At 69.9% G+C, this 56,779-nt stretch carries 53 protein-coding genes and 1 pseudogene; 29 read left to right on the top strand and 25 right to left on the bottom strand.

The genetic code is table 11. The features are described 5' to 3' along the window. Positions 1–696: 696 nt before the first annotated feature. From NUM_RS03355 to NUM_RS03305, 11 genes are all read left to right on the top strand, one after another. Complete coding sequence (locus tag NUM_RS03355) at positions 697–1,026, top strand: ArsR/SmtB family transcription factor (RefSeq protein WP_207123041.1); 330 nt, start codon at positions 697–699, stop codon at positions 1,024–1,026. A gap of 11 nt (positions 1,027–1,037) precedes the next feature. Further along, positions 1,038–1,772 carry a cation diffusion facilitator family transporter gene (locus tag NUM_RS03350; RefSeq protein ID WP_207123040.1) on the top strand — a complete coding sequence of 245 codons (735 nt, stop codon included), beginning with the start codon at positions 1,038–1,040 and terminating at the stop codon, positions 1,770–1,772. A 620-nt stretch (positions 1,773–2,392) separates the two neighbouring features. Then, complete coding sequence (locus NUM_RS03345; RefSeq protein ID WP_207123039.1) at positions 2,393–2,767, top strand: hypothetical protein; 375 nt, start codon at positions 2,393–2,395, stop codon at positions 2,765–2,767. Between the two features lie 1,101 nt (positions 2,768–3,868). Further along, the gene (locus tag NUM_RS03340; RefSeq protein ID WP_207123038.1) at positions 3,869–4,747 is read left to right on the top strand and encodes an FAD binding domain-containing protein; all 879 of its coding nucleotides are present in this window, start codon (positions 3,869–3,871) and stop codon (positions 4,745–4,747) included. A gap of 2 nt (positions 4,748–4,749) precedes the next feature. Then, positions 4,750–5,319: a (2Fe-2S)-binding protein gene (locus NUM_RS03335; protein WP_207123037.1), complete on the top strand. Its 570-nt coding sequence runs from the start codon at positions 4,750–4,752 to the stop codon at positions 5,317–5,319. After that, a complete protein-coding gene (locus NUM_RS03330; protein WP_207123036.1) occupies positions 5,316–7,706 on the top strand; it encodes an aerobic carbon-monoxide dehydrogenase large subunit in 2,391 nt (796 codons plus the stop codon). The genes NUM_RS03335 and NUM_RS03330 overlap by 4 nt, the downstream gene beginning before the upstream one ends. A 16-nt stretch (positions 7,707–7,722) precedes the next feature. After that, positions 7,723–8,598, top strand: a complete 876-nt coding sequence (locus tag NUM_RS03325; RefSeq protein WP_225918303.1) for an XdhC family protein — start codon at positions 7,723–7,725, stop codon at positions 8,596–8,598. Between the two features lie 2 nt (positions 8,599–8,600). Further along, complete coding sequence (locus NUM_RS03320) at positions 8,601–9,194, top strand: nucleotidyltransferase family protein (RefSeq protein WP_207123035.1); 594 nt, start codon at positions 8,601–8,603, stop codon at positions 9,192–9,194. Continuing rightward, positions 9,191–10,081 carry an AAA family ATPase gene (locus NUM_RS03315; protein WP_207123034.1) on the top strand — a complete coding sequence of 297 codons (891 nt, stop codon included), beginning with the start codon at positions 9,191–9,193 and terminating at the stop codon, positions 10,079–10,081. The genes NUM_RS03320 and NUM_RS03315 overlap by 4 nt, the downstream gene beginning before the upstream one ends. Before the next feature lie 21 nt (positions 10,082–10,102). Then, entirely contained in the window at positions 10,103–10,939 is an 837-nt protein-coding gene (locus NUM_RS03310; RefSeq protein WP_207123033.1) for an SRPBCC family protein, read from the top strand. Continuing rightward, the gene (locus tag NUM_RS03305) at positions 10,936–12,171 is read left to right on the top strand and encodes a VWA domain-containing protein (RefSeq protein WP_225918302.1); all 1,236 of its coding nucleotides are present in this window, start codon (positions 10,936–10,938) and stop codon (positions 12,169–12,171) included. The genes NUM_RS03310 and NUM_RS03305 overlap by 4 nt, the downstream gene beginning before the upstream one ends. On the opposite strand, the gene NUM_RS03300 is transcribed toward NUM_RS03305, so the two are convergent. Further along, the gene (locus NUM_RS03300; RefSeq protein WP_207123032.1) at positions 12,155–13,108 is read right to left on the bottom strand and encodes a LysR family transcriptional regulator; all 954 of its coding nucleotides are present in this window, start codon (positions 13,106–13,108) and stop codon (positions 12,155–12,157) included. The two genes, NUM_RS03305 and NUM_RS03300, sit on opposite strands and share 17 nt — an antisense overlap. A gap of 637 nt (positions 13,109–13,745) precedes the next feature. Continuing rightward, positions 13,746–14,339 (bottom strand): TetR/AcrR family transcriptional regulator, encoded by a 594-nt coding sequence (locus NUM_RS03295; protein WP_207123155.1) that lies wholly within the window; start codon positions 14,337–14,339, stop codon positions 13,746–13,748. 137 nt (positions 14,340–14,476) lie between these two features. On the opposite strand from NUM_RS03295, the gene NUM_RS03290 reads away from it, so the two are divergent. From NUM_RS03290 to NUM_RS03275, 4 genes are all read left to right on the top strand, one after another. Next, positions 14,477–15,391 carry an alpha/beta hydrolase family protein gene (locus tag NUM_RS03290; protein WP_207123031.1) on the top strand — a complete coding sequence of 305 codons (915 nt, stop codon included), beginning with the start codon at positions 14,477–14,479 and terminating at the stop codon, positions 15,389–15,391. Positions 15,392–15,454: 63 nt separating this feature from the next. Further along, positions 15,455–16,294 carry an alpha/beta hydrolase gene (locus NUM_RS03285; protein ID WP_225918301.1) on the top strand — a complete coding sequence of 280 codons (840 nt, stop codon included), beginning with the start codon at positions 15,455–15,457 and terminating at the stop codon, positions 16,292–16,294. Between the two features lie 638 nt (positions 16,295–16,932). After that, positions 16,933–18,405, top strand: coding sequence for an ABC transporter permease (locus NUM_RS03280; RefSeq protein WP_207123030.1), 1,473 nt, complete (start codon positions 16,933–16,935; stop codon positions 18,403–18,405). 12 nt (positions 18,406–18,417) lie between these two features. Continuing rightward, a complete protein-coding gene (locus NUM_RS03275; protein WP_207123029.1) occupies positions 18,418–19,245 on the top strand; it encodes an ABC transporter ATP-binding protein in 828 nt (275 codons plus the stop codon). Between the two features lie 307 nt (positions 19,246–19,552). Here the strand turns inward: NUM_RS03275 and NUM_RS03270 are convergent, their stop codons facing one another. Continuing rightward, positions 19,553–19,813 carry a hypothetical protein gene (locus NUM_RS03270; RefSeq protein WP_207123028.1) on the bottom strand — a complete coding sequence of 87 codons (261 nt, stop codon included), beginning with the start codon at positions 19,811–19,813 and terminating at the stop codon, positions 19,553–19,555. Positions 19,814–19,840: 27 nt separating this feature from the next. Here NUM_RS03270 and NUM_RS03265 point away from each other — a divergent pair. After that, positions 19,841–19,978: pseudogene (locus tag NUM_RS03265) on the top strand (hypothetical protein); the annotation flags it as partial. A gap of 388 nt (positions 19,979–20,366) precedes the next feature. After that, entirely contained in the window at positions 20,367–20,633 is a 267-nt protein-coding gene (locus NUM_RS03260; RefSeq protein ID WP_207123027.1) for a class I SAM-dependent methyltransferase, read from the top strand. Between the two features lie 29 nt (positions 20,634–20,662). Here the strand turns inward: NUM_RS03260 and NUM_RS03255 are convergent, their stop codons facing one another. Both NUM_RS03255 and NUM_RS03250 read right to left on the bottom strand, forming a co-directional pair. Continuing rightward, positions 20,663–22,333 carry an amidohydrolase gene (locus NUM_RS03255; RefSeq protein WP_207123026.1) on the bottom strand — a complete coding sequence of 557 codons (1,671 nt, stop codon included), beginning with the start codon at positions 22,331–22,333 and terminating at the stop codon, positions 20,663–20,665. Next, positions 22,330–23,523 carry a carboxylesterase family protein gene (locus NUM_RS03250; RefSeq protein WP_207123025.1) on the bottom strand — a complete coding sequence of 398 codons (1,194 nt, stop codon included), beginning with the start codon at positions 23,521–23,523 and terminating at the stop codon, positions 22,330–22,332. Before NUM_RS03250 ends, NUM_RS03255 begins: the two co-directional genes overlap by 4 nt. Before the next feature lie 84 nt (positions 23,524–23,607). Between NUM_RS03250 and NUM_RS03245 the strand changes: the two genes are divergently transcribed. Beyond that, entirely contained in the window at positions 23,608–24,573 is a 966-nt protein-coding gene (locus NUM_RS03245) for an Lrp/AsnC family transcriptional regulator (protein ID WP_207123024.1), read from the top strand. Between the two features lie 198 nt (positions 24,574–24,771). On the opposite strand, the gene NUM_RS03240 is transcribed toward NUM_RS03245, so the two are convergent. The 3 genes from NUM_RS03240 to NUM_RS03230 all read right to left on the bottom strand — a co-directional run bounded on the left by NUM_RS03240 (position 24,772) and on the right by NUM_RS03230 (position 27,265). Further along, on the bottom strand, positions 24,772–25,650 hold the full coding sequence (locus tag NUM_RS03240; protein ID WP_207123023.1) for an ABC transporter substrate-binding protein: 879 nt from the start codon (positions 25,648–25,650) through the stop codon (positions 24,772–24,774). Between the two features lie 116 nt (positions 25,651–25,766). Then, positions 25,767–27,107 carry an enterochelin esterase gene (fes, locus tag NUM_RS03235; protein WP_207123022.1) on the bottom strand — a complete coding sequence of 447 codons (1,341 nt, stop codon included), beginning with the start codon at positions 27,105–27,107 and terminating at the stop codon, positions 25,767–25,769. After that, on the bottom strand, positions 27,104–27,265 hold the full coding sequence (locus NUM_RS03230) for a hypothetical protein (RefSeq protein ID WP_207123021.1): 162 nt from the start codon (positions 27,263–27,265) through the stop codon (positions 27,104–27,106). The genes fes and NUM_RS03230 overlap by 4 nt, the downstream gene beginning before the upstream one ends. Before the next feature lie 241 nt (positions 27,266–27,506). On the opposite strand from NUM_RS03230, the gene NUM_RS03225 reads away from it, so the two are divergent. The 3 genes from NUM_RS03225 (at position 27,507) to NUM_RS03215 (ending at position 31,142) form a co-directional block, all read left to right on the top strand. Next, entirely contained in the window at positions 27,507–28,541 is a 1,035-nt protein-coding gene (locus NUM_RS03225; protein WP_207123020.1) for an ABC transporter substrate-binding protein, read from the top strand. Positions 28,542–28,543: 2 nt separating this feature from the next. Further along, positions 28,544–30,328: a siderophore-interacting protein gene (locus tag NUM_RS03220; protein ID WP_207123019.1), complete on the top strand. Its 1,785-nt coding sequence runs from the start codon at positions 28,544–28,546 to the stop codon at positions 30,326–30,328. A gap of 190 nt (positions 30,329–30,518) precedes the next feature. Next, on the top strand, positions 30,519–31,142 hold the full coding sequence (locus NUM_RS03215) for a hypothetical protein (RefSeq protein ID WP_207123018.1): 624 nt from the start codon (positions 30,519–30,521) through the stop codon (positions 31,140–31,142). Between the two features lie 168 nt (positions 31,143–31,310). Here NUM_RS03215 and NUM_RS03210 read toward each other — a convergent pair whose 3' ends face one another. After that, the gene (locus NUM_RS03210) at positions 31,311–31,496 is read right to left on the bottom strand and encodes an NAD(P)-dependent oxidoreductase (RefSeq protein ID WP_207123017.1); all 186 of its coding nucleotides are present in this window, start codon (positions 31,494–31,496) and stop codon (positions 31,311–31,313) included. 282 nt (positions 31,497–31,778) lie between these two features. Beyond that, positions 31,779–32,600 (bottom strand): hypothetical protein, encoded by an 822-nt coding sequence (locus NUM_RS03205; protein ID WP_207123016.1) that lies wholly within the window; start codon positions 32,598–32,600, stop codon positions 31,779–31,781. Positions 32,601–32,611: 11 nt separating this feature from the next. On the opposite strand from NUM_RS03205, the gene NUM_RS03200 reads away from it, so the two are divergent. Continuing rightward, positions 32,612–33,016: a hypothetical protein gene (locus NUM_RS03200; protein ID WP_207123015.1), complete on the top strand. Its 405-nt coding sequence runs from the start codon at positions 32,612–32,614 to the stop codon at positions 33,014–33,016. 76 nt (positions 33,017–33,092) lie between these two features. Here NUM_RS03200 and NUM_RS03195 read toward each other — a convergent pair whose 3' ends face one another. Further along, positions 33,093–34,376, bottom strand: coding sequence for a M24 family metallopeptidase (locus NUM_RS03195; protein WP_207123014.1), 1,284 nt, complete (start codon positions 34,374–34,376; stop codon positions 33,093–33,095). Further along, entirely contained in the window at positions 34,373–35,620 is a 1,248-nt protein-coding gene (locus tag NUM_RS03190; RefSeq protein ID WP_207123013.1) for an FAD-dependent oxidoreductase, read from the bottom strand. Before NUM_RS03190 ends, NUM_RS03195 begins: the two co-directional genes overlap by 4 nt. Before the next feature lie 87 nt (positions 35,621–35,707). On the opposite strand from NUM_RS03190, the gene NUM_RS03185 reads away from it, so the two are divergent. Continuing rightward, positions 35,708–36,322, top strand: a complete 615-nt coding sequence (locus NUM_RS03185; RefSeq protein WP_207123012.1) for a TetR/AcrR family transcriptional regulator — start codon at positions 35,708–35,710, stop codon at positions 36,320–36,322. A gap of 441 nt (positions 36,323–36,763) precedes the next feature. Here the strand turns inward: NUM_RS03185 and NUM_RS03180 are convergent, their stop codons facing one another. Together NUM_RS03180 and NUM_RS03175 are read right to left on the bottom strand one after the other, a co-directional pair. Then, complete coding sequence (locus NUM_RS03180; RefSeq protein WP_207123011.1) at positions 36,764–37,714, bottom strand: carbon-nitrogen hydrolase family protein; 951 nt, start codon at positions 37,712–37,714, stop codon at positions 36,764–36,766. A 278-nt stretch (positions 37,715–37,992) separates the two neighbouring features. After that, positions 37,993–39,627, bottom strand: coding sequence for a carotenoid oxygenase family protein (locus tag NUM_RS03175; protein WP_225918300.1), 1,635 nt, complete (start codon positions 39,625–39,627; stop codon positions 37,993–37,995). Between NUM_RS03175 and NUM_RS03170 the strand changes: the two genes are divergently transcribed. After that, positions 39,548–40,531: a VC0807 family protein gene (locus NUM_RS03170; protein WP_207123010.1), complete on the top strand. Its 984-nt coding sequence runs from the start codon at positions 39,548–39,550 to the stop codon at positions 40,529–40,531. The two genes, NUM_RS03175 and NUM_RS03170, sit on opposite strands and share 80 nt — an antisense overlap. Here NUM_RS03170 and NUM_RS03165 read toward each other — a convergent pair. Next, positions 40,499–41,140 (bottom strand): PadR family transcriptional regulator, encoded by a 642-nt coding sequence (locus tag NUM_RS03165; RefSeq protein ID WP_207123009.1) that lies wholly within the window; start codon positions 41,138–41,140, stop codon positions 40,499–40,501. The genes NUM_RS03170 and NUM_RS03165 overlap by 33 nt on opposite strands. A 207-nt stretch (positions 41,141–41,347) precedes the next feature. On the opposite strand from NUM_RS03165, the gene NUM_RS03160 reads away from it, so the two are divergent. Further along, positions 41,348–41,704 carry an S-adenosylmethionine decarboxylase gene (locus NUM_RS03160; protein ID WP_207123008.1) on the top strand — a complete coding sequence of 119 codons (357 nt, stop codon included), beginning with the start codon at positions 41,348–41,350 and terminating at the stop codon, positions 41,702–41,704. Positions 41,705–41,776: 72 nt separating this feature from the next. Here NUM_RS03160 and NUM_RS03155 read toward each other — a convergent pair whose 3' ends face one another. Further along, positions 41,777–42,997, bottom strand: a complete 1,221-nt coding sequence (locus NUM_RS03155) for an alpha/beta hydrolase family protein (RefSeq protein ID WP_225918313.1) — start codon at positions 42,995–42,997, stop codon at positions 41,777–41,779. Positions 42,998–43,120: 123 nt separating this feature from the next. Here NUM_RS03155 and NUM_RS37600 point away from each other — a divergent pair, with 123 nt between their 5' ends. After that, positions 43,121–43,240, top strand: coding sequence for a darcynin family protein (locus NUM_RS37600; protein ID WP_263975098.1), 120 nt, complete (start codon positions 43,121–43,123; stop codon positions 43,238–43,240). 216 nt (positions 43,241–43,456) lie between these two features. Here the strand turns inward: NUM_RS37600 and NUM_RS03145 are convergent, their stop codons facing one another. The 7 genes from NUM_RS03145 to NUM_RS03115 form a co-directional block, all read right to left on the bottom strand. After that, positions 43,457–44,056: an MFS transporter gene (locus NUM_RS03145; RefSeq protein ID WP_207123005.1), complete on the bottom strand. Its 600-nt coding sequence runs from the start codon at positions 44,054–44,056 to the stop codon at positions 43,457–43,459. A gap of 13 nt (positions 44,057–44,069) precedes the next feature. After that, positions 44,070–45,503: an ABC transporter ATP-binding protein gene (locus NUM_RS03140; RefSeq protein ID WP_207123004.1), complete on the bottom strand. Its 1,434-nt coding sequence runs from the start codon at positions 45,501–45,503 to the stop codon at positions 44,070–44,072. Continuing rightward, entirely contained in the window at positions 45,500–46,252 is a 753-nt protein-coding gene (locus tag NUM_RS03135) for an energy-coupling factor transporter transmembrane component T (protein WP_207123003.1), read from the bottom strand. Before NUM_RS03135 ends, NUM_RS03140 begins: the two co-directional genes overlap by 4 nt. Further along, complete coding sequence (locus NUM_RS03130; RefSeq protein ID WP_207123002.1) at positions 46,230–46,868, bottom strand: MptD family putative ECF transporter S component; 639 nt, start codon at positions 46,866–46,868, stop codon at positions 46,230–46,232. Before NUM_RS03130 ends, NUM_RS03135 begins: the two co-directional genes overlap by 23 nt. Then, positions 46,865–47,464: an MptD family putative ECF transporter S component gene (locus NUM_RS03125; RefSeq protein ID WP_308440536.1), complete on the bottom strand. Its 600-nt coding sequence runs from the start codon at positions 47,462–47,464 to the stop codon at positions 46,865–46,867. Before NUM_RS03125 ends, NUM_RS03130 begins: the two co-directional genes overlap by 4 nt. Positions 47,465–47,538: 74 nt before the next feature. Then, the gene (locus NUM_RS03120) at positions 47,539–49,272 is read right to left on the bottom strand and encodes an ABC transporter ATP-binding protein (RefSeq protein ID WP_207123000.1); all 1,734 of its coding nucleotides are present in this window, start codon (positions 49,270–49,272) and stop codon (positions 47,539–47,541) included. Beyond that, positions 49,269–51,080 carry an ABC transporter ATP-binding protein gene (locus tag NUM_RS03115; protein ID WP_207123152.1) on the bottom strand — a complete coding sequence of 604 codons (1,812 nt, stop codon included), beginning with the start codon at positions 51,078–51,080 and terminating at the stop codon, positions 49,269–49,271. The genes NUM_RS03120 and NUM_RS03115 overlap by 4 nt, the downstream gene beginning before the upstream one ends. A gap of 677 nt (positions 51,081–51,757) precedes the next feature. Between NUM_RS03115 and NUM_RS03110 the strand changes: the two genes are divergently transcribed. Both NUM_RS03110 and NUM_RS03105 read left to right on the top strand, forming a co-directional pair. Then, complete coding sequence (locus NUM_RS03110; protein WP_207122999.1) at positions 51,758–52,669, top strand: class I SAM-dependent methyltransferase; 912 nt, start codon at positions 51,758–51,760, stop codon at positions 52,667–52,669. 145 nt (positions 52,670–52,814) lie between these two features. Then, entirely contained in the window at positions 52,815–53,225 is a 411-nt protein-coding gene (locus tag NUM_RS03105) for a Fur family transcriptional regulator (protein ID WP_207122998.1), read from the top strand. A 65-nt stretch (positions 53,226–53,290) separates the two neighbouring features. On the opposite strand, the gene NUM_RS03100 is transcribed toward NUM_RS03105, so the two are convergent. Both NUM_RS03100 and NUM_RS03095 read right to left on the bottom strand, forming a co-directional pair. Next, positions 53,291–54,289: an alpha/beta hydrolase gene (locus NUM_RS03100; RefSeq protein WP_225918298.1), complete on the bottom strand. Its 999-nt coding sequence runs from the start codon at positions 54,287–54,289 to the stop codon at positions 53,291–53,293. Next, the gene (locus NUM_RS03095) at positions 54,186–55,469 is read right to left on the bottom strand and encodes a CobW family GTP-binding protein (protein ID WP_207122996.1); all 1,284 of its coding nucleotides are present in this window, start codon (positions 55,467–55,469) and stop codon (positions 54,186–54,188) included. Before NUM_RS03095 ends, NUM_RS03100 begins: the two co-directional genes overlap by 104 nt. Positions 55,470–55,758: 289 nt before the next feature. On the opposite strand from NUM_RS03095, the gene NUM_RS03090 reads away from it, so the two are divergent. Further along, the gene (locus tag NUM_RS03090) at positions 55,759–56,721 is read left to right on the top strand and encodes a metal ABC transporter solute-binding protein, Zn/Mn family (protein ID WP_207122995.1); all 963 of its coding nucleotides are present in this window, start codon (positions 55,759–55,761) and stop codon (positions 56,719–56,721) included. Positions 56,722–56,779: the final 58 nt, after the last annotated feature.

The raw sequence follows: 56,779 nt of genomic DNA, 5'->3' as shown, positions 1-56,779 counted from the left end.
CTGTACACTTTTTCGCTGGCCCCGAGGGCGGGCTACCGAAGCACGGCGCGTAGTGAAGGAAGCATGCATATGCCAGGTACCGCGCTCGTGGTAGGTGGCGGAGTCTGCGGGCTAGCTGCCGCCGTGGGGCTGCGCCGTGTTGGTTGGCCCGGGCGTGGTGTTGGTCGGGCTCTGGTGATGATCGAGATGGGCACCCACCTGTCGCTGTGACCAGACGCCGTGCGAAGCCTCGGGGCGTTGGGATCGGCGTACAAGTACGGGAGCTGGTGTTTGGCGGCAACCTGACCGCGCTGATCATGGACTAGAAGCCGCTGGAACGTTCGTGCTCGGCGTCGGGTCGGGATCGGCATGGGCCACGGGCCGCCGGTTCGCGGTCGAGGACGTGCCGGACGCCGTATCGGCCTGGTCCGAGAGGGCAGCCCGCGTGGAAGCGGAGGCGCTGCGGGGCTGGCATTGCGCGCCAGCGCGACCGACGAGCCAGGACTGAGCGGGGCGTTAGACGTCGCGGCCGACTGGTTCGAGGTACCGACACCACGAGGACGTCCATTTCTACGGCACTCACTCCGTCGGCGTCGACGGCGAGACAGCCAACCTCGACGACGACGGGTACCGGCCGACGCTGGGCACCCATGACGCTGGGCACTGGCGCTCAGTACATGGCTTGATGAATACATCAATTGATGTACTGTATCGGGCATGGAGACCGCGACACACGGTCAGGTGCTGGCACGCTTCGGCCATGCCCTGTCCGACCCGATCCGCGCACGCCTGCTCCTGGCGCTGCGTGACGCGCCGGCGTACCCAGCCGAACTGGCGGAGCTGGTGGGCACCAGCAGGCAGAACCTGTCCAACCATCTCGCCTGTCTGCGGGGCTGTGGGCTGGTGGTGGCGGTCCCGGAAGGGCGGCGGACTCGGTACGAGTTGGCCGACGCGAGACTGGGGCACGCGCTGGGGGATCTGCTCGGGTTGGTGCTTGCCGTCGACCCAACCGCGTGCGCCGAGGCCGACACGACGGGATGCTGCTGATGACCTCGCGCATGACTCTGGCTGAGCGGCTGTCCACGTACCGGCTGGTGGTAACCGACTCGCCGGAGCGGCGGGTGGTGCTAGCTCGGCGAGTTCGGGGGCTCGTAGCCGCCACGATCTCCTACAACGTGATCGAAGCGGTGGTGGCGATCGCGGCCGGTACGGTGGCATCCTCGGCCGCCCTGGTGTCGTTCGGGCTAGATTCGGTGATCGAGGTGTCCTCGGCCGCGGCGGTGGCCTGGCAGTTCTCCGCCTCCGACCCCCACGTTCGACAGCGGCGCGAGCGGGTGGCACTGCGGGCCATCGCCCTCTCGTTCTTCGCGCTGGCCGCCTACGTGCTGGTCGAGTCGACCCGAACCCTGCTGGGCACTACCGAGGCAGAACACTCCACGGTCGGGCTGGTCCTGGCCGGGCTGAGCCTGGTGATCATGCCCGGCCTGTCGTATGCGCAGCGCCGCGCCGGCCGTCAACTCGGGTCCGCCAGTGCAGTCGCCGACTCCAAACAGACCCTGCTGTGCACCTACCTGTCCGCGGTGCTGCTGGTCGGCCTTGCCGTCAACAGCCTGTTCGGCTGGTGGTGGGCAGACCCCCTCGCTGCCCTGATCATCGCGGGCCTGGCGGTCAACGAAGGCATCGGCGTCTGGCACGGCAAGGGCTGCTGCGCCTCCGCCGGCAGCGTCCTCGCCGCCGATCCGGCCGACGCCGACAGCTGCGGGCGCGTCGCCGACTGTGACTGCTGCCCTTGACACCTGCAACCCGACAGGCACCGAACAATATCGGGATACGGCGCGAGCCCAGCACGCCCGGAAGCGGACCCCAACGGACGCTGAGTCGATCCGGATCGCAGCCGGTGGGCCACCAGCGCCGATGCCGTCTCACTTGCCCTTCCGGTGAACGTGTCACTTGTCGACGAGTCCGCCGCCGTCGACGGCGGCAACCCTACCGCCATCACCGGCGCCGTTGGCGCGCGTACGAGAGGCCGGCACCATGCTCGTCGTCGCCCCCCGACTCGAGACGATCCGTCATGCCGACCAGATGCTGATTCTCGACGCGGATTGTCGGGGCCGGCACGCACGCTGCCCTACTCGAACGTGACGGCCGCGACGCCCACTCCTGGGCACAGCGCGCCGAGGCGGCCGGATGGACCATCGCCAACCGGTGAAGCGGCGCTATGCCAAGCCCCGGTGGTTTCGTTCGTGTGAGACGACACCAGTTGTTCGCGGGACTCGACACCAGCCGATTACGGCCAAGGTCGATGTTCGCAAGTTTCGACACCACCACGCGACGGGCTGCGCTGGGCGGTGCTGATACGGCCTTGATCATGTCAACGAGGTAGCTCGCAGCGTAGCGGTAGCGGTGAGGCAGGTTGGCATCCACCGACGTGGTGAACGTGTTGTTCGCGAGTTTCGACAACACTCGGGGTCGATGGGACGATAAGGCGGTCTTGCGGGTGAGAGGGCGTTCGATGCCGCCGGTGTCGAAGACGGGCCTGTATGCCGCGATCCGGTGTGATGCTCGCGCGGGGATGTCGGGCCGCGCGATCGAGCGCAAGTATCAGGTGGGGTGCCGCAGGGTGGTCGAGGCGTTGGCGTCGGCGTGGCCGCAGCCGCGGAAGAAGAAGCTGCCGCCGCGGCCTTCGAGGCTGGACGAGTTCAAGCCGTTCATCGATCAGATCCTGCGGGCGGATCTGGACGCGCCGCGCAAGCAGCGGCACACGATCACCGCATCTACGGACGGCTGATCGACGAGCGGGGGATGGTCGAGTTGCCGTATCCGATGGTGCGCGCCTACGTGTCGGCGCGCCGACCGCCAACGCCTACGAGCAGATCAACAACATCACCTGCTGAGGCTCCGCTACGCCGCGCCCCTGCCGGCGGGGTGATACGGCGCGAACCGGCGGGGCATCCCGAGTCGGGGCCACAGTCGTGGCCCCGACTCGGCCATCATCAGGTCCGACACCGGCGCACCCGAAGCATCCACGGCAACCACCCTCAGCCCAGGCACCGCGCGGACCACAGCCGCACCCACCATGGCCGAACCGACCGTGACGAGCGGAACAGGCAGCCGCCTTCCGCGACGAACAATCGCCACAGAATCGACTCGTGACCCGCACACGACTGCGACACACCACTGGCGACGACGGCCCCATACCCCACGCGACGGAGCCGGTTCCGCTCGACCTGCACCGACCTGGGTGCGACCGATCTGTTCGACATCGCGCGCCACGGCGAGTTGCCACCTCCGCCGATCATGCACAACCACCACAAGCTGCCCGCTGACCACGCCAGCGCGAACCGACAGTCCACCACCTGCGGCCGGCACCAGCGACAGCGTCTCCACGTCGAGATCCGGAAAACGCGGAACCCCACGGTCAGCCATCGAAGCACCACCCCTCACGCTGCTGCTTCAACCGTAATCGCCCAACAGGCAGATACCCACAAGCGGCCGGCCGTCTCCCGCGCGACGGGGGCACGGTCAGACCGTCTCGGGGATCCAGGACGGCATCCGGCCGGTACGCCGCGGAGCAGCTCGACGGCGGCGACCGGGTCACCGGAGACGTCCGCGGGATGCAGGGTCAGTAGTTGTTCGTGCCGTCGAGGGTGGGGGTGATCGCGATCAGCCCGCCATCGTCCGCGCAGGGACCCGACAGCGGCGGGAACGAAGACGCCTGCCGTGCGATCCGCTCGCTGGGCGGTCAACGCGCGGCTCAGTCATGTCCTAACAGGTTGTGATAGGGACTTAAGCGTTTGGTTATCTGGCGATTGACGGGCGTCGACGGCTGGTGTGTTCTCGGCGGTGAGGCTCGACGACGAGTCGGGTTGACCGTGTGTAGGGGGCTGTCATGCAGGTTCCCGGACCGTTCGAATACGACCGCGCGACCAGCGTCGAGCAGGCGATCGGGCTGCTGGAACGGCGGGGCGAGACGGCGCGGCTGATCGCCGGCGGGCACAGCCTGCTGCCGATGATGAAGCTGCGGCTGGCCGACGTGGAGTACCTGATCGACATCAACGACCTGCACGACGAGCTGGGGTACGTGCTGGTCGAACCGGACCTGGTGCGTCTCGGTGCACTGACCCGGCATCGCGAGCTGCTGGAGTCCGACGAGCTCGCCGCGGTACTGCCCATCTTCCGGGACGCCGAACGGGTCATCGCCGACCCGGTAGTACGCAACCGGGGCACGATCGGTGGTTCGCTGTGCCAGGCCGACCCGTCCGAGGACCTGTCCGCGGTGTGCAGCTGCCTGGACGCCGAATGCGTGATACGCAACGGTTCCGGCCAGCGGGTGGTGCCGATGGCGAAGTTCCACCGGGGCCCGTACGAGACGGCGGTCGGCGACGGAGAGATGCTCGTCGAGGTACGGATCCCGTTGCATCCCGACTCCTCGTCCGCCTTCGAGAAGGTGGAGCGCCGGGCCGGTGACTGGGCGGTCGTCTCGGCCGCGGCCGCAGTGACGCTGGCCGGCGGGCTGATCGCCGACGCACGGGTGGGATTCGCGGCGGTGGGGCCGCACACGGTGGTACTGCCCGCGGTGTCCGAGTTGCTGCGCGACGAGCCGCCGGGCGAGCAGCTGTACGAGCGGGCCGGCGCGCTGGCCGCCGGGCACTGCGAGCCGTCGACCGACATGCGCGGTACGGCCGACTACAAGCGGCACCTGGTGCAGGAGTTGACGCGGCGCACGTTGCGGCGCGCCGTCCAGCGCATCGTCGACGGGAGGTCCTGATCATGCAGGTGACGATGACGGTGAACGGGGCTGAGGTGAGCCGCGAGGTCGAGCCCCGGCTGCTGCTGGTGCACTTCCTGCGCGACGAGCTCGGGCTGACCGGCACGCACTGGGGCTGCGACACGAGCAACTGCGGTGCCTGCGTGGTCTGGATGGACGACGAGCCGGTCAAGTCGTGCACCGTACTGGCCGCGATGGCCAGCGGCCACGAGGTACGTACCGTCGAGGGGCTGGCGCACGAGGACGGCACGTTGGACGCGATCCAGCAGGGTTTCATGCAGTGCCACGGGTTGCAGTGCGGGTTCTGCACGCCGGGGATGATGATGACCACCCGGGCGCTGCTCGACCGCAACCCGCACCCGAACCAGGCCGAGATCCGCGAGGCGATCTCCGGCCAGATCTGTCGTTGCACCGGCTACGCGACGATAGTCCGTTCGGTGCAGTGGGCCGCCGACCACCCGGACGGCGCGGTACCGGCGGCAGCGGACGAACCCGCCGCGCCCGCGGAGTCCGTCACCGAACCGGCCGCCGCCGACGCGACGCAGCCCATACCGGCAGGGAGCGCGTCATGACCACCGTGCACGAACCGCCCGCCGCACACGTCGACAACGACCAGCATCCGGTCGGGTACGGGCGGATGCTGCGCAAGGAGGATCCGCGGTTCGTCCGCGGGCGTGGCCGCTACACCGACGACGTGCAGCTACCGGGCATGCTGCACCTTGCGATCCTGCGCTCGCCGATGGCGCACGCCCGGATCGTGTCGATCGACACCAGCGCCGCCGAGGCACATCCCGGCGTCAAGGCGGTGATCACCGGCGAGGCGCTGGCCGCGCAGGGGCTCGCCTGGATGCCGACGCTGTCCAACGACGTGCAGGCGGTGCTGGCCACCGACAAGGTCCGCTTCCAGGGCCAGGAGGTCGCCTGCGTGGTGGCCCAGGACCGGTACGCGGCCCGGGACGCGCTGGAGTTGATCGACGTCGAGTACGAGATGCTGCCGCCGGTGATCGACGCCCGGCACGCGCTCGACCCGGACGCGCCGGTGATACGCGACGACTTGGAGGGCAAGACCGACAACCACTGCTTCGACTGGGAGACCGGCGATGCGGCCGCCACCGAAGCGGTGTTCGCGTCCGCCGACGTCGTGGTCAGCGAGGACGTGGTGTACCCGCGGGTGCACCCGGCGCCGATGGAGACCTGCGGCTGCGTGGCCGACTACGACTCCGTTGAGGGCAGGCTGACGCTGTGGTCGACCACCCAGGCGCCGCACGCGCACCGCACCCTATACGCGATCGTCGCCGGGCTGCCGGAGCACAAGATCCGGGTGATCTCGCCGGACATCGGCGGCGGGTTCGGCAACAAGGTACCGATCTATCCCGGCTACGTCTGCGCGATCGTCGGGTCACTGCTGACCGGCAAGCCGGTCAAGTGGATGGAGGACCGGTCGGAAAACCTGACCAGTACCGGGTTCGCCCGCGACTACATCATGCGCGGTGAGATCGCGGCGACCCGGGACGGGAAGATCCTCGCCATCCGTACCAACGTGCTCGCAGACCACGGCGCGTTCAACGGCACCGCGGCGCCGGTAAAGTTCCCGGCCGGGTTCTTCGGCGTGTTCACCGGCAGCTACGACCTGCAGGCCGCGTACTGCAAGATGACCGCGGTCTACACCAACAAGGCACCGGGTGGCGTGGCCTACGCGTGTTCGTTCCGGATCACCGAGGCGGTCTACCTGGTGGAGCGGCTGGCGAGCCGGCTCGCCGACGAACTGCAGCAGGACCCGGCGACGTTGCGCCTGGACAACTTCGTACGCCCCGACCAGTTCCCGTACGCCACGCCGACCGGTTGGGTGTACGACTCGGGCGACTACGCGGCGACGCTGCGCGAGGCGATGCGCATCGCCGGGTACGACGAGCTGCGGACCGAGCAGGCCCAGCGGCGCGAGCACGGTGAGCTGATGGGTATCGGGGTGTCCACGTTCACCGAGGCGGTCGGCGCCGGCCCGCGCAAGCACATGGACATCCTCGGGCTGGGCATGGCCGACGGCTGCGACCTGCGCGTGCACCCCACCGGCAAGGCGGTGGTACGGCTGTCGGTGCAGTCCCAGGGACAGGGCCACGAGACGACGTTCGCGCAGATCGTCGGCGAGGAGCTCGGCATCTCGCCGGACGACATCGACGTGGTGCACGGCGACACCGACAACACGCCCTTCGGCCTCGGTACCTATGGATCCCGGTCGACACCGGTGTCGGGTGCGGCGGCCGCGCTGGTCGCCCGGAAGGTACGCGACAAGGCCCGGATCATCGCCTCGGCGATGCTGGAGGTCGCGCCGGACGACCTGGAGTGGGTGAAGGGCTCGTTCCAGGTGGCCGGCGACCCAGGCAAGGCGGTGACGATCCAACAGATCGCGATGCGCGCGCACGGCGCCGGCGACCTGCCGGAGGGCATCGAGGGTTCGCTGGACGCGCAGATCACCTACAACCCGCCGAACCTGACGTACCCGAACGGCGCGTACATCTGCGTGGTCGACGTCGATCCCGGTACCGCGCAGGTGAAGGTGCGGCGGTTCGTCGCGGTGGACGACTGCGGTACCCGGATCAACCCGATGATCATCGAGGGGCAGGTGCACGGCGGGCTCACCGACGGGCTGGGCATGGCGCTGATGGAGATCATCGCGTTCGACCCGGACGGCAACTGCCTCGGCGGATCGCTGATGGACTACCTGATCCCGACCGCGCTGGAGACACCGGACTGGGAGACCGGATTCACGGTGACCCCGTCGCCGCACCACCCGATCGGCGCGAAGGGCGTCGGCGAGTCGGCCACCGTCGGGTCGCCCCCGGCGATCGTCAACGCGGTCATCGACGCACTCAAACCGCTTGGGGTCACCGCGCTGGACATGCCGCTGACCCCGTCCCGGGTCTGGGAGGCGATGCAGGGGCACGCCACGCCACCCATCTAGAAGGACGGTGTTGAAGGTGACCGATCGTGCGACCACGGTCGAGCAGCGGTTGCGCGCGGCCGGCACCGCGTACGTGCGGGCCACGGTGGTGCGGGCGCAGCCGCCGACCTCGGCGTTGCCCGGCGACAGCGCCGTGGTACTGGCCGACGGCACCATCGACGGGTTCGTCGGCGGCCAGTGCGCGACCGGCTCGGTACGGGTGGCCGCGCTCACCGCGTTGCGCGACCGGGAACCGATGCTGCTGCGCATCCTGCCCGACTCGGCCGTGCCGTTCCCGGACGTACCGGGCGCGCACCTGGTGGTCAACCCGTGCCTGTCCGGCGGCGCGATCGAGGTGTTCCTGGAGCCGCAGCTGCCCGCGCCGGCGGTCAGGGTGCTCGGCGGGTCCCCGATCGCCCGGTCGGTACGGCAGATCGCGCCGCTGGTGGGACTGGAACTCGCCGACGACACCGGTGACCGGACCGCGACCGCGGTGGTGATCGCCACCCACGGCGGCGACGAGGCCACCGCGATCCGGACCGCGGTGGACGACGGCGCCGGCTACGTCGGGCTGGTGGCCAGCGAGCGCCGGGGCGCCGCGGTCCTCGCCGAGACCGGGCTGACCGGGGCCGAGCTGGCCCGGGTACATTCGCCGGCCGGGCTGTCGATCGGCGCCCGCAGCGCCCCGGAGATCGCGCTGGCGATCGTCGGCGAGATCGTCCGCCAGCTGCGTACCGGTGGGCTCGACACACCGATGGCCGAACCACCCCCGGTACACCAGGCGGTGGACCCGGTGTGCGGGATGGCGGTTGTGGTCGGGCCGGACACGCCACGGCTGACGGCCGGCGACGAGGAGTTCTTCTTCTGCGGTCCGGGCTGCCGGGACCGGTACGCCGAGAAGCTGGGCTCCTGACCATGTCGGTGACCGGGGTGGTGCTCGCAGCCGGCGGGTCGAGTCGACTCGGCTCGCCGAAACAGCTGCTGGCCTACCGCGGCGCGCCGCTGCTGTCGGCGACGCTCGACACGGCCCGCCGGAGCGGCCTCGACCGGGTACTGGTCGCGCTCGGCGGCGCGGCTGATCAAGTCGTCGCGCAGGTGGATCTGACCGGCGTGGAGGTGGTGCGCAACCCGGACTTCGGCACCGGGTGCGGCTCCTCGATCCGTACCGCGATCGCCGAAGTCGACCCAGCCACCGACGGGATCGTGCTGCTGCTCGGCGATCAGCCCGGCGTGAGCACCGCCGCGGTGCGTCGGCTGGTCGACGCGGCGGGCCGCGCTCCGATCGGGATCTGCCGGTACGACGACGGGCTCGGCCACCCGTTCTGGTTCGCCCGCGGCATGTTCGCCGAACTGGCGGCGCTGCACGGGGACAAGGCGGTGTGGAAGCTGCTGCACTCCGGCCGGTACGAGGTCGTCGAGGTGCCGGTCGCCGGTCCGGTCCCGATCGACGTGGACACCCTCGACGACTACCGGGCGCTGCTCGCGGCCGATGCCGGAGGCGACCGATGACCAACGAGCTCACCGACGCCGCGACGCTAGCCGACCGGATGCAACGGGTCGGCTACCTCGTCGACGAGGGGTTGGCCACCGCACTGTTCTTCGCGGTACGGCTGGGCCAGCCGGTGCTGCTGGAGGGTGAGCCGGGTGTCGGGAAGACCACCGCGGCCAAGGCGCTCGCCGGCGCGCTGGACACCACGCTGATCCGGTTGCAGTGCTACGAGGGTCTCACCGCGTCGGAGGCGCTGTACGAGTGGAACTACCAGCGGCAGCTGCTGGCGATCCGGCTGGCCGAATCGCGCGGCGACCGGTTGCGTGACGCCGACCTGTTCACCGCGGAGTTCCTGTCGGATCGGCCGATCCTGCAGGCGATCCGGTTCGCCGGGCCCCGGCCACCGGTGCTGCTGATCGACGAGATCGACCGGGCGGACGACGAGTTCGAGGCGCTGCTGTTCGAGTTCCTGGGCGAAGCGGCGGTGAGCATCCCGGAGATCGGTACGTTCACCGCGCGGCGCAGACCGATCGTGGTGCTGACCTCCAACCGCAGCCGGGAACTGCACGACGCGCTGCGCCGGCGCTGCCTGTACCACTGGATCGAGTTCCCGGCGGCGGCCCGCGTCGCGCAGATCCTGCGCCGGGCGGTGCCGGGGGCGGACGGGTCGCTGATCGCGTCGGCGGCCGACTTCGTCGGCCGCGTCCGGATCCTGGAGCTGGACAAGCCGCCGGGGCTGGCCGAGGTGATCGACTGGGTGTCGGCGCTGTCGCTGTTGGGGGTCACCGAACTGACCAGACCTGCCGCCGAGCGCACGCTGGCGGCCCTGGCCAAGACCGCAGACGACCGGGACACCGTGGCCGACGCGTTCGACGCGCTCGACGAACCGGACACGACCCGAGCCTGACGACGCCACGAAGGGGCAGCAATGAAGATCAACCAGGAGTTCACCGTCGGGATACCGATCGAGCAGGCCTGGCAGCTGCTCACCGATCTGGAACGGATCGCACCCTGCCTGCCCGGCGCGCAGCTGACCGGCGTCGAGCGCGACGTGTACTCCGGCACGGTGCGGGTCAAGGTCGGGCCGGTCGTCGCCAAATACTCCGGTACGGCCCGGTTCGCCGAGAAAGACGACGGTGCGCACCGGGCGGCAATCGACGCGAAGGGGCGCGACTCGCGGGGCGCGGGCAACGCCGCCGCGCTGATCACCGCGCAGCTCCGGGCCGACGGCGATCGTACGGTGGTGGCGCTGGACACCGACCTGACCATCACCGGCAAGATCGCCCAGTTCGGCAGCGGCATGATTGCCGAGGTCTCCGGCAAGCTGCTGGGCCAGTTCGTGGAGTGCCTGGAGGGCAAGCTGAGGGCCGGCGACGACGCCGTCGCACCGTCCACTGCGGACAGTCCAGGCGCCGCGGAGGACACCACGGCGGCGCCGGCCGAGGCGCCCAGCGGCGAGCGATCCGCGGCTGCTGCCGACGGCGCGGCTCCGGCCACCACGCCGGCAGCGACGCCGATCGACACCGGTGCGCGCGCGACAGCCGAGGGCGAATCCTCTGCGGCCCCAGACTCCGGCCCGGACACCGGCACCCGCACCGGTGCGGTGGCCACCTCGACCCGTCGGGTGCTCACGCCGGAACGGGAGGCGGAACCCCTGGATCTGATGAAGGTCGCCGGCGGCTCGGTCTACAAGCGGCTGATGCCGGTCGTGGCCGTGCTGCTGGTCGTTGCGGCGATCATCGTCTACCTCGTGGTGCGCCGGTGACCAACGGCTCGGGCCCGGTGCCGCCGCCGCTGCGCGGGGTGGACCGGGCTGCGCTTGCTGCCGGGCTGACCCGACGACTCCGCGACCGTGGTGTCTCCGTCGATCTCAGCGCCGCCGAGGGCTTCGTCCGGGCGCTCGCCGCGCAGCCACCGTCCACTCGTACCGAGCTGTATTGGACGGCACGGATCTCGTTGGTGCGCCGGCAGTCGGACCTCGCCGCGTTCGACGCGCTGTTCGCGGCGCTGTTCACCGAGGCCGGGCTGGGTGCTGATCCGCATGCCCGCCGGCGCCCGCTGCCCCCGACCGGCACGCTCACCGCCGTACCGGCACCGACCGCACCGGCTCAGCACGGGTCCGGGCTGCCGTGGGCCACGCTGCCGGCCGTTGTCGGTGGCAGCGACCACGCCGCGGACGCTGGGCCAGCTGTACCGCAACGGATGCCCACCGCCGCGGCCGGACTCACCGACGTGCCGTTCGAGGCGCTCGACGACGAGCAACTCGCACTGCTGGACGCCTGGCTGGGCGCGCAACTGCCTCGGCTGCCGACCCGGCGGACCCGGCGCCTCGCGGCACGCCGGAGCGGCAGTCGCGCCGCGCTGCGGGAGACGATGGCGCGGTCCCGGCGCACCAGCTGGGAACCGATCGAGCTGGTACGTATCCGGCCCGTGCGACGTCCGCGACGGCTGGTGCTGCTGTGCGACGTCAGCCGGTCGATGCAGGCCGAGGCGACCGCGTACCTGCAGTTGGGGCGCGCTCTCGTGCGAGCCGCGGACGCGGAGGTGTTCGCCTTCGCCACCGGGCTGACCCGGCTGACGCCGGTACTGAGACGACGGTCCGCGGCGGCCGCCATGGCGCAGGCCACCGAGGCGGTCGGCGACCGTTTCGGCGGTACCCGGATCGCGGCGAACCTGCACGCGCTGCTCGCCTCCCGGCATGCCAACCTGCTCCGCGGCGCGATCGTGCTGATCGGCTCGGACGGCTGGGACAGCTGCCCGGCGGCCGAACTCGCCACCGAACTCGCCCGGGTGCGCCGCCGCGCCCACCGCATCCTGTGGATCAATCCCCGCGCCGGGGCGCCCGGGTTCCGGCCGCGGGTGGCCTCGATGGCGGCGGCACTGCCCTACTGCGACCGGGTGCTGCCGGGCGACACGTTCGCGGCGCTGCGCCGGGTGATCGACGCGATCGCCGACTGCGACCTACCGGTACGCGGACCGGTCAGGACCACAGCGTGATGTGGATCGACGGCCGGAACCGGCCGATGTTGACGCCGGAGCCACGCATCATCGCCTGGATCGCCCGCGGCGTGCTGATGAACCGCACGAGCTCCGCGGCCGGCGACGGCCCAGTGTCGGCCAGCACGACCGTGTGCCACACCCCGTCGACCGACGTACCGAGGCCGGACAGCTGCACGAGCGTCTTGCTGGCCAGATCCGCGGTGACCGCGAACGCCGGCGCCATCGCCACCCCCTTGGAGCGCTTCGCCTGATCCACCGCTGCCGCGTGGCTCTGGAAGATCTGCTGATGCTCCTCGGGAACGTGCAGCCGCAGCAACAGCTGCGACACGGCGCTGACGTCGTTGGCGGCGGACGGGCCGAGCAGCCAGGTCTGCGCCCGCAACTGGCGGGCGTCGACCGCTCGGCCGGCCAGCGGATGCTCCGGCCCGACCACGGCGATCATCCGGTAACGCAGGAACGGCCGGCACAACAACGCGTCGTCGGGTTCGACCGGCTGCGGTCCGATCGCCACGTCGACCTCGCGGTTGCGCAGCGCCGTCGCGAACCGGCTCGGCGAGTGCACACTGAGCTCGACGTCGAGGTCCTTCGCCCTCGCGGTGAACAGGTCGATCAGCCCGGGCGCGACCTGCTCGGCGAACAGGCTCGACGCCGCGATCCGCAGCAGCCGCTGGGTGCCCGCCGCCTGCCTGACCTCGAACACGGTACGGTCCTGCAGGCCGAGCAGCTCCGCGGCGCGGCTGGCCAGCCGCAACCCGCCCGGCGTGAACGCCAGCCCGGTCGAGGTACGGACGAACAGCTGGTCGCCCAGCTCCCGCCGCAGCTTGGCGATGTTCAGCGACACCGCCGCTTCGGACACCCGCAACTCATCAGCCGCGTGCTTGACCGATCCGAGCCGCACGACTGCGGAGAACGCCCGAAGTTGTGTCGGGGTCACCGTCGCCCCCTTCGAACCGCCGGCCACTCTAGGCCCCAGCTCCAACCTACCTCCGATCAACCGGCCGATACGGGCGATTGGCGCAGCAACCGGCCCCGCGGGCCAGCGACCACCCGTTCGGGCAGTTCTTGGTAGCTGTGGCGATCTGGGCCGCGGGCGGAGCGATCGTCTCCACCTCCGGACAGTGGTCAGCGATGCGGCTAGACGGTGATGGTGGCGCTGTCGCCGGCAGTGGCGGCGAAGCTAGTACCCGTGACCGTGCAGGCGTCTGCCGGGGCCAGGAACACCGCCGGCGGCGCAACATCCTCCGGCTCGACCCACGGCACACCGAGCGGCAGCTTCTTGCGCTGCGCGTTCGCTGCGGCTTTCTCGTCCGCGTCGATGCCGCCAGCGGGCTCGCCGCCGCAAGATCCTTGGGTGTGGCGGGCTCGTAGTCCATCGCCGCGCTGGCAAGTGCCGCGATGTCCGCACTGGCGCCCCGGTACCCCGCCCGCGCAAAGGCGAGTGCCGTGGCCCGTGCGATCCCGCACCGGTCGCCGCGAGGACACCGTCAGGGCGTGGGCTGCACCTGTCCAGTCGATCTTTCCCTCAGCTGCTGGTCGGCTGTCGGGGGAGCAGGGTTCGGTGGAGAGATCTCCTACAAGCTTTTTGGCGGGTTGACCGTCAGTCCGTCGAGGAAGACATCGACCATGGTCTGGGTCTCGTCGCCCTGGTCGAGTCTGCTGGTGACGCAGAGGTTGCCGACCGCGCGGAGTAGGAGCGCGGCGGGGATGTCGGAGCGGAGTTCGCCAGCAGCGATGCCGGCATTCAGGATCTGCGCACAGGCGGGGACCAACCGGTCGAGGAAATAGGCGTGAAGGGCGCCGAACTCGCCGTCATCCGAGCTCATCGCGGAGGCCAGACCGTGCTTGGTGGTGAGGAACTCCACGAACAGGCCCACCCAGCTGTGCAGCGCGGCGAAGGGTGAGGGCGAGGAGGCCAGAAGCTCTGGGGCGGCGACCGCGCATGCCTCGACCTGGTGCCGATAAACAGCGACGATGAGGTCTTGGCGGGTCGGGTAGTGCCGATAGATGGTGGCGATGCCGACCCCAGCGCGGGAGGCGATCTGGCGGATCGGCGCGTCCACGCCAGACTCGACGAACACTGCCGCCGCCGCCCCCAGTACCACCTGTGCGTTCCGGACGGCATCGGCCCTCTTCGTCCGGCTCGGTTCTTTACTGTTCGCCGTCAGCGTTCTGCCCTCGCACCCACATGGTTGCCAAACGGATCGGCGATCCGTATCGTTGTGGATCGGCGATCCACTTAACCGAGGCTAGCCGATCCAGCGGAGGCTCCGCTGTTGTCCATTTGTGCCCAGAAAGAGATGTCATGTCCAATAGCTCTCACCTCTCTCCTGTCCTCACTGTCTCGCCCGTCCGCATCCCCGCCCCTTACCGGGGGCAAGACCTCCAGACCAAGGTGTCCGTGCCTGTATCCGGCGCCGGGCTGCCCGTGATCGTTTTCGCTCACGGATTCAGCCTGTCCTCGCGTGATTACGCCCCACTCGCCGACTACTGGGCAGCCCACGGGTTTGTGGTCATCCAGCCGACCTTTCTGGACTCCAGCACACTGGGTCTGGCTCCTGATGACCCGCGTACTCCGGACATCTGGCGGTTGCGCGTGCAGGACATGAGTCACGTCGCTGACAACCTCGAGCTTATCGAGCAGGCCGTGCCAGGCCTCGCCGGGCGCGTCGACCGGAACCAGCTGATCGCCGCCGGCCACTCCTACGGCGCCCAGACCGCCGGCATGCTGCTGGGCGAGCGTGTCCGGGACGCCGCCGGCACGCCCGGCGACAGCATGGCGGATCGGCGTTTCCTGGCTGGGGTCCTGCTCGCGCATCCAGGCGACGGGGACAGCCTCACGGAGATGGCGCAGACGTACTTTCCGTTCATGCGCCCCGACTTCGCCCAGTTCACTGCGCCGGCGTTCATCGCCGCCGGCGACCACGACCAGTCGCCGCTCTCGACGCGTGGTCCCGAGTGGTTCACCGATGTGTACACGATGAGCCCCGCAAACAAGACGCTGCTGACCCTGTTCGGCGGCGAGCACGGGCTTGGCGGCGTCAGCGGCTACGAGGCTGCCGCAACCACCGATGAGAATCCGGAGCGCGTCGCCCTCGTGCAGCGGCTCACCACCGCCTATCTGAGCGCCGTGGTCCTCGACGATCGCGACGCCTGGAAGACGGCCGTAGACGAGCTCCGCGCCGAGGCCGAGCCCCAGGGCCGCATCGAGAGCAAGTGATCGGACCGACCCGCCGTGGATGTCGCTCGTCCGCGTCCCCCGTTCGATCCCGAGCTGGCGGACGTGCTGGTGACGCTGAGCGCGCAGCTGCCCTCGACGATCACTCCAGAGCTGATCCAGCCCATGCGGCAGGCGATGGCCTCCGGCGCATCATCAAAAGGGGAACTCGTCCGGCGCGGTCTGGTAGTGCGCGATGTCTCCGTCCCGTCCTACGACGGCGCATCCATCACGCTGAGTGTGGTGCGACCGGCTCGCCGCAGCGATGCCGGCGTGCGGCCAGGCTTCTACTACGCCCACGGCGGCGGCATGATGTTCGGCGACCGGCTCGGCGGCGTCGGAGTCCTCGCGGAGTGGGTGCTGCGCTACGACGCGGTGGCCGTCAGCGTGGACTATCGCCTCGCGCCGGAATACCAGGATCCAACCCCCGTCGAGGACTGCTACACCGGACTCGTCTGGACCAGGGATCACGCCGACGAGCTCGGCATTGACCCCCAGCGGCTCATCATCGCTGGCAGCAGTGCCGGCGGCGGCCTCGCCGCCGGCACCGCCCTGCTCACGCGCGATCGGCGCGGCCCGGCACTCGCTGGTCAGATGCTGATGTACCCGATGCTGGACGATCGCGATCAGACCTCCTCTGCGGCGCAGATCGACGGTGTCGGGGTGTGGGATCGCGGCAGCAACCGCACCGGCTGGAGCGCGCTGCTCGGGGACCGACGTGGCGGCGACGAGGTGTCCGCCTATGCGGCCCCCGCTCGCGCCACCGACCTGTCCGGCCTCCCGCCGACCTTCATCGACTGCGGCTCGGCAGAAGTATTCCGAGATGAGGATGTCGCCTACGCCTACGCCTACGCCTCCGGCATCTGGGTCGCAGGCGGACAGGCCGAGCTGCATGTCACGCCCTAGGGTCAGCACCGTCACCCGGCGACGATCACACACGACCCTGTTCAGTAGCTGGCACATTGCCATTGGTAGTGACTGGTGTGTCCTGGCGCTGGTGGGCGAGGTGGCGTTCCCGACGAAGGCGGCACCGCTGCCGGGCACCGGCCGCCTCGGCCCGGGGCAGCTGGCGGGCGCGGTCCTGGTCGCCGCCGGGCCGATCGTGGGGCTGGCCGCGTCTGGCGTGCCCGAGCGGTTCCGGGTGCGCCGGCCCGTCTTGCTGCCGGCCGCACGGTCTGACACGGCGTCGGCGGGGAGAGGGCGGGATGTCGGTGAACGGGCTCTACGACCGGAGGCCGGCATCGGCCATTCCCAGTGGCGGCTCGGCCGGCAGGGCAAGCCGCGGAAGCCGCACCACACCGAGCTGGCAGCGAGCTGGACCGCCCGGTCCGAGCAGGGCGACGACGTGATCGGTGCGACCAGCCCGGCGCCTCCGTTCGAGGCGCGTCGATGTGGTGTGTGGCAGTGGATCGGCGCGAGCGGCGTTCCGAGAGTTGCCCCATGCCCGGCACAGGCTCCGCACAGCGGGCGGTCGGACACTGTGCCCCGGCCGGTACCCGCGCGCACCGTCGCGCCCGGCCGTCCACGTGCTGGAGGAATCGGACATGTTTCTCACCTATCTTCGTCGCGAGCTGCGGCGCCGACGACGGCAGGCGATCGTCGTGGCGTTGGGGCTGGCGCTCGGGATCGGGTTGACCGTCACGGTCACCGCGCTGTCGTCCGGGGTGCAGTCCGCGCAGCAGTCGGTGCTGCACTCGCTGTACGGCGTCGGCACCGACATCAGCGTCACCCAGCAGGCCGACCGCGGCAGCGGTGGCCCGCAACGCTTCGACGTACAGCGGCAGCGCGGCAGCGACCAGAACCGGAAGAGCTTCAGCACCGACCGGGTGACGGCCGGGATCGGGTTGCAGAGCTTCGGCGCGGCGACGGTGGCGAAGATCGCGAAGCAACCGCACGTGTCGGCGGCGGCCGGCGGGTTGAGCCTCACCGACGTGAAGGTCAACGGCAAGTTCGCCCAGCAGCAGGGGCAGGAGGGGCAGGGCGGCCCGGGCCGCGGCGGGTTCGGCTCGGGCGGTTCCGGGGGCAACCCGGGCGCCGCGCCCAGCCAGCCGCCGATCAACGTGGACACGTTCTCGATCGAGGGTGTCGACCTGTCCGCGCCCGGTGTCGGGCCACTGTCGTCGGTGGACGTGTCGACCGGTCGCAGCTTCACCGCCGCGGACGCCAAGGCCAAGGTGGCGGTGCTGGCGAGCGGCTTCGCCAAGCAGCGCGGCCTGACCAAGGGCAAGACGCTGACCATCTCCGGTACGAAGTTCACCGTGGTCGGCGTGGTCTCCGGCGGCGGTCAGAGCACCGACGTGTACCTGCCGCTCGCCGCCGCGCAGTCGCTCGCGGACCAGGCCGGCAAGGTGACCACGATCTACGTCAAGGCGACCAGCGCGTCGGCGGTCGACGCGGCCCGTGCCGAGGTGAAGAAGGTGCTGCCGAAGGCGACCGTGACCAGCTCGGCGGACCTGGCCGGTGCGGTCTCCGGCTCGCTGTCGGGCGCCGCGTCGCTGGCCGGCAACCTCGGCCGGTGGCTTGCCGTGGTGGTACTGGTCGCCGCGTTCGTGACCGCGGCGCTGTTCACAGTCAGCGCGGTGAGCCGGCGCGTCCGCGAGTTCGGCACGCTCAAGGCGTTGGGCTGGCGTACCCGCCGGATCGTCGGCCAGGTGCTCGGCGAGGCGCTCGTTCAGGGCGTGCTCGGCGGGGTGATCGGTATCGCGCTGGGGTTCCTCGGTACCTACCTGGTGAACCGGCTGGCGCCGGCACTGACCGCGACCGTGGCGAACGGCGCGACCGGCGGCGGCGCCGGTGGGCACGGCGGTACGGGCGGGCCCGGGGGTGGTCGATTCGGTGGCGGGTTCGCCCGGGCCGCGCAGCACACCGTCGAGGTGCACCTGGCCGCCTCGGTGACGATCGGCATGGTCGTGCTCGCGGTCGCGCTGGCGATCGCCGGTGGCCTGATCGCCGGCGGCTTCGGTGGCTGGCGGGCGGCCCGACTGCGCCCGGCGGACGCCCTGCGGCGCGTGGACTAGAGGGAGACGGCGATGTATGCACTCACCGGCGTGACGAAGCGTTTCACCAAGGGGCGCAAGGAGGTACGGGCGCTCGACGGCGTCGATCTGAGCATCGGCGACGGCGACTGGCTCGCCATCCAGGGCCCGACCGGGCACGGCAAGACCACGCTCTTGCAGCTGCTCGGCGCGCTGGACCGGCCGACCTCGGGCAGCGTGGTGTTCGACGGCGACGATCTGGCGAAGCTGTCCGAACGGCGGCTCGCCGCGGTACGGGCCCGCTCGTTCGGGTTCGTGTTCCAGTTCTTCAACCTGATCCCGACGCTGACCGCGCAGGAGAACGTGGAGACCGCGCTGGTGCCGCTGAAGGTGTCGGCGAAGGCGCGCCGCGAGCGCGCGGCGACGGCGCTGGCCGACGTCGGGCTCGCCGACCGCAGCGGCCACCTGCCCGCGGAGCTGTCCGGCGGGCAGCAACAGCGGGTCGCGATCGCCCGCGCGCTGGTGACCGAGCCGGCCGTGTTGCTGGCCGACGAGCCGACCGGCAACCTGGACGAGGACACCCGGGACGAGATCATCGGTCTGTTGGAAGGCTTGTGGAAGGACCGCGGCCTGACGCTGATCACGGTCACCCACGACAGTACGGTCGCGCGCCGGGCGCCGCGGATCGCGTGGATCTCCAAGGGCCGGGTGTCGCTGCGCAAGGACGACCGGCGCGTCCAGCGACCCCGCAGGGCGACGCGGAAGGGCACCGACGGCGAGGCCCCGCCGAAGGGCGACGACGGTGCGACGGTACCGAAGAGCGCCGGCGGCGCGTCGCCGGTGACGGACGGCACGACGGAAGAGGAGACCGCGGCGGAGTGACCGGCGACCGGCCCAGGCAGCGCCTCCCGGGCCGGCGTCCGGGTTCGCTGCCCACCCCGGTCCGGTTCTCCGCCCGCTCAGGCGATCCGGTAGCCGACGAGGGCTATGAACGGGGGCCAGACCCCGCCGGCCGGGGCCGACAACCAGCGCAACGGCAGCGATCTCGGGACGAGCTGCGCTCGCCTATGGCCAGTCATCCTGGAGTGTGGGAAGCGATTGCATCTGACTCCGGTGCCTGAGCGGTGCCCGAGAACCCGCGGCATCTCCTGGCACTGGGCGACATGTGGCGGCATCCGAATTTAACGCATCAAGCGCTGGGCACGATGTGCGGAAGGAACGGTTGTGCGACGGAGTCCGCGAACAGAATCAGCACACCGAGGATGTCGTTCCGCGGGTCCGGGTCGGCCGGGAACGCATTGCCGGCGAACGTGAACCGGGACGCGAGGTGCACCCCGGTCGCGCCGAAGGTCCCCAGCAGCCCCCGCGGATGCCGGGCCTGCTCCTGCTCGTCGCACTGGTATTTGCTGGCTAGTCGCAGCCGGGTGCCGTTACGGTCCACCGCGAGCACCGACAGCCAAGCATCTTACTTTCGGCAGTGTTGCCGGCAGTACCGCATGCCGAGTATGGAGTGGTGATCTTATTCGACGCGGTGACGAAGCGTTATGGTCCGAAGCTCGCTCTGGACGCGGTGACGGTGCGGGTTCGCAGCGGACATGTGGCCGGGCTCCTGGGGCCCAACGGCGCGGGCAAGTCGACGGCGATGCGGCTACTGCTCGGGGTTGGATCGTCCGACGCTCGGCCGGGTGACGATCGACGGCGTGCCCTATCGGGAGCTGGGTCATCCGTTGCGGGCGGTCGGCGCGCACCTGGACGCTCGGTCGTACCACCCGAGGCGGAGCGCACGGGCGCACCTGTTGGGGCTCGCCCGGTACGCGGGCATATCGGCGCGCCGGGTGGATCAGGTGATCGAGCTCGTCGGGCTGGAATCGGTCGCGCGTCGGCGCGCGGGCGGGTTCTCGTTGCGGATTGCAGCACGGACGAGCTGGTTTCCTCGGTGGCAGCCGTGGCGATCCTACGCACGCCGGACGTCGACAAGACCGCCGATCTCGCCCAGGTTCACGATGCTGCACCACGTGCCGTCGGTGGCCCAGCAGGACGCGCTGTTCGCCGAGGCGTGTCGGGTGCTGCGGCCCGGTGGCGCGTTCCGCGGTGTCGACAGCGATCTCAGCATCGGGTTCCGGCTGCTGCACCTCGGCGACACGATGGTGGTGCTCGACCCGGCCACGCTGCCGGATCGGCTGCGGCGGGCGGGGTTCGCGGTCGACACGGTCGCGCATCGACCGCGCCGGGAGATCTCCTTCACCGCCCGCCGCCCGCCGGCATCCTGAGCCGCGGTCGTCACCGGACCGCACCAGCCTCAGCCCAGATCGCCGTGGACGGTGACGCCGCCCACCACAGTCCCGGTCACGGTGATGTCCCGGATTTCGTCGACCGGACAGGTCAGCGGATCGGCGTCGAGCACCATGAAGTCGGCCAGCCGTCCCGGTTCGAGGGAGCCGAGCCGGTCGGCGGCGTCCAGCAGGATCGCGCCGTTGACCGTCCAGGTCCGTACCGCTTCGGGGCGGGTCACGGTCTTGGCGGGCGTGAGCAGGCTGCGGCCGGTCCGGCCGTCGACCCGGCGCAGCGTCTGCCACAGCTGCCACATCGCCTCGGCGTGCGCGCCGTCGCTGCCCTGCGCGATGACCGCGCCGCCGTCCAGCCACCAGCGCAGCGGTACCAGATCGCGCCACAGCTCGCCGCCCAGCCCGTCGACGTAGGTGGCCGCCCCCTTGCCGTAGTCGGTGCCGGCGTAGGTCTGTGCCGCCACGCCCATCGCGACGAGCCGGTCGATCTGGTCCGGGGTGGGGTGCGGGAAGTGCTGGACGATCCAGTGCCGACCGGCCAACGAGAACTCTTTATCCACAGTGGACAGTGCATCGACGGTACGGGCGCACGCCAGGTCGCCGGCCGCGAGCACGTTGAGCCGCACGTCGCGGGCCGCGGCCAGCCGGCCCAGCTCGACCAGCGCATCGACGTCCAGCGCCATGGTGCCGTTGGTCAGCCTGCCATGCGCGTCGCGGTACGGCCGGTGCATCAAGGCGCCGCCGAACTGCACCGGCGCCTCCATCGACACCGTCACCCCGGCCACGCGCAGCACGTCGTCACCGGTACCGGCACCGCGCGCGTCGGCGACGGAGTCCAGCCATGCGGCCGGATCCGGATGACCGACCGGTACCTCGTAGCTCGCGAACACCCGGCCCGGCAGCGCACCGGCCTCGTGCAACGCTCGGAGGTCGTCGGTCGCCATGTTGACGTGGCCCTCGTAGCTGGTGGTGATCCCGGCCGCCACGTTGGCCGCCAACTCGGCCGCGATCGCGGCCTGCCGGGCAGGTGCCGACGGCCGCGGCAGCAGCCGCATCATCCGGCCGAACAGCGGCGCCCGTCCGTTGTAGAAGTGTAGGCCGTGCACCAGCCCGGTGGGTGCGCCGGTGCCATCGCGCTCGAACCGGATCCCGTCGGCGTCGGCGGTGTCCCGGTCGATGCCGAGCGCGGCGAGCGCGGCGCTGTTCAGGATCGCCGGATGCGGCCAGTAGGCGGGTGTCGGGATCAGGACCGGGTTGTCCGGCGCCGCCGCGTCCAGGTCGTGCCGGGTCGGCCAGCGCCGCTCGGCCAGGCCCTCGGGCAGGTCGAAGTGGTCCGGCGGGGTACCGATCGACGTCGCCGCGATCCACGCGCCCGGCGCGGACCGTTGCGCCGCCGCGCCGATGCGGCGGGCGATCTCGGCCACCGAGCCGGCGCCGACCAGCGACGGTACGGCCAGCGCCGCGAGCGCCCGGTGCACCGCGTGCGCGTGCGTGTCGATGAAGCCGGGCAGCACGGTCGCGCCGCGCAGGTCGATGATCCGGGCGCCCGCCGCGGCACCGGCCGCGACTTCGCGCTCGCTGCCGACGGCGGTGATCCGGTCACCGTGTACGGCGAACGACTCGGCGACGGAGAATCCGTCGTCGACGGTGCGAACCCGTGCGTTGCGGAAGATCGTGTCGGTCATGCCTCGCTCCTGATCGTGAGTGGGGTGGTGGTCGGCCGACGCTCGCCGCGCACGAACCCCGACCACAGGTCCTGGACCCGGTGCACCAGTGCAGGCGGCGGCTGCTGGCCGGCGAGCATCGGCGCGTCGTGCCACGCCGGGCCGGTGCCGAACAGCACCGGCAGCTCGATGCAGTGGCACGCGCCGTACGGTGCGCCGGCCGGTCGCCAGTCGAACCGGTACCGCTGTACCGGCGTGCGGTCCGCGACCCAGCGCCGTACCAGCCGGTCGGTTGGCCGCTCGAACAGCTCGCGGGTGGTCTCGGCGATGTCGGTGTCGAACATCGCGGCGGTCTCGTCCCGGGTGGTACCGACCAGCATCGGCACCGGCGATGCCGCGTCGACCGGATCGGCCGCGACGAGGCTGCCGTCGGCGACCAGCTGGAAGGCCGGCTCCATGGTGCGCCGGTCGCCGTGGCACGCCTGCACCTGCTGCTGGGCGTCGAGCAGCCGTTCCACCGGTACGGTGGCGGGGTCCGCGCCGGTGCACCCGCGCAGTTCGGCCGCGAGCAGCCGGGCCCGGTCGGTGGTCTGCGGCACGATGCCCGGCATGCTCTGCACGATCGCTTGCTGGAAGCCCACCGGCCGGCCGAGCATCGCGACCACCGACAGCGCACCGGCCGACTGGCCCGCCACCGTCACCCGGCCCGGATCGCCGCCGAATGCCGCAATGGAGTCCCGGACCCAGTCCAGTGCGCGCAGCTGATCGAGCAGTCCCAGGTTGGGCCCGTCGCCCAGGGCCGCGTAGCCGAACGCGCCGAGCCGGTAGTTCACGGTCACCACGACGATCCCGCCGCGGGCTGTGAGGCGGCTCCCGTCGTACCAGGGCAGTCCGCCGGAGCCGGTCAGGAACCCGCCGCCGTGCAGGAACACCAGCACCGGCGCGGCGACCGCGTCGTCCGGCGACCAGACGTCGAGGTACAGGCAGTCCTCCGACCAGGGGGGTACGGCGCCGCCGACGGCCCGAGCCAGGCGCGACGGGCGTTGCGGCGCGGCCGGGCCGGGGCGCAGCGCCTCGCGTACCCCGCTCCACGGCGGCGCCGTGCGCGGTGCCCGGAATCGCTGCGCGACCGCGTACCGGATGCCGCGAAAGGTCCGGACCGTGCCGGTGCGCCGGCCGCGGAGCCGGCCGGCGGGGGTGTCGATCTCCATGCACTCAGGATCGGCCCGGGTCCCGGATTCGACCGTCTCCGGGCGCTGGATCGGTTGATCACGACATCGATCTAGGCTCTACCGGTGGATACCGTCATCGCGCTCGATGATCTGGACCGGCGGCTCGTGCACGCCCTGCAGCTCGACGCGCGTGCCGCGCTGACGGACGTGGCCGCCGTGCTCGGCGTGTCCGGCCGGACCCTGGCGCGCCGGTACCGGCGGCTGCGCGAGTGCGGCGCGGTTCGGGTGGTGGGGCTGCCCGACACCGCCCGGCTGGGGCACACCGACTGGTTCGTGCGGATCCGGTGCGTGCCGGACGCGGTCGAACCGGTCGCCGCGGCGCTGGCCCGGCGCCCCGACACCTCCTGGGTGGCGCTGGTGTGCGGCGGCACCGAGATCACCTGCATCACTCGGTCGACCGCCACCACCGGTGCGGCACTGTTGCGGACGCTGCCGCGTACCTCGCGGATCACCGCGGTGACGGCGCAGTGCCTGCTGCGGCCGGTGGCCGGTGTCGGCGGCTGGTTCGGCCGCATCGACGCGCTGGACCCGGCGCAGATCGCGGCGCTGCAGCCGGCGCCGCCACGGCCGTTCGGGGTGGTCGCGTTGGATGAGCTGGACCGCCGGCTGATCGCCGAGCTCGCCGTCGACGGGCGTACCCCGCTGCCCGTGCTCGCCGCCGCGACCGGGGCGGCCGAGACGACGCTGCGTCGGCGCTTGCAGGTACTGCGGGACAACCGGTTGCTGTACTTCGATGTCGAGGTCGACCCCGGCCTGTTCGGCTTCGGCATGCAGGCGGTGCTCTGGCTGTCGGTGGCGCCGGCGCACCTGCCTGACGCCGCCCGCGCGCTGGCCGATCACCCGGAGGTGGCTTTCGCGGCGGCGACCACCGGCTCGGCCGACCTGATGGCGTTCCTGGTCTGCCGCGACCCGGACGCGTTCTACGAGTACCTGACCGGACGGCTGGGATCGCTGTCCGGCATCCAGCACGTCGAGACCGCACCGATCGACGGCTACACGAAACGAGCCGGCACGCCGCTGCCCATCTGACCGGCCCACCGGCACCGCGGGGCGGTCGCCGCGGCCGGTCACCGGCACCGTGGATCGCCGGAGTCCGGTGTAGGGCGCCGGCGTCCCGGGTGGCGCACGGCCGAGGAGCCGATCACTGCGCGGCTGGCCCGGTGTGCTGTCGCGATGGGCCCGGCGGTGCCGTGGACGCGTCTCGCGCCGCCTGGTGCCGGCCGCGAGTCAGGTCGGGAGGTCGGCGAGTGCGAGCCGGACCGTGTCGACGAACTGAGCCGCCGCGGTGTCTGTGTAGACCGGTTCCGGCTCCCACGGGAGTACCCGGCCGGCAGCCACCGCCGGTAGCGCGGCCCAGGCGGCGATCCGGTTCCGTTCCTCGGCGGGCAGCGAGTTGGCGCGGCGGTCGTACAGCAGGATGTCGGCGTTGTACCGGGCCAGCGCGTCCCAGCCGACCACCGCCCACCCGCCGCCCGGGCTCGGTACCGGTGGGCACATGGTGACGCCGGCCGCAGCCAGGTGACCCAGGTCGGCCCAGAAATCCGGGTTGGCCAGATACGCCTCGTCCGGCGTGCCGCCGGACAGCGCGAGCACCCGGCCATGCCCGGCCCCGGCGAGCCGGGCGGTTGCCGCGTCGGTCAGAGCCGTCCCACCGGAACCGGCCCCGCCCGTGCCGGCGTCGCCGACGATGGTGCCGGCAAGTTCGGCGAAGCGGGCGATCAAGCCGGTGAGCGAGCGGCCGGCACCGACCCGGATCCGTACCGCGGGGGCGAGCTCGGCCAGGCGATCGGCGACGGGCGCGGGCACCCCGTACAGCTCGCCGCCGTAACTGACGCTGACGATCAGGTCGGGCGCGAGCGCATGCACCGCGTCGAGGTCGAACTCGGAGCCGGCGCCGAGAAAGCGGCTGGCCGCGAGCTGGCCCGGGCCCGACGCGCCCGAGCCCGACTCGGCGGCATGCTGGGAGCCGAACCATCCCGCCACCGGTACGCCGTGGCTGGCCAGGGTGGCGGCCGCCTGGGCGTAGCCGACGATGCGGGTCGGTGGCTGGTCGAGTTCGATCCGGTGGCCCAGATCGTCGGTCCAGGTCCAGGTCGTTGCCGCCATCGCCTACCGCCTCTCTGCCGGGTGGGCGGCATCGCCGCCCGATCGCGTTGGGAGGTTCGGTGCCGCCCGGTCGCTATAGGTTAGCCTGCCCTAATGGCCCGCGACTGTAACGATCTTCACCACTTGTCGCCTTGACAGAACGTGGTCCGACACTGTCCCGCTGCCTGGTCGTGACCGGCCGCCGGTCGCCTTGGCCAGTCACGGCAGACTCGCGCCAGGGCCGTACCTAGGTCGCCGCGCCACCACGCATAGTCGTGCCCGCCGAAGTACTCGGTGTAGGCCAGGTCATAGCCGCGGGCCACGAGCACGTCGCGCAGGTGCCGTGCGTGTTGCGGGCCTTCCAGCAAGCCGGCCGACACGTACATCCGCACCGGTCGGTGCGGGTTCTGGGCGAACTGGCGGGTCAGCCACCCTGCCCCGGCGTCGAACGGGGTTCCGGACGGCCACCAGAACGAGCCGGACTGCGCGACCACCACGCCGAAGCGTTGCGGTGCGGTAAATCCCGCGTACGCGGCGGTCAGGCCGCCGAGACTCTGCCCGGCGATGACGGTACGTGCCGGGTCGTCGGTGACGTTCCAGCGGCTGGCCGCCCACGGCAACATGCGGTCCGACAGCAGCCGCAGGAACTCCGGCGAGCAGGTCAGCTCGCGGCGCCGGGTCGGCAGATCCGTCGCGCCCGGCATGAGCGCGACCAGTGGCGGGATCGCGCCGTCGGCGATCAGGTTGTCCAGCGTCGGGGCGATGGGCATAGCCGGCCCCCACATCTCACCATCCAACAGCACCAGCACCGGGTACGGACCGGCGGCGGCGTGATGTCCCGGTGGGGTGTACACCCAGACCGGTCGGCCGTCGCCGGGCAGGTCGTGGCGTTGCGTCGCGCCCTCCGGCGCGCCGGGTCGGGCCGACCACCACGGCTGCGGCGGCGCCTGGGGCAGGGCGCCGACCGACAGCTCGCCGCCCCACCGGCCCGGGATCTGGTCCGGGTTCAGCGGGTCGGGCCCGCCGCGTGACGCGAGCGTGGACCAGTACCGGTCCGGCGGCAGCGGATCGCGGTCGTCGGCGGCGATCCGGTACGAGCCGCGCCAGTCCGCGCGCAGTCGCCAGCTGCCGGTCCACACGTCGGTGCCGACCACGCGGTGCAGCCGACCGGTCTGAGGTTCGGACCGGTCGGTGACCTTGTTGACCGACACCACGACGGCCCGGGTACCGGTGCCGGTGCCGTGCCGGTCGCGCCACAGGAACGTGACGATCCGGTACCGCTCGTCGGTCGGATCGGGTTCGCACCAGGGCACCGGTCCCGACCGCACCGCGGACCACCACTCCTCGTCGACCGCTGTCGTTGCCAGTGCGGCGATGCGCGGGCTGACGACCCGTCCGGGCAGGGCGGCCGGCGCGGTGTGCGGCGGCATGGCGGCGGCGTCGCGCCCCGTTGTCGAGGAGGGCTCCGAGGCGCTCACGAGCGGACCCGTTCGGCGTGCGCATCGGACCGGTCCGCCAGCACCCCGCCGCTGTTGCGGTCGATCGACCCCAGGTGGTGCCCGCGACCGGCGTCCGAGGCGCCAACGACCGGAGGGAGATCCGCCGTCGTGGCGAGCGACCGCGTCCGAACCTGCATCTGCCCTCCCATAATTAAGGGAAGGCTAGCCTCATAAGCTGGGTCCCGAGTGGCCGCTGTCGGCATCGTGTCTCGCCTCTCTCTGGCTCCGGCTTCGTGGCCGGCGGGCCACCGGGAGATGCCGCGGTACGCCGGCTCGGCGGGCCGGCCCGGGATCGTGGCTGCTGTGGGCTGGGCCCCGCCGTCTCGCGTGGACTAGTAAGGTTAGGCTAGCCTGACTTGATCGAGGGATGGAGGTCCGGTGCGCACCACGCTGCGTGTACTCGTCTCGGCCATGCTCTGTGTGATGCTCGGCACGGTCACCGCCTGCAGCACTTCGCCGCACCGCGAAGCGTCGAGCGACTCGATCACCGCCGCGTCGACCGAAGGCGGTACGAGCTACCCGCTCACGCTGAAGACGCCGTACGGCACGACGGTGCTGAAGTCGAAGCCAACCCGGGTCGCGATCGCCGGCGAGGTCGGCGACACCGAGAACGTCCTGTCGCTCGGAATCGTCCCGGTGCTCGCGCCGAAGTTCCAGCTGCAGTGGCCCTGGATCGACGCCGACGCCCGCGCCAAGATCACCCAGACCTACGAGGGTGGCGCGGACGGCGAGCTACCGCTGGAGAAGTTCGTGACGGCACGGCCCGACGTGATCATCGCCGTGACCGACACTAAGCTCAAGCAGCACTTCGACAAGCTCTCGCAGGTGGCGCCGGTCGTCGCGTTCCCGGACAAGCCGGCCACCACGCAGTTCGACTGGCGCGACTCGCTGCGGCTGATCGGCGCGGCGCTCGGCCGCGGTACCGAAGCGGCGAAGCAGATCACCGCGACCAACGACAAGATCGACGGCGTCAAGAAGCGGCATCCCGAGTTCGCCGGCAAGTCGATCACGTTCGCGATCGACTACGGGCCCGGCTACGGCCTGACCTTCTACACCGGCAAGGGATCGCCCGGCGAGGCGCTGTTCCACCGGCTCGGGTTCGACCCCAGCGACCACGCCGACCGGTTCACCGGGGAACGGCCACAGGTCAGCGACGAACAGCTCGCGCTGCTCGACAGCGACATCGTGGTGGTCAACTACAACACCGGCGAGACCGCGAAGAAGAAGCTCGAGTCCAACAAGTTGTTCGCCAACGTTCCCGCGGTGAAACAGGGGCACTACGTGGGCCTGCTGCCCCAGGGCGGCACGTCGCCGCTGGCCTGGTCGATGGCACGGCCCACCGCCGCGAACTTGCAGTGGTCGATCGGTTACCTGGTACCGAAGATCGCCACCGTCACGAAGAAGGCGAGCTGAGGATGGCCGACCGCCGGTACGTGTCGCATCCGATCTTCCTGCGCGAGCTCGTGGTCCAGGACAGCTTCCCGCTGACCCCGTCGATGCAGCGGGTGGTCCTGGGCGGCGAGCAGCTCGGCTCGTTCGACAGCAACGGACACGCCGTCGAGCCGTTTCGCACCGAGAACGCCGACGACCACGTGAAGCTGCTCATCCCCGCGCCCGGCGAGGAACCGCCCCGCCCGGTGCAGCAGGACGGGCACCTCGACTGGCCGCCGGGGGCGTTGGAGCGCTCCCGCGACTACACACCCCGCCGGTTCGACCCGGTGGAAGGCAGGCTGGAGATCGACTTCGTCCGGCACGCCGGTGGTTCGGCCGCCGAATGGGCGGTGTCGGCGAAGCCGGGAGACCGGATCCTCGTGGCCGGCCCACGCGGCACCACCGTGCCACCCGACGATGTCGACTGGTACCTGCTGATCGGTGACGAGACCGCGCTGCCGGCCATCGCCCGGTGGATCGAGGAGCTGCCGGCCGGTACCCCCGTGACCGCGATCGTGTCCGTGCCCTCGGCCGCCGACGAACAGCACATCGAGCACCACGCCGACCTGGACCTGACCTGGATCCATCGCGACCGTACCGCTTCAGACGCGTTGCCGGCCGCGGTCCGCGCGGTGACCTGGCGGCCCGGCCAGGTGTACGCGTGGGCGGCGGGCGAGGCGTCGATGCTGCGCCCCGTCCGGCGTTGGCTGCGCGACGACAAGAAGATCGACCGCGGACACCTGGACATCTCCGGGTACTGGCGCGCCGGGCAGAGCCAGAACGAGGCGGCGATCGCCCGGATGCGGCTGCGCAAACGCGTCGACCTCGCCTTCCCGTACGCCGTGCGCGCGGCCGTCTCGTTGGGCGTCGCAGAGCAGGTCGCCGACGGCGTCCGGTCCCTCGACCTGCTGGCGGAAGCGACCGGTACCCAGCCCCGCGGGCTCGCGAAGCTGCTCCGGCTGCTCGCCCACGAGGGCCTGTGCACCGTCTCGGCCCAGGGCGACGTCGCGCTGACCGCCGACGGCGCCCTGCTGGCCGAGGAGTTCGTCCACACCGCCCTCGACCGCGCCAGCGGGTACGCCCGACTCGACGACGGCTGGCCGCAGCTGCTGCACGCCCTTCGTACCGGCCGCTCGGGCTACGAACGAGCCGTCGGCCGCACGTTCTGGGAAACGCTCGGCGACGACGCGCAGTTGGGCACCAGCTTCGACGACGCGCTTGCCGAACGGTCGCGTGGCTGGGTCGACCGCATCGTCGAAGCGCTGCCCCAGCTCGACGGGCTCGTGGTCGACGTCGGTGGCGGTACCGGTACGGTGCTGGACCGGTTGCTGCTCGCCGCGCCGAAGGCGCGCGGCATCCTGGTCGAGATGCCGACCACGGCCGCCCGAGCCCGCGACAGGTTCATCGCGAGCGGGACCATCGATCGCATCGAGATCCGTGCGCAGAGCTTCTTCGAGGAGCTGCCGGCCGGCGGTGACCGGTACCTGCTGGCCGGGGTACTGCACGACTGGCCCGATGCGGAGTGCGTCAGCATCCTCCGGCGACTGGCCGTCGCGGCCGGGCCGGCCCCGATCCATCTCGTCGAACGACTGCCGGAAGCCGCCGACCACACCGAGGACCTGGCGTTCGACCTGCAGCTGTACACGGTCTTCGGTGGCGGAGCGCGCAGCCGGCGCGAGTACGCGACGCTGGCCGATCGGGCCGGCCTGCGCCTCACCGACGCCGTACCGCTCACCGACGAGTTGCACCTGCTGACGATCCGACGGTAACTACATCGACCAGGTCCGGTGACGAGACGGTGGTGGTGGGTGTCGACTACCTCGACGGCATCACCCAGCAGCGCACCGTCCGGCGGCGCCGGCTGGCGCCGGCCACCAGCGCAACGGCCTACTACCCTGTTGGGACTTCTCACCCAGTCCGTGCGCAGTGGCCCACTCCCGGCTCTGGTATTGGTGGGTCATGGACAGCGAGACGGCGGCGCGGATCGCTCGGCACAGCTGGTTCGACAGTTTCGAGGAGCTGTGCTTCAGCGTGGTCGAAGGCGCCGATGAGAGCCAGGTGATACGCCGATTCGGCGGGGACCCGGGCGCCACGGAAGTGCACGGGCCGGAGCGTTACTGGCAGCTGATGGAAACCCACGGTCCCGGCGACATCGTCCACCTGGTTCAGGTCGGTACCGCTGCCACCGGGCAGGTCTTCGCGATCGAGATCAACGGCTACACAGGTATCCTCGGCCAGCGGAGTCTGTCGCGCGACGGTGCCCGTGTGCTCACCGTGTACACACACGTGAACGGCGCCGACCGCATTGGCTACGCGATCGATGGACGGCAGGTCATTGACGAGGAACCGTGGGGGCCTTTGACGCCGCTGTCGGATCCAGAACCCGAGCCTGCCTGGAAGCCGGCATGGTGCGAGGGCTTGACCGACCCGGAGCATGGGGTGTGGCTGTGCGGTGCACGGCAGTTGGTCCTCGCCGAGCGAGTCATGGGGATCCTGATCGAGCCAGAATGGTTTCGGACCCCGCTGCGCACCGCGCAGTTGCCCGACCCTGACGACAACCCCGTCCTCGCCATGAGGAGCTGACCTGTAGCGTCGGCCTTCGCTTGGCGTCCAATCGAACCGGGAAGTCGCTCCGCGCGGTCTTGACCAGGGTCAGTCGACTTCACCCGGCGTAGCTCCGGCTCGCCGAAGGACACCGGATGGCGCTGTGCGCGGTGATCTCCGCCGGCGCCAGGTACAGGTCGCGCGCGATCATACCCATCCCGAACGCTCGCGCCCCCACCGCGTCGCCTGCTCGATCGCGCCGAACCGCAGCAGCCCGAGCAGCCGGCCCTGCATCCGGTGGATCGGCTCGCTGGTCTGCCAGCGCCAGACGCCGGCCCGGGTGGCCCGGTCGTACGTGGTGATCCGGCGGGCGGCCGCGAGCAGCGGCGCCATGGCATGGTCGGCGACTGTCGCGCTCGGCGGGTCGTCCGAGACTCTGGATCGGGATCTAACATCGGCCCGCCTGCAGATCTCCGATCACGACAGGGGCGCCCCCGACGTGAAGGTAGGGTCAGAGAACCACATCGCTCGACCTCGCAAGGGACTTCAGAGGCGGCCCCGAGCCGGACCACTCCAACGCCGCAGCGGCATGCCAGCCCGCCCCAGCCGACGAACCAGAGCGTCCGCCATCGCCCAGCGATCGCGCCAGGAGGCTCTCACCTGCATCCATGGCTGTCAGGACAGCTTGCCGAGCAGCGTCTTGACCACGGTCCGCGCTTGCTTGTCGGTGGTCGAGTAGTCGTCGTTGGTGCCGGTGTAGATCTTGTCCCCGGAGCTGACCCCCTGGTAGGTGGCGCCGCCCCACCTGACGGAGACGATGACGTTGGCGGCGCGCGCCTCGACCCAGGCGCCACCCAGGTGATACAGCTTCGGGTGGTCTCCACTGCCGTAGGACACGTCGTTGGTGAACTTCGCACTGAATGCCTCATCGCCGAGACTTGAGATCGCCTGCGGGTGCTGCGCGTCCTCGTTGCCGGAGAAACCGGCCGGTTCCTTGTCTGCATCGTCTGGCGAGGCGGCGAAGGTCCTGTCGTTGGCGAAAGCGTTCCGTGCCTCGACGATCGGGTTGCCCGCTCCGCTGGACATGAGGATCCCGACCTGCAGGTACACCGCCCGGTCGGAGTCGAAGATCGCCCACGAACACGACCGCTGGTGGTCCTCGTCGTTCGGACCTTTGATCGTGGCGCCGTCGACCTGCTTCGGCCTGCTGGCGCCGATCGTGCAGGGGTTGGGCATTCCCGTGTATGTCGTCGGCCCTGATGACGGCGACCCCGACGAGCCGCCCGCTGCTTGGTGTCCACGACCGGAGCCGACTCCCGTCGCGAGCACGACGCCGATGGCGACGATGCCGACGAGCGCGGTGGCGCCCACCCCGGCGACAGCCGGAAACCAAGCGGGCCGGTGCCGCCCGCGCGGTATTGCCGTCGGAGGGCCCGCGCTGCCGGGGCTGAGTTCGCCCTGGTTCGAGTCGTGCCGCCACCTGGGGTAGTCGCTCATGGCAGCGATTGTTGGCGATGCCGGCAACCCGGTCTACCTCGGCACGGGATGCGCGCCGCATCACGACGCCGCACCACCGAGATCACCGGCGACCTCGTCGCCGACCTGATCGCGCATTGGTGTCGGTCGCCGCCGCCATCGCCGAACGGGCCACCGCGCTGCTGTCGGTCCTGCTCGCCGCACCCGGGTCCGATCTCGCCGCCGCCATACGCGAGGCCAAGGTAGCGCCGATCCGCGCCGCCACCCGCGAACGGCTACGCCTGATCACGGGCGACGACACCGATCTCACCGCCCGGGCCGACGCCGGGCTCGCGATGGTGCTGCTGCACCTGATGGTCCACAGGTCACCGCCTGACGAGCAGCACCTCCGGTCCCGGATCCTGCCCATCATGACCGGCGACACCGGACCGACCTGACAGGTCCGCGGCCGATCGGGCAGCACCACCGATCCGTGCCGCAGTGGCCAGCGCTGTCGCTCGGCCTCAGCGGCCGTCAGCGCTGGTGGATCGTGCAGGGCAGGGTGTTGAGTTCGTCGGCGCCGTGCTCGGTGACAAGTACCGTCCCGCCGAGGTTGGCGCGCCGCCGGCCGAGGACGCAGTTCGGTTCCAGGGCAAGGCTCATGCCGGGTGCGAGGACCCTCTCGGCGCCCACGGTGGGCACGCCGCCGACAGGGCCGTACCGTGCCAGCGCTGGGTCGGGGCCGTCCGGGAAGCCGCAGCCGCCGAACGCATCGAGCGGGTTGAGCGCGTGCACCATCGGGGTCAGGTTCCACCCTCCCACCTCACGGACCGGCTCGGACATCGCCGCGACGACCGCACCGAACGTGGCTCCGGGCCGGATCGCGGCCACGCCGGCCTCGTACGCGGCCCGTGCTGCCGTCGCGGCGCCCACCGTGTCCGGATGCGGGTCGCCGATGGTCAGGGCGAGTTGTTGTTGAGTCTCGATCATGCCGTAGACCGGGAACAGCTCGGCCATCAGGATGTCGCCGGCCGCGAGAACGCGGGGCCGGCCTCCCCGGTAAGTCCAGCGGGGCGGTCCCCAAGCGACGCTCTCCCCGTCGCTACCGAGCACCAGGACGCTGCCGCTGTTGTGCGCGCCGGCGCGCAAGCTGGCGGCGATACCCGCGGCGTAGACGTCGGTGTCGGCGACGCCCGCCTCCGCGACGTCCAGCATCGCGGCGCACATCTGCTCGCCGGCCCGGGCGCACCACCGCAGCAGGTGTTGTTCTTCGGCACTGCGACAACGGATCGCGGCACGAAAGTCGTCGTCGATCGGTATCCAGTCGACATTCGGTAAGCGGTGCAGCAGTTGCTTCCAGGTGCCGGCCGGCATGATCCCGCCGTGCTGGAATGCGGTCGCACCGGTGCCGATGACGCCAATCCGTCCGCGGGTGAGCCCGTGTGCGGCCAGCTCGGTGGCGATCCGGCCGCCACCGCGGCCGGCGCCGGCCGGCAGCTCGTCTCCGGCCGCGACCAGCTGTTCGGGCGCCAACCAGGACCCCGAGCCGTCCGACTGCGCCTCCAGGTGTTCGCCCACCGCCAGGTGTACCGGCACCAGCAGCAACGGCGGTTGTCCGCCGAGGATCAGGACGACCGCGCCGGTACGTTCGTTGGTGAAGTAGTTGTCGGCCGCGACGTGCGGGACCCCGCTGCCCTCCGGCTCGCCGTACACGAGCAACGCCTTCAGATCGTGTTGTTCGATGAGTCGTTGCGCGATCGCCCAGCGGCGATCGCGCTCGGCGGTGGACAGAGCGGGAAAAGGAACGGGCGCGGTCACGACGGCCTCCGCCCGAAGCGGGCCGGGGTGGCGGCGGTGGAGACGTGCGGTAGGTCATGGCGCAGCGGGCTTCGCTTGAGTCCGGTGACCCAGTTGGTCACGGTGTGCCGCGCCGGCGGTATCGCCGGCAGCACGCCTAGCGCCATCCGGCGAAGTTGCCGGGCGGCCGGCTTGACCAGCATCGCCATCCGGGTCATGCGGTCGGTGAAGCGGAGCACCTCCAGGGCGGCAGCGCGTCGCTGAGACTGGTAGTCGTCCAGAACGGCAGGGTCGGCCGATCCGGTGAGGACCGCGGCCAGCCGGCTGGCGAGGTCGTACGCGTCGGCGATGCCGGTGTTCATGCCCTGCCCGGCGGCCGGGCTGTGTACGTGCGCGGCGTCGCCGGCCAGGAAGACATCACCGATCCGGAACCGGTCGACCATCCGGTGATGTACCAGGAACCGCGAGGACCAGGACGGCTCGGCCGCCAGCCGGACCCCGGTCTGGCGCCGGGCCAGCAGCTGGTCCAGATAGGCACGGTCTGGCCGTTCCGGCACGATGGCCGCCGGGTCGACGGTGGCGATGATGCGATGGTTGCCGTTGGGAAGGCGCCCAAGCACCGTGACGCCATCGCCGGACATCAACACGCCGGCCTCGTCGGCGGCGATGAGCGTCTGGGTCACCGCCACGTCGGCCAGGACGAACAGCATCGGGTAGGTGCGGCCGGGAAACTGCTGCCCGATGCCGGCGCGGACCGTACTGTGCGCGCCATCGGCGCCGATGACGTACCGCGCGTGCAGCGCAAACGGTTGCTGGCCGGCTCGACCGCGCAGCAGGTGGCCGCTGTCGTCGACCTCGATCGTCTCGACGCGATGTTGGCGCCGCACCGATCCGCCGAGCTGGTGCAGCCGCGCCAGCAGCAGCCGCTCGGTGTCGCTTTGCGGGACGCTCAGGGCGAACGGGTAGCGGCTTCGCGCGGCCGTCAGGTCGATCGCCGTCACCCGGCGGCCCCGGTCGGCGAGGACGAGCCGTCGGATCACCCGGCCCGCCGCGATCAGCGGGCCGGTCACTCTCAGCTCGGCGAGCATCTCCAGTGTCGAGGAATGCACCAGCGTCGCGTTCGAGGTCTGTGTCGGCTCGGCGGCCGCGTCCAGCACGACCGGCGGGTCGGTGAACGCCGCCAGCCGGATCGCGGCGGTCAGGCCGGCCGGCCCGGCGCCGACGACGACCACTCCGACCCGTTCGATGTCGGTCTCTTTGCTCATCCGGCACCTCGTCAAGGACAATACGTTTCGTACATGAGCATTTTTCTTGCTGTGTATCGTTTGCTGTAAGATACATACTGATCCTTAATGAGGGAAGGCGGAGTGGTGACCGCGACGAACGAGCGGGCGGGCCGGCGCCGGGGGCCGGCCCTGGAACAGGCGATCCGTGCCGCGGTGCTGGCGGAGCTCGCGGACGTGGGGTACGCGCAGTTCACGATCGACCGGGTGGCGCGCCGGGCTCAGCTCGGCCGGGCATCGCTGTACCGCAGGTGGGACCGGAAGGCGGACATCGTCGCCGATGCGCTCGCCCACACCTTGCCGCCGCTGCCCGCCGCACCCGACACCGGCAACGTGCGGGACGACCTACTGGCCTGCTTCGAGCAGATGCACCAGCTGCTCGACGAGCTCGGCGCTCTCGCCGTCCAGGCGCTCGCCGCCGAACTGCTGGGGCCGCCCGACAGCGCGCTGCGCGCCCTGCTGCGCGACCAGGTTCTGGAACCCCGCTTGCAGGCCGTGCTGGACATCCTGCTGCGTGCCGCTGCCCGCGGCGAGATCCGCCCGCAGGCGGCGACGCCCGTTCTGGCCCGCACCGGTCCGGCACTGATGTTCCAGCACCTTCTGCTGTACGGCGGTCCACCAGCCCGTGTCCTGGTCGAGGACATCGTCGACCGTGTCGTGCTTCCCGCCGCCGCAACGGCCTGATCGACGGTCGCGAGTGCGGCCGACCGAAGGGCGCTGTTCGATTTCACCGGCTTCTACGGCCAGCGCTGCGATGCGACGCGCCAGGCCGCGCTCAGCAAGCTCGGCGGTCTGAACCGGGGCAGTTGCCGGTTGCGGGCGGAACGCCAGGTGGGTCGGCCGGCTGCCGTTGCCCGCAAGCGTTTTGGCGGACGTCGGACGGGGCGGATCCGGTCGCCCTCGTGCAGGGGCTTCTGGCGCGAGCTAGCGGGCAAGCGTCAACCACAGTCCGTTGCCGCGGAGTGGATCCGGGGCCGCCGTCGGTCGGGGCCCTTTCGACAAGCCCGCAGTGGCCGGCTCGTTCGCTGGTTGTGGGCACAATCTCGGCGTCCGAGTTTGCTGACGCCCGACGCGTTGGGGCAGCCAGATCGAGTCCCGACCGATGCCTGTTCTGATCTCGGGCGGTTAGCGCAGCGGTGGCGTGTCGTCGGTGGTGACCCGAATGAAAGGGTCCCGCGGGCTGCCGGCGATCAGGGCGGTGTACGCGGACGGGCGGCGGAACGCATCGCCCATCGTCTCGGCGCGGCGGTAGGCGCGCAGCGCGTCGAGGTCGATCGGAGCGAGGTGGATGCCGGGCGATTCCCCGGCTTCTACGACGCGCATGTCGCGAGACCCGTCCGGGCCGAATGCCATGCCGTCGAAGGCGATCGAATGCCCCCAGCCGTGTCCGGCGTAGTTGGCCATCGCGACGGCGGTGGCGTTCTCGAAGGCTCGGGCTCGGAACTGGGTGAGACGGTTGATCTCCATGTCGCAGGCGTTCGGGGTCAGGATGACCTCGGCGCCGGCGAGCATGAGCGCGCGGGCGCTTTCCGGGAACTCCCGGTCGTAGCAGATCATGGTGCCGATCACGACATCGCCGGCGGCGGTGTCGAGCACGCAGGTACCGAAGGTGTCGCCGGGTGTGAGCGCCGCTTCGGGCAGGGCGAACGCGCAGGTGTGCACCTTGGCGTAGGTGTGGACGATGTGGCCGTGGCGATCGATCACCGACACCGTGTTGCGCGGTGCGGGTCGCCAAGCCTCGAGATAGGTCAGCGCGATGGCCATGTCCAGCTCTTCCGCGAGTTTCTGGAAGTGCCGAACGTAAGAGGAATCGGTCGCGACCGGCTCTCCCCGCCACACGTTCGCCGGTGTCGCAGCCGATGCCGCTGTGTCAAGCTCCCAGACTGTCGGGTGCGCGAAGACCGTCCGGCCAGCGGCGGCTGCGGTGTAGCCGTTGCTCCACATCTCGGGGAACAACGCAAGGTCGGCGCCCATCGAGGCGGCTTTCCGGCAGGCTCGTTCCCCGGCCGCGACGGCCACGGACAGGTCGGGCTCCGGGCGGGCGAGTTGCAACAGAGCGAGTGTCAGGGTGGACATGCAGAACGGCTCCTTCGTATCCGGTGGGACGGCTGAACGAAGGAGGCTCGGTGGGCCCCGTGAACAACGTCAACGCATGGTGCGAACCTACCCGACGCGGGCGCCGACCTGTCGTGAGGTCCCGAGCTTGCCGTCCCGTCTGCCGCATACTGACCCGTGGTGATGTTCGGGCGTCGCCTCGGCGGAGGCACCCGACGCGTCCGCTCGAACCGCCGATCGCCAACGGCGCGGGCGGCGGCTCTCCGGCCGCCGCCCGCTGCCGGGCGGGGGTGGTTGCGTCAGGCGGCGGACCGGGTGTCCGTGCCTGCCAGGTTACGGTCGGGGATCCAGGAGCCGTGGAACCCGGACGGGACGCCGCGGGGGAGCTCAACCACGGCGACCGGGTCGGCGCCGATGCTGGACGCGTCGAGGATGAGCAGTTGAGAGGCGCTGCCGTCGCCTCGGGTGGTGATCGACATCAGCCAGCCGTCGTCCTCGCACCGCCGCCCGTCGGCTGGTACGAAGACCGCTTCGCCGACGGCGGTGTCGGTGCCGAGTTCATGGCTGGTCACGGCGCCCGTGGTCCGGTCGTACTTGACGATGGCGGCGGGGGTGTTGGTCACGCCGGAGGCCGTACCGGCGACCGCGTACAGGTACCGGCTGGGCCGGCCGATTCGCTCGTCGTCGAGGGTGGGGAACTCCACCCCGCGATCGTCGAGGGCCTGTTCGCTGATCGTCCTGGTCGCCGGATCGACGATCCAGCGGTACAGCCGGGCGAAGCCGTTTCCCGCCTCGTGGCCCGAGGTCTTGGCGCGGGGTCCGATGGTGGTCCAGAAGTCGGTGAAGTCCTTCGGCGTGTAGCGCACCGCGTCGAGCACGATCCGCCCGCTGTCGTCTTCGTGGGCGTTGCCGACGTGGAAGACGTAGCACGGGTCGATCTCGATCCAGCGAACGGGTGCGTCGGGCCGGTCGTGTCGCATCACGCCGAGTCGTGCCACGTGCGCGTCCGACCATTGAAACGGCATCATCCTGCCCACCAGCTCGGCGTGGAAGGTGACCGGTAGGTCCAGCCACAGCACGTGGTGCTCGGTGAGGGCGAAGTCGTGCATCATCGTCGCCTCGGGTACCTCGATGTGCCGGGTACCGGTGAGCACTCCGTGCGCATCGATGCGGTGGTAGGTCAGGTGCGGACTGCGCACGCTGGAGCCGAAGATGTGCAGGTCGCCAGTGGCGGGATCGCGCTTGGGGTGCGCGGTCATGTTCGTGGTCAGCCGCCCGCCGAAGTCACAGACGCCGACGGTGTCGAGTTCGGGAGTGATCTGGTGCGGCAGGCCGGCCTCGTGCAGGGCCAGGATCCGCCCGTCGTGGTGGATCACGTGCGTGTTTCCGGTGGTGACACTCAGATCCCGGGACCCATCGGCGCGGTACGGGGGCCGGCCGGCCATCTTGCCGGTGCGTACCCACCGGTTGCGGTACCACTCGGCGCGGCCGTCACGCAGCCGGATCCCGTGCAGCATGCCCTGCCCGACGAACCAGTGGTCGCTGCGTTCGCCCGGTAGCGGGTTGGGACCGTTGCGCACGTACCGGCCGCACAGCTCGGGCGGGATCGCTCCGGTCACGGGCAGGTCGGTCGCGGTGATCTCGTCGGTCACCGGGGACAGGTGCCCGGCGACCTCCACGGTCGCGGTGTTCGCGTCTTGATCCATCGGTTCAGGGCCCCTCGGGTGGTGGCTGGTCTGGCTGATGCCGCCGCGGATGCGCCGCGTTCGCAGCGCCGCGTCGCCGACGACCACCCTCGCAGCGGTCCATTCAAATGTCAATCGGTACATGTACAGCTTGACATTGAATCGGGACATGTGCACGCTGATCGGATCGGTCGCCGCGACGATCGATCCGGATAAAAGCCACAGCAAGCAGGAAATGGTGACGACCATGCAGGACAACGCTCCGCCGTACCCGCACGCCGCCGGCCCGCCACCGACAGCGGGGAGCCCGCCCTGGCCGGGGTCTGCCGGGCCGGCTCAGCCGCCCGCGCCGCCCGGCCATCGCGGGTTCGCGACCGTGATTGGGCCGCTGCCCGGCAACCCGCCGTCGGACCAGGCTTGGAGGAGTCGCCCGCAAAGTCCGCCGCCGTGGCCGGGGCCGCAGCACGGGGCCCCGCCGGCGCCACCGAGCGGTCGGCCGGGTGACCGCGATGCGGGTCGGACCGGCTCGGCGGCGCGCCGCATCCGGGGGCTGGCACCGCTAGTACTCGATGTCGCCGTACCCCTCGGCGCCTACCTGGTGCTGCACGCGCTCGGCTGGTCGGCGACCGCTGCCTACGCCGGCGCGGTGGGCGCCAGCGTGCTCTGCCTGGGGGTGTCGGCCCTGGTCAAACGGCACTTCGACGTGATCGCCGCGGCCATGCTGGCGATGTTCACGGTGCAGCTACTAGTCTCGCTGGTGACCGGCAGCCTGCGCCTGAGCGTGGGCATCGAGGCGCTCACCAGCGCGATCGGCGCCACCGTACTGCTGGTCAGTTGCGCGGTCGGCCGGCCGATCTTTCAGACCTTCGCGATGCGGGTGGCGGGCACGACACCCGAACGTGCCGCAGCGATGCGGCATCGGTGGTCCGCCCAACCCGCCTACCGTCGTCTGCTGACCAGGCTGACGCTGGTCAGCGGTGCCGTGCTGGGCATCGAGTCGGTGGTTCGCCTGGTACTGATCGCGACCCTGCCGCCTGGCGCTCTCGTCGGGGCCTCCCGCGGCCTGCAAATGGTCACCCTGGTCGGTCTGATCGGGTGGGCCATCCTGTACGGCCGGCGGTCACTGCGCCGCGGGTCTGCCGTCCGCGTCTGACGGGCGCTGCCCGTCCGGGTCGTCGGGCGACCGGCGATGCTCGTCCGGGTCGGTGCGTGCGGGGCCCGCCGTCGCGGCCGGGCCGTCGGTTTGGTCGATCTGCTCCATCGCCCACCGCGTCCAGTCCTGGAGAGCAGGAAGCGTATGCCGGCCCCGTTCGGCGGCCAGTCGGCCGATACTGAGCGGATTGTCGCGCCACGCGTCGGGGGCGGCGGCGATCACTGCCTCGATGTCTGCCAATAGGGCCGCAGCCTGGTCGGCGTAGTCCTGCAGGATGCGTTTGGCGTCGTCCGGATCGAGGACGCCGATCAGGAACAGGCGCAGCGCGGATTCGTTTCGGGTACCGCGCCGGGTCGGCTCCGACAGCATCCACCGTCGCAGCTCGCTCAGCCCAGCATCGGTGATTGCGTACGTCTTGCGGCCCCGCGAACCGGTCTCCGTCACGTCGATCAGCCCGTCGGCCGCCATCTTGTGCAGCTCCGGATAGATGTGGCTGTGCGTGGTGTGCCACGCCCACCGACCCAGCTGTTGATCGAACGTCTTGGTCAGATCGAAACCGCTGGCTGGACCTTCGGCCAGCAGGCCAAGCAGCGCGTGCCTCAGCGACATGCCGCGCAGCGTACCAGCAGTAGTACCGATTGACATGTACCGATGGACATCAGTGAGTGTGCGCGAGAGTGAGAGGAGTTGCGGTGGCGTCTCCGCCCCGTCGGTGACGTCGCCGCGACGATGCACCCAGGCGCCGCCACGACGCGAACGAACCGGCCGGCGGCGGGGTACCGACGCCGGTGGACAACACCAGAAGGGAAGGCAACGATGAAGAATCTGGCACCCGACATCACACGGCAACGCCTGCTGCTGGAGGGCCACTTCACAGCCGCCGTCGATGAAGCGCTGATCCGTAGGTTCCTTCGAGAGCTGCCACAGTCTCTCGACCTGCGCACCTACGGGGAACCAACCGTGTTCGTGCCGGGCGGACGCGGTCGTGACAGCAACGAGGGCTACGACGCGTTCGTGCCGCTGATCGATTCGGGGATCTCGCTGTACGTGTGGACAACGAAGCGCTTCCTGGCCATGGTCATGTTCACCTGCAAGCGGTTCGACGAGGCCGCCGCCGTCCGGTTCACGAACGAGTTCTTCGCCATGGCCCAGACCGAACACCAGGGGTTCTGACCCGCGGCCCGCCCCGCTGCCGGTCGGCGACCCGGCCTCCCGTCCGGGCGGTCTGCACCGATCCCGACGTTGTCACGGGGCGAAGGGGAGGCGGTGGGCGAGCCAGTCGAACACGCGCTCGTCGGTGCGGGCCCGGCCCAACGGTTGGCAGTGGAAGTTCGCCCCTTCGGCAGCCGTGAACTCGACCCGGTGGGCCAGGTCTCCGAGCATGCCGGCCAGCTGCTGGGACTGGCCCGGCCAGAACTGTTCGTCCTGCGGGTCGGTGATCATCAGGGGCGTCTCGATCCTCGCCGCGAGCTCCGGCGTGAGCCGGTAGTCGCGTACCGCGCAGAACACGTCGAACCAGTCGGTGCCGGCGCCGTACGGTCGGGCCCGGAACTTCAACGTCCGTCGCAGGTGAGGGATCAGCGTGGCAAGGCGCATGTCACGGTCGAATGCTGCTCGATCACCGCGATCCAGCAGGCCGGTCATGCCCTTACCGAGGTGTTCAAACCAGGAGCTGGACACGTCCACCACGCCGGGATCGGCGATCGCCGCAATTAACCGGTGCTCGAAGCACAGCGACCGCGGCAGCCAGTAACCGCCCTGGCTGACGCCGTAGCCCACGAGCCGGTCGGCATCGACGTCGGGCCGGGCGACGAGCATGTCGAGCACCGGCGTCAACACCGCCTCCCAGTCTGGGCGAAACGGCATGCTGTGCCGAAACAGCATGGACTGCTGGCCGGGACCGTCGAAGATGTAGGCGTTGAGGCCGCGCTGCAGGGCTCCAGCCGCGGCCTCGTTCCACAGCCCGGTCAACGCACCGTCACTGCCGTTGACGAGCACCATCGTCGGGCGCCGTGCTCCCGACGCGTCCGGGCGAAGCAGGTAGCCCGGCAGCACAGTGCCCTCGTAGGGCGTGTCCGCCCGTACGTGCGCGCCGTCGGAGCAGCCGACGAACGCATCCCAACAGTCACGATGCTGGTCGAACGCGGCACGCAACCCCGTCTCGTCGTCGGTCTCCGCCAGGCCGTCTACCACGGCCGCCCAGTAACTCGCCGCACGCAGGTACGCCGCCGCCGCGCCGGCTCGATCATCGCCGTCACCCAACCGCCCGGCGTGCTCCTGCAGCCGTGTCGCGGTCACCGACCACTGCTGCGACCAGGAGGCGTGATCGTGTATCCGGTCCAGGGTCTCCAGTACCTCGCCGGGCTCACTGGCGCCGTGTGTCGACCTGCCCAGCATGGCCCTGGCCTGGTAGTCCAGCGCTGCGTCGCCGAAGAACCCCTTGCTGAAGACGGTGTGTGCGGGCATGAGACGACTGTAGGCACAGTGGGTCCGGCCCGGAGCCGCTTCGGACACAGCGCTGGGCCATACGAGGCGGATGGGACTCCTGTCGGCGTCGGTACGACCAGGCATACCAACTGTTCATCCGAGGTGCTGCGGGAGACGCCGTTCTGGGACCGCTACTTCCAGAGCGTAGAAATCCTGGTCGGCGTCGAGAACGCCTACGCCAACAACTACGGCCTGGACGCCCACGCCACATTCAACGCGTGATACAAGCCGCGCCGACAACACCGCCAGCCGCGGCCGGCGCAGCCCAAGGACGTCGGCGGGTACTCGAACCGCGCCGCCACGCTGGGACCCGGCCGATGAATGCTCGCCAGGAGCCTCCTGACGGGGCATGCGGATGCGGAGTCCATGCGCCGACAGCGGTGGAGCCACGACCCCGTATCCCGGAGTGTCAGCCGTAGAAGACGCCGCACCTGTGGCTTAGCTGCCCGCCGAGGCAGATGGCTTCGCGTACTGCGCTGATGCAGCAGCGCGGCCGGACCATCGCGGCAGGAGGGCGAGTGCAGCGGCGGCGACGAGGATTGCCCCACCGCCGACCAGCAGGCTCGTTCGCACTCCTGCGGCGAATGCGTGTGGTCCGCTCCGGGTGGCGTGCAAGTGGGCGTTGAGGATGGTACCCAGGACCGCGAAGCCCAGCGCTGTGCCGATCTGGCGGGCCGCGCTGACCATGGCCGAGCCGACGCCGGAGCGCTCACGCGCAACAACCTGCAGCACGGCCGCCGGTGCCGGCACGATGGCCAGGCCCTGACCGATGCCGCACGCGACGAACAGCGCACCAATCGGCAGATAGTCGACGTTGGTGGACATCGCAGCAAGGGCCGCGATCGAGGCGCCGGTGAGCAGATAGCCGATCAGTAGGGGCCGGCGTGGGCCGAAGCGCCCGGTGCACCGCCCGGCAAGTACGGATGCCGGCATGATCGCCAGCGTCATCGGCAACAGAAGCAGCCCGGTCGCCCACGGCGAGTGTCCGCGAGCCTGCTGGAGGTACAGCGTCAGCAGAAAGAACGCACCAGCGCTCAACTGCCGCGCTGTCTTACGAAGCCTGATGGGGGGCGAGGGTGAGTTGTCGGTCCGCGGCGAGATGGAGGAGATCTTCGTCGTGGCTGATGAGTACGACGACAGCGCCTGATGCCGCGATGCGGCGAATCTGGTCGGAGATCGATCGGAGGTGACGGCGGTCGACACCGGAGCTTGGTTCGTCGAAGATCACGATCCGGCGGTTGGAGACACGTACGGTGGCGACCACGAGCCGCTGCTGCTGACCGCCGGACAGCGAGAGCGGATGCCGCGTGGCGAGATGGTCGAGGTCGAGCGCTCGAAGCACCGTCTCACTCTCATCGACTTGGCCGGCTCCCGCGCCAGCGAGTCCAATCTCGGCGTCCACGCGGTCGGTGAACAGTTGACGTTGTACGTCCTGCATGACGATGGCGCTGACTCTCTGCCGCGCCTGCCGGCTGAGTGCCTTCCCATCGAGGCGCACGGTTCCGGCGCTGCGTTGCAGTCCGGTGATGATCCGGGCGAGCGTGGACTTGCCGGCGCCGTTGGCTCCGCGGAGTGCGGTGACCTCGCCGGCGGCGATACTGACGCGCTCGATGTCGAGCACTACCCGGCCGCCGAGCCTGCAGCGGATGCCTTCCAGCTCGAGAGCAGCGGACCGAATTTGGTCACCCGGCGACGGCTGCGCGACGCTGCCACCCGTGGCAGGGAGCGAAGGTAGCTCCGCGGTGCGGATGTCCCCGCGCAGCCCTTCGCGGGCCAGCACGTCGTCGGGCAGGGAGCGGAAGGTGCCGGCGGACCATTGCGTGCTCATCGCGCCGTCGCGCATGACGATGATGCGGTCTGCCAGGCCTTGCAGGTAGCGGAGGCGATGCTCGGCGACGACGATCGTGACACCCTCCGCTTTGACCTGTGCGAGTGTGGCGGTCAGACGCTCCACCGCGTCGGCGGAGAGGCTGGAACTCGGCTCGTCCAGCAACAGGATCCGGGGACGGTGTGCGGTGGCGGCGGCGATCGCGACCTGTTGCTGCTGCCCACCCGAGAGGCGCTGCAACGGTTGTTCGACCGGGACGTGGACGGCGATCTGGCTGATGAGGTCGTCGACGCGCGTGTGGATCTCGGGTGGCGGAAAGCCGAAGTTCTCCATGGCGAAAGCGATCTCTTCGCGGGCGGTCTCTGTGAAGAACTGGCGACGCGGGTGCTGAAGAACGGTACCGGTGCCCAGGCCGATCTCGTCGAGCTCGGCGCCTGGGGTGGCGATCCCGTCGACGGTCACCGTGCCGACCAGGCTGCCCTCGTCATGAAAGTGCGGGATCAGCCCGTTCATCAGTCGCAGCGCAGTGGACTTTCCTGAGCCGCTCGCTCCGCAGAGAACCACAAACTCGCCGGATCGGACGTGCAGGTCGAGGTTGCGCAGGCTCGGAGTCTCGGCATGTGGGTAGGTCCAGGTGACGTGTTCGATGTGGATCATGACAGCGGCGCCGGGAGGGTGAGTGCGGCTGTGGTCAGGGTGGCGGTTACGAGGACAAGGACCAGGTCAGGTGTTGCGAATCGCGGGGGCTGCATGGCGGTGGGCTTTCGGCGGGACCCGAGACCGCGCAGGATCGCGGAGGCTGACAGGTCCTCGCTGGCGCGCAGGCTCGCGGCGATCATCGGAACGGTGAACCGTTCCACGCTGAGTACCGGATGGCGCAGCAGCCCACCGGCGCCGACGAGACCACGTAGCCGCATGGCATCGAGCACCGCGTTCGCCTCGGCGCCGACGACGGGAAAGAAACGCAGCATGACCGCGAGCGTCACGGCGAAGGGCCGGGGAATTCTCCAGATGCGGAGTGCGGCGGCTAGCTGCGTGGGTGAGGTGGTGACGATCACGTGCGCGCCGACGCCGATGGCGACGACGAAGCGGATCAGGTAGACGCACGCGAGTGAGACGACCGCTGTCAGGGCGTTCGGCCACCACAGCGGCAGCCACCAACCCAGGACCCACATCACGCCCGCCGCCGCAGGCAGGCTGGCCGCTCGCCGCCAGTCTCGCTCACCCAGCGCGAGCCCGATGGCAAGCAGCAGCGCAAAGGGGACGAAGCGCAGCCCTGCGGGGCTCATCACCACGATGCTGCAACCGATGACCAGGAGGATCTTGGCGCGTGGGTCGAGGCCGCGCCGTGGCCGCAGCGACGGCACCGGCACGGCTTGAACCTCAGGCAAGGCCGGCGCGGACAAAGTGCTTTCCTAGGATCGCTGAACCGAACACGCCGCCTAGGAAGGAGGAGGCGAGGACGATACATGCCAGAAGGCTGATGACAGGGACGCTGAGCAGGGTGTCCGAGGCGTGCACGTAGGCCTTGCCCATGTCGGTGAAGTTCGAGGAGGCGAGGTAGGCCGTGCGGTCGACGAGGAGTGGAAGGAAGGGGGTGAAGAAGCTCAACCCGAACACGGTGTACGCCCAGATCATCGCCCACTTGGAGCGATAACGTCCGGCCCACAGGATCAGCTCGGCGACCAGTCCCAGCCCGACGATCCCCGTGCTACTCAGCAGGGTGTTGCCACCCACCAGGTAGAACATCGCCACCACGACGCCGAACAGGGTGAGCATGCCGGCATGCCTGACTCGGGTGAGGAACAGCAGCACGGTGACGCCGCCGACGATTGCCTGTAGGGGCACGATCAGCAGCCACACCAGTGGGGAGATGATGCCGAGCATCCCGATGACGTAGGTGGCGACGATGAAGATGACGGCGAAGATCGCGACCCGCAGCAGATCGCGGGCAGAAAGACGCAGCGAGAACGGTCGTGCACCCGTCTCTGCTTGGCCTTGGGTACTGGGGTTCGCGCTCATGCCAGACCTGCCTTACGGAAGTGCTTGCTCAGCATGGCGGTCCCGAGCAGGGCGCCGAGCAATCCGCACACCAGCGTCGCGGCGAGCATCAGCAGCACTGCAGGAACGGTGACGACCTGCGCGAACTCGGCTATATAGTCGGCGCTCATGGCGCCGTTGCTCTGGCCTCGCAGGTAGCTGGTGCGGTCGATCAACAGTGGGATCCAGGGGCCGATGAACCAGGCGGAGAATACGGTGTAGGCGCAGATCGATGCTCGCCGCGAGCGGTACCTGCCGGCCCAGAGGATCAGGTCGGCGAGCAGCGCCACGATGATCGTCACGACGGTGCTCTGCCAGGGATGGCCCACCATGAGGTAGAGCAGGCCCACCACGGCACCGAAGACGGTGACCATTCCGGTGTGTCGCACGCGGGCGAGGAAGAGCATGTACGGGATGCCTGCGGCGATCGGGGCGAGCGGCAGGGTGAGCAACATCGTGAGGGGGCTCATGATACCGAGCATCGCGATCACGAAGACGATGACGAAGTAGATTACCGCGAACACTGCCACGTTCAGTAGGTCGCGGGCGGTGAAACGCGGCGGGAACGGTGGGCTCATATCGGTGTCGGATGTGATGGAGGGCGGGGTTCTGCGGGTCATGGAACGAGAGTCTTCCTATGGGGTTGGTGGTTTCAGTTGTGTGCGCTGAGTTGCCAGCCGGCGGCGTCGACGCGTTCGTGCCAGTAGCGGGCATAGGCACCGTCGGCGGCGAGGAGCTGGTTGTGCGTGCCGGATTCGCGGATGCCGCCGTTGCCGTCGAGCAGGAGGATCTGGTCGGCGGTCATGATCGTCTGCAGCCGGTGCGCGACGACGATCATGGTGCGGTCGGCGCGGACTGCATCGATCGCATCGCCGATGGCGATCTCGTTGCCGATGTCCAGGGCGCTGGTGGCCTCGTCGAGCAGCACGATCGGCGCATCCTTGAGCAACGCGCGGGCGATCGACACGCGCTGGCGTTCTCCACCGGAGAGATTCGAGCCGCCTTCGCCGACCCGGGTGTCCCAGCCGTTCGGCAAGCGGTCGGCGATCTCGTCGACCCGGGCTCGGGTAGCTGCGGCGATGACCTGCTCGCGGGTCAGTTCGCTGTTTCCGATCCAGACGTTGTTGAGGATGGTGTCGTCGAACAGGTAGACGTCCTGGAACACTGGCGCGACCGCGGCTTCGACCACGGAGGTGCCGAGTTGGGGGGCGGGAACACCGCCGATGGACACGGTGCCCGACTCGGGATCGTAGAAGCGGGCGATGAGCTTGGTGATCGTCGTCTTCCCGGATCCGGAGGGGCCGACGATGGCGGTCATCTGCCCTGCAGGGGCGGTGAAGGACAGGTCGCGAAGAACCGCGCCGCCGCCGTAGCCGAAGGTAACGTTGTCGAAGCCGATGCTCCAGTCCGCGGGTGTGCCGGCGCCGGCAGGTTCCGGGAGCGCGGTAACGGCGGCAAGTTCGTCGAGCTGGTCCAGCGTGGTCCGCGCTACGGAGATGCCGCCGCCCAGGTCGCCGGCGCCAGCGATGGGTTCGTTGAATCGCACGCCCAGTACCAGCAGGGCGATTAGCGTCGCGGGGTCGATGGAGCCGCCGATCGCGAGGAACGCACCGAGGACGAGCACGACGGTAATCGACAGCTGCACGATGCCGGTGAAGGCCGCGATGCCGGCTCCACCGGTGACGAGCATGCCGCGATAGGCACGGTGTTGGCGCTGGAGTGCCTGTTCGACGAGGTGGTCGGCGACGGCGCCTTCGCCAGCGGTACGCAATGTTGGCTGGGCCCGGGCGAACTCGACCACTCGGTTGGAGGCGTCGGCGACCGCGACGGAGTGAACGGCGTCGCCGCGGCCGATCGCGCGGCGCAACCACCGGTAGCCGCCGATCATGATCGGCACCATCACGGTCATCGCCAGGGCCAGGCGCCAGTCGACAACGTACATGCCTACCAGCACCGTCGCTGGGGTGATGAAGCCGGTCAGGATCAGCCGCAGGATCGCGTAGGGCATCGTGGAGACGAACATCGCCCCCTGGGTGGCGATCCCGGTGATCAGGCCGGAGCGGTCGCGGCTGAACCAGGCGACCGGAAGATTTACGAGGCGGTCACCGAGGCGGTTGAGTAGCGAGTCGAGCAAGGCGGTGCTGGCCCTCATGCCTATCTGGCTGGCGAACCAGGCGACGACGACGTACGCGATGCTCACCCCAGCGAGTGCGATCAGCCAAGTGCCCAACGCGCCCATCTCGCCGCGGAACAGGTTCCGTAGCAGCGGTACGAGTAGCAGGAACGCGATGCCCTGGAGCAGTGCGGTGGCAACGATGAACACCAGCTCGGTGACGAGCAGACGGCGGGCCGAGACGGATGAGTAGTGAAGCAGTCGGCGGATCAACGTTGAACCCCTTCTGGCAGCGACCGGGCGTGGTTGGCTTGGTAGTCGGTCCACATCCGTGCAAACAGTCCGCCTGCGGTGACCAGGTCGGCATGGGTTCCGCGCTCGGCGATCCGACCGTCGGCGAGGACGAGGATCTGGTCTGCATGGGTGATGGTGTGAAGACGGTGGGCGATCACCAAGACGGTGCGATCTGCTGCCAGGGTGCTAAGCGCTGTCTGGATGGCGGATTCAGAGTCGGGGTCGGCGAAAGCGGTGGCTTCGTCGAGAACGAGGATGGGTGCGTCGGCGAGCAGGGCGCGAGCAATCGTGACTCTCTGGGCCTCGCCACCTGAGAGGTTCGCATCCTCGCCGACGACCGAGTCGTAGCCGCGGGGCAGGCGCAGGATGCGGTCGTGGATCTGGGCGGCCCGGGCGGCCGTCTCGACCTCGGTGTCGGTGGCCTGGGGCCGGGCGAGGCGAATGTTGTCGGCCAGGCTGGCCCGTAACAGTTGCACGTCCTGGAACACGAACCCAACGGCGTGGTAGAGCTCTGCCGGGTCGATCGAGCGGACGTCGGTGCCGCCGATCGTCACCGTGCCCGTCTCGACGTCGTAGAACCGTGGGATGAGCTTCGCCAGCGTCGACTTGCCTGAGCCGGACGGCCCGACGAGGGCGGTGAGCGTGCCCGGTGCGCAGGCTGCGGCGATCTCGCGCAGGACGCGGTGCTGACCGTCGTAGCTGAACGACACCGTGTCGAGGGCGACCTGGTGCCCGGCCGGGTGGCGCGGGCTGGCCGGCTGGGGCATGGTCGGCAGTGCGAAGAACTCGGCGAGGGACTGCTGTGCCTTCGTCGCGTTGCGCAGGAACTGGGCGGAGGATCCGAGCTTCATCAACGGGCCGGTCAGGCCGAGGCCGAGCAGGATCCCCGGCAGGACGTCGATTGGAGTCACCGCGCCGGCGTTCACCAGCCAGGCGCCGGCCGCCAGCAGCCAAGCCAACACCACGACCGGCGAGGTGACCAGTTCGATGATGGTGAAGGCCGTCGAGGTGTCACGGGTCCACCGGTCAACGAAGCCCACGTAGCGTCTCGTCTCCTCCTGGTACCGGCGATGGCTGCGGCCGACCTGCCCGAACCGCTTGACGACGGCGATCCCGTGCACGAACTCGATGGTGGCTCCCGACAGCGCCGCGGTGGCCTCGTCGTACTGCCGGTACTTTTCGGCACCGCCGCGCATCATGAGCGGATACGTCGCCGCGGTGATCGCCAGCGGGACGAGCGCGGCCACTGCCAGCTGCCACTGGACACTGAACAAGTACGCGAGGCTCAGCACTGGCACGGCGATCGCGGTGAGAACATCCTGGATGGCGTGCGCGACCAGCTGATGCAGGGCGACAACGTCATTCTCCACCAGCTTGCGCACCGTGCCGGAACTGCGTTGATCGAACCATCCCAGCGGCAGCCGCTGCAGGTGGCGGATGATCCGCCGCCGTAGCGCCAGCTGGAGTCCGGCGTCCGCGAAGTGCCCCACGGCCCCGGCGCCGAACGCCGTGCCGAAGCTGACGAACAGCGCGATCACCGCCACGATCACGATGGCCCACACACGCCCGGCGTGGATCGGTTGCCCGGACAGTGCCGGCACAAGCTCCCGAGCGAGCTCGACGATCGCGATCAGCGGCACCACGCTGCTCGCCGCGCCCAGCACACTGAGCACGATGATCGCGGCGAGGCTTCCCCGTACCGGCGCGAAGAACCCCTCCTCGCGCACCCGGTTCGGGAGACGACCGTTCTCAGCCTGTGCTGGGTCAGTCGCAGCATCCACAACCATCAACGCCCTTCTCTCGCCGTCACGCCGCAGCTGTCGCACGCCGGCAGGTAATGATAATGATTATCGACAGTACTCGAGAACCGGCTGCATGCATAGGCCGCCTGCGGCCATCAGTCGCTACGGCGAGCTTCCGGTAGTTGTCTCGGCGGTCAGGTGCTCCGACGCTCCAGCGCGATCAAGATGTCGGCGAGGGCGGCTGCGGCGGCAGTCGGGCTCATCGCCTTCCGCGCACCGCGTTCGTATCCCTCGGCGTTCTACCCGTCGCCGACGATGAGTGCATCCACCGTCCTAGCGGGAGCTGGGAAGACCAGATTTCTCGTCGCAGTGGGCCGCCAGGGCCAGGGGCTGACGCGTAGTCGATGGCGATTAATGCCGGCCGGGGTCTCCCCGCGAAGCCGGCCACGGCGCGTCGCGGCCGTGGCCGTGGCCGCAGTCACGGTCGCAGGCCTGGCCGGCGGGTCAAGGCCCTGACCAGCTCGACGAGCCGCATGCTCGTCGAGGAGCTGGTAGCGGGGCGAGATGCCCCGATAGAGAGACTTCGAGAACCCGAGGCTCGATGTTCCAGCGTCGCTGGCTGCGGTGTCGTTGGAAAGCTGGTCGTCCTGGTGTTGTCTGGCACATCAACCTACGAGCTCAATGGTATTGATTATCGTTAGCATTAAGGGGAGAGTGTACTCATGACCCTGGACGGGACCAACCAACCGAGGCCATCGGCCGACTCCGACGCCGGCCCCGACACCAGTCGCTACGTCGAGTACCTGCTGACCAACCGGAATTTCGCCGCGCCCGCAGTCGCCGCAGCGATCGACACGATCCGACCGGTCGCCTCTGACCGCCCGCTGCGTGTCCTTGATGCCGGTACAGGCGCGGGCGGTGCGCTTCCCGGGCTTGCTGACCTGGTTCGTCGTGCGGGTCGCGCGGGTGCGGTGCGGGCTGTCGACGTCGATGCGCGTGCTGTCGAGGTCGCCCGTGCCCAGCTGTCCGACCCGCAGGTCGCAGATCTCGTGGAGTTGGAGGTGGGCGACCTGCGCGTGGTCGCGGCCAACGCTGCCGAGACCGGCGGGTTCGACGTGATCTGGGCCTCCGACGTGGTGTGGCCGGCGACCTTCGATGACCCTGCCGCCGTCGTGCGCACCATGGCCGGCGCGCTGGCTCCGGGAGGAGTTCTGGCGCTGTTCACCACGAACTATTACCAGTCGATGCTGTTGCCCGGACACACGCGGCTGGAGAGGCTCGTTCGCACCGCGTCCGAGTTGACCTGGGGGCTGCCCGACGATGGGCCACACCAGTACGAACGGCTGGGAGCCTGGCTGCGATCTGCCGGGCTGGCCGAGGTGGCCGTGCAGGTGTTTCCGGTGACTGCACCAGCCACCGAGCCCGCAGCGCGTGCCTTCCTGGAACAGATCGTCTGGCCTGAGATGCGCCACGCGGTCGCCTCTCACGGGCGGGCGGCAGGCATGACCGACGCCGACATCGCCCGCGCCGAACGACTGCTCGACCCGGTCGCCCCGACCTGGATCGGCGCCGATCCAGACAACTTCGTGGTACAACCGACCCTGCTCTGGACCGGACGAGCCCGCCTGCACTGAGCGTCTCTCCTGGTGGTCGGTGCCACTGGGCTCCGTTCGTGCCCGGGCGCCGGGGCATCCCGGGCGACTCGTCACGACTGGCCTTCCCGGCGTGTTCGGCAGCGCGGTTAAGCTGGGTGTGGTCACGGCGAGAAGGAGGTGCGGGATGGGGCAGGCTGCCAACGTGCGGACGCGGCGCACGGCGCAGAAGGAGGCCGTCCATCGGATCCTGGTCGACGAGCCCGGCTTTGTTTCCGCCCAGCAACTGCACCAGCGCATGGCGGCCGAAGGCAGCCCGGTCGGGCTGGCAACGGTGTACCGGCAGCTCAACGCGCTGGCCGCTGCCGGACAGGCCGACACAATTCTCGTCGAGGGCGGGCAACTCTACCGCGCCTGCACCACGGGCGCCCATCACCACCATCTGGTCTGCGACAACTGCGGCAAGGCGGTCGAGATCGACGCCCCGCCGGAGAAATGGATCCACGGGGTCGCCGAACGGCACGGGTACACGATCACCCGGCACGTCCTGGAGGTGTTCGGGCTCTGCCCAGAGTGCAGCACACCAAACCCTGACTAGCACGCCGGGGCATGGCCCTCGCCTCGGGCGGGGACACATACGTGTCGGGGCAACACCCGACGTCACTACAGGTGCTGGTGCAAGAAGCCGGCGATGGTGTCGAGCACCCAGGTGGACGCGTGCTGTGGCCCGCCGTGGCCGGTACCACCCAGGATCAGCAACTGGCTGTCGCATCCGGCCGCGACTAGTGCCTGGTGCATCCGCTGACTCTGGTCGAGCGCCATCTGCTGGTCACGGTCGCCGTGGATGATCAAGGTAGGCGGCGCGCCGTCGAGATTCTGGAACAATGGGCTCGCGGCACGCGCGCGGGCGAGGTCCGGTTGGCCGACCGTGGTGTCCAGATAACGTGTCTCCGGCGGATCGGTGAGCACGGAACGTTCCATATCGGTGCGGGACAGACGAGCAGCCAGGTCGGTCGGGCCGTAGCAGTCGACGACCGCATCGATGCGGTCGCTGGGATTCCCGCCGGTCGAGGACAGCGCCGCCATTAGCGACAGATGCCCACCGGCCGAAGCCCCCCATGAACCGATCCGTTCGGTGGACAGCTCGTAGGCATCGCCATGACCGCGCAACCACCGCACCGCTGCGCGCACGTCGTCGATGTTGCGCGGAAACCGACCGGCTTCACCCAGCCGATAGTCCACGCTGGCGATCGCGATACCTCGCCGTGCGAGCTCCGGGGCGAAAGGGTCAGCGCTGCTGACACGGTCGCCGAGAAACCAGGCGCCACCGTGCAGCCACAGACAGACCGGATGCGGGCCATGCCCGTCAGGCACGTACAGATCGAGCCGGAGCGGCTGGTGCTCCGGATGCGCGTACTCGATATCCGAGACCGTGGGGAGGGGAGTTACGGCGGCGAGGGTCTTCATATGCGAATGATACTCATTAGTCATATGGCAGGCGAGGGTCCATGCTTGCGATCCGGTTGGATCGGTTGTCGGACGGGCAGGGGCCGGCACGTCAGGCGCGGGTGTCGACCACCGGCGGGTCCTCGTGGGCGGTGAAGCTGTCACCGAACGGGTCGGGAAGTCGACTCCAACGCTCTTGCCCGTCGGCGAGTTCATCGTCGCTGAGCAGGCAGCTCTGCAACTGTTCGTGCAGCTGAACCGTGTCGAGTTCGAAGCCGATGAAGGCGAGCCGGGTGCTGCGGTCGCCGAAGTAAGGGTCCCACTCCAAGGTCGCGGCGACCTGCCGTTGCGGGCCGGCCTTCGGCCACTGCTCGTCCGGTACCGCTGCGAGCCACCGATCGAGTGTTCCAAGCGTGAGCGAGCCGCCGGCTCCGTCCCACCCGATGACCAGATCCGGCTGGGTGGAGATCCAGGAGTGCCCGCGTACCCGCAGCGCGCTGCCGCTCAGCGAAGGCAACGCCGCGTGCAGTCGGGCCGGGTGAAAGGGACGACGCGCGTGGAACAGCGTGGACACCACTCCGCAGTCGGGTTGGTGCGCGCACTCGCCGACCTCGAACCCGGCCAGACCGCGGGCGACGGCTTCCGGCACGTCCGGCGAGTACCGGATCCTGCCGCGCAGCCGACCGTGCAGCGGAAGCCGCGCGGTCGGGCCGGGGGCGTCCGGACCAGCGACCAACACCCGCGCCCACGGCGCCAGTCGCTCTGACAGCGCGGTCGCTTCCGCGATGCGGTATCGATCGACACCCACGGCATGCACGAGGATCGTGTCGGCTCCTTCCATCTGCCGGATCACCGTTTCGGCGACGCCACGCCCGTCCTGCCCGGCCGCGGCACGCCCGCGCTGGTCCAACGCCTCCATCGTGGACGTGTCGGCCAGTATGGTGTCCGCGTCCACGACGGTGACCACCGACTCGATCTGCACCTGGTCGGTGAGCGGCGCACCGTCGATCAGGCAGTACTCGGCCGCGGCGACAACGGTGTCCGGTTCGACCGATGGTGGAACCACGAGCACCTGTCCACGCTCCGGGCTGTTGGCAGCGAGCCGCGCCAGTGTCGGCAGGACATCTTCGCGGATAGTGCACGATACGCAGCCATGTACGAGCGCAACGGCGACGTCCTGGAGGACAAGTCCACCCGCTCGCACCGTCCTGCGCACCACACCACCCTGCAGCTCGTGCAGGTCGTGTTCAACCACGAGCAGTTCTGGGTCCGCTGTCATCAGTTGCTGTACCACGGCCTGGCACGCATCCCGGTGGAACCCCGCGAGCACCGTCAGCCTCGGCCGTGTGGTGCCCGCATCGGGTCGTACATGTTCTGACGGCTCATCGTGGTTCATGCGGCCCTTCTTCGTCTTGGGAGTCAGCCGGTGAGCCCCGGCCTGCAGCTAACGATAATGGTTCTCGTTAGGGGCGATCGGAGTCACGCACGTGAGTGGTGACACAGGACTTGGTGCCGAGCCGGTGGCCGTCCGGCGGCGACAGGGAGCAGATGGTTCTCGCCCAAGGCGGCGATAGGCGAGGTCGTCGCGAACCATGCCCTGATGGCCATATGACCATCTGAGCATTTGTTATTGAAAATGATTGTCATTAGGATGCCGTCATCCCTCGTCCGCAGAAGGAGCTTCGGTGAACCATCACTCACATCCCCGTCGTCCGCGATTGCGTCGCCTTCGGCTACTGGCGATCGCCGGCGTCGCCGCCGCAGCAGCGCTGACCACGGGCTGCTCGACCAATGCCGCCTCTACCGGATCGTCGGACGGCGGCAACGCAGACAAGATCCAGGTGGTCGCGGCGGAGAACTTCTGGGGCAGCCTCGCCAGCCAGTTGGGTGGCAGCCACGTCGCGGTCAAGAACATCATCAACAGTCCCAGCGCCGACCCGCACGACTACGAGCCGACCGCCGCCGACGGCCGGGCCATGGCGGGCGCGAAGCTCGCGATCGTCAACGGGATCGGCTACGACTCGTGGGCCGGCAAGCTGGTGTCCGCCAACCCGAGCAAGGACCGCACCGTACTCACCGTCGGCGAGCTGGTGGGCGTCAAGGACGGCGGCAACCCGCACCGGTGGTACTCGCCGGGCAACGTGCGGACCGTCATCGACCGCATCACCGCCGACTACAAAAAGATCGACCCGAAGCACGCGAGCTTCTACGGCAAGCAGCACGACAAGGTCGTCGACACGAACTTGAAGGAGTACTTCGACCTGGTCGGCCAGATCAAGTCGACCTACGCCGGCACCCCGGTCGGCGCTTCCGAGTCGATCTTCACGCCATTGTCGGAGGCGACCGGACTGGATCTGAAGACCCCGGAGTCATTCCTCGACGCGATCAGTGAGGGCACCGACCCGACCGCGGCGGACAAGCAGGCCATCGACCGGCAGATCGCCGGCAAGCAGATCAAGGTGTACGTGTACAACTCGCAGAACGCCACGCCGGACGTGCAGGCACAGGTGAAGGCGGCCAAGGCGCAGGGTATCCCGGTGGCCACCGTGACCGAGACGCTCACCCCGGCCGGCGCCTCGTTCCAGCAGTGGCAGGTGGCGCAGCTCAAGGCGCTGATCTCGGCCCTGCACCAGGGAACCGGCAAGTGACCGCCGACCCGATGATCCGCCCGGGCGACGGCTCCGGACAGCCTGTCACCCCCTCGGA

It is taken from the genome of Actinocatenispora comari, assembly GCF_017312725.1.
In the GTDB taxonomy this organism is placed as follows: Bacteria; Actinomycetota; Actinomycetes; order Mycobacteriales; family Micromonosporaceae; genus Actinocatenispora; species Actinocatenispora comari.
Note: the sequence above shows the minus strand (reverse complement) of the source record. Positions and strands in the feature narration are given on the sequence as shown.

What these genes read in the sequence shown, in the direction of transcription:
- NUM_RS03185 (WP_207123012.1), top strand. Translation starts at nt 35,708, where the DNA reads ATGAGGGAAGGCGGAGTGGTGACCGCGACGAACGAGCGGGCGGGCCGG.
- NUM_RS03310 (WP_207123033.1), top strand. Translation starts at nt 10,103, where the DNA reads ATGAAGATCAACCAGGAGTTCACCGTCGGGATACCGATCGAGCAGGCC.
- NUM_RS03175 (WP_225918300.1), bottom strand. Translation starts at nt 39,627, where the DNA reads ATGGTCGTCACCATTTCCTGCTTGCTGTGGCTTTTATCCGGATCGATC.
- NUM_RS03280 (WP_207123030.1), top strand. Translation starts at nt 16,933, where the DNA reads ATGTTTCTCACCTATCTTCGTCGCGAGCTGCGGCGCCGACGACGGCAG.
- NUM_RS03215 (WP_207123018.1), top strand. Translation starts at nt 30,519, where the DNA reads ATGGACAGCGAGACGGCGGCGCGGATCGCTCGGCACAGCTGGTTCGAC.
- NUM_RS03315 (WP_207123034.1), top strand. Translation starts at nt 9,191, where the DNA reads ATGACCAACGAGCTCACCGACGCCGCGACGCTAGCCGACCGGATGCAA.
- NUM_RS03340 (WP_207123038.1), top strand. Translation starts at nt 3,869, where the DNA reads ATGCAGGTTCCCGGACCGTTCGAATACGACCGCGCGACCAGCGTCGAG.
- NUM_RS03230 (WP_207123021.1), bottom strand. Translation starts at nt 27,265, where the DNA reads ATGCAGGTTCGGACGCGGTCGCTCGCCACGACGGCGGATCTCCCTCCG.
- NUM_RS03255 (WP_207123026.1), bottom strand. Translation starts at nt 22,333, where the DNA reads ATGACCGACACGATCTTCCGCAACGCACGGGTTCGCACCGTCGACGAC.
- NUM_RS03125 (WP_308440536.1), bottom strand. Translation starts at nt 47,464, where the DNA reads ATGAGCCCACCGTTCCCGCCGCGTTTCACCGCCCGCGACCTACTGAAC.
- NUM_RS03260 (WP_207123027.1), top strand. Translation starts at nt 20,367, where the DNA reads ATGCTGCACCACGTGCCGTCGGTGGCCCAGCAGGACGCGCTGTTCGCC.
- NUM_RS03335 (WP_207123037.1), top strand. Translation starts at nt 4,750, where the DNA reads ATGCAGGTGACGATGACGGTGAACGGGGCTGAGGTGAGCCGCGAGGTC.
- NUM_RS03220 (WP_207123019.1), top strand. Translation starts at nt 28,544, where the DNA reads ATGGCCGACCGCCGGTACGTGTCGCATCCGATCTTCCTGCGCGAGCTC.
- NUM_RS03190 (WP_207123013.1), bottom strand. Translation starts at nt 35,620, where the DNA reads ATGAGCAAAGAGACCGACATCGAACGGGTCGGAGTGGTCGTCGTCGGC.
- NUM_RS03115 (WP_207123152.1), bottom strand. Translation starts at nt 51,080, where the DNA reads ATGGTTGTGGATGCTGCGACTGACCCAGCACAGGCTGAGAACGGTCGT.
- NUM_RS03165 (WP_207123009.1), bottom strand. Translation starts at nt 41,140, where the DNA reads ATGTCGCTGAGGCACGCGCTGCTTGGCCTGCTGGCCGAAGGTCCAGCC.
- NUM_RS03205 (WP_207123016.1), bottom strand. Translation starts at nt 32,600, where the DNA reads ATGAGCGACTACCCCAGGTGGCGGCACGACTCGAACCAGGGCGAACTC.
- NUM_RS03160 (WP_207123008.1), top strand. Translation starts at nt 41,348, where the DNA reads ATGAAGAATCTGGCACCCGACATCACACGGCAACGCCTGCTGCTGGAG.
- NUM_RS03355 (WP_207123041.1), top strand. Translation starts at nt 697, where the DNA reads ATGGAGACCGCGACACACGGTCAGGTGCTGGCACGCTTCGGCCATGCC.
- NUM_RS03155 (WP_225918313.1), bottom strand. Translation starts at nt 42,997, where the DNA reads ATGCCCGCACACACCGTCTTCAGCAAGGGGTTCTTCGGCGACGCAGCG.
- NUM_RS03105 (WP_207122998.1), top strand. Translation starts at nt 52,815, where the DNA reads ATGGGGCAGGCTGCCAACGTGCGGACGCGGCGCACGGCGCAGAAGGAG.
- NUM_RS03250 (WP_207123025.1), bottom strand. Translation starts at nt 23,523, where the DNA reads ATGGAGATCGACACCCCCGCCGGCCGGCTCCGCGGCCGGCGCACCGGC.
- NUM_RS03330 (WP_207123036.1), top strand. Translation starts at nt 5,316, where the DNA reads ATGACCACCGTGCACGAACCGCCCGCCGCACACGTCGACAACGACCAG.
- NUM_RS03180 (WP_207123011.1), bottom strand. Translation starts at nt 37,714, where the DNA reads ATGTCCACCCTGACACTCGCTCTGTTGCAACTCGCCCGCCCGGAGCCC.
- NUM_RS03100 (WP_225918298.1), bottom strand. Translation starts at nt 54,289, where the DNA reads ATGAACTCGCCGACGGGCAAGAGCGTTGGAGTCGACTTCCCGACCCGT.
- NUM_RS03170 (WP_207123010.1), top strand. Translation starts at nt 39,548, where the DNA reads ATGTGCACGCTGATCGGATCGGTCGCCGCGACGATCGATCCGGATAAA.
- NUM_RS03240 (WP_207123023.1), bottom strand. Translation starts at nt 25,650, where the DNA reads ATGGCGGCAACGACCTGGACCTGGACCGACGATCTGGGCCACCGGATC.
- NUM_RS03275 (WP_207123029.1), top strand. Translation starts at nt 18,418, where the DNA reads ATGTATGCACTCACCGGCGTGACGAAGCGTTTCACCAAGGGGCGCAAG.
- NUM_RS03140 (WP_207123004.1), bottom strand. Translation starts at nt 45,503, where the DNA reads ATGATCCACATCGAACACGTCACCTGGACCTACCCACATGCCGAGACT.
- NUM_RS03210 (WP_207123017.1), bottom strand. Translation starts at nt 31,496, where the DNA reads ATGGCGCCGCTGCTCGCGGCCGCCCGCCGGATCACCACGTACGACCGG.
- NUM_RS03110 (WP_207122999.1), top strand. Translation starts at nt 51,758, where the DNA reads ATGACCCTGGACGGGACCAACCAACCGAGGCCATCGGCCGACTCCGAC.
- NUM_RS03350 (WP_207123040.1), top strand. Translation starts at nt 1,038, where the DNA reads ATGACTCTGGCTGAGCGGCTGTCCACGTACCGGCTGGTGGTAACCGAC.
- NUM_RS03320 (WP_207123035.1), top strand. Translation starts at nt 8,601, where the DNA reads ATGTCGGTGACCGGGGTGGTGCTCGCAGCCGGCGGGTCGAGTCGACTC.
- NUM_RS03130 (WP_207123002.1), bottom strand. Translation starts at nt 46,868, where the DNA reads ATGAGCGCGAACCCCAGTACCCAAGGCCAAGCAGAGACGGGTGCACGA.
- NUM_RS03290 (WP_207123031.1), top strand. Translation starts at nt 14,477, where the DNA reads ATGTCCAATAGCTCTCACCTCTCTCCTGTCCTCACTGTCTCGCCCGTC.
- NUM_RS03095 (WP_207122996.1), bottom strand. Translation starts at nt 55,469, where the DNA reads ATGAACCACGATGAGCCGTCAGAACATGTACGACCCGATGCGGGCACC.